We start from the raw sequence: 56955 nt of genomic DNA, 5'->3' as shown, positions 1-56955 counted from the left end.
GCGCCGCGGGCCGGCCGGGCTACGACGACAGCGTCGCCTACGTCGTCGAGCAGCTGCGGGCGGCCGGGTACACCCCCGAGGTCCAGCCCTTCGCGTTCACCTACGCCGAGGAGAACTCGCAGCTGGTCCGGACCTCGGCCCCGGCGCGCACCTTCGTCGAGGGCACCGACTTCCTGCGCAACACCTTCGACACCGGCAGCCCCGAGGGGACGGCCACCGGCACCCTGGTCCCCGTCGAGCCCGGCGGGACGACCGCCGGCTGCGAGGCCACCGACTTCACCGGCTTCGCCGCCGGCTCGATCGCGCTCATCCAGCGCGGCGGGTGCCCCTTCGCCACCAAGGCGCTCAACGCCCAGGCCGCCGGCGCCGCCGGCGTGGTCATCTGGAACAACACCACCGGCCTGATCAACATGATCGGTCCCGCCGCCGGGCTGACCATCCCCGCCGTCTTCGCCACCATCGAGGCCGGCAGCGACCTCGCGGCCACCCCGGGCGCCACCGTCACCGTCACCGTCGACTACGCGGCCGAGGAGCGCACCACCTACAACGTCATCGCCCAGACCAGCAGCGGCCGCACCGACAACGTCGTGATGGCCGGCGCGCACCTGGACTCGGTGCAGGAGGGCGCGGGCATCAACGACAACGGCTCGGGCAGCGCCGCGCTGCTGGAGACCGCGATCCAGATGCAGAAGGTCAAGCCCAACAACGCCGTCCGGTTCGCCTGGTGGGGCGCCGAGGAGGAGGGCCTGCTCGGGTCGGAGTACTACGTCGGGCAGCTCACCGACGACGAGATCGCCGACATCGGGCTGTACCTGAACTTCGACATGATCGCCTCGCCGAACTACACGACCGGCATCTACGACGGCGACAACTCCGGCGGCACCGCGCCCGAGGGCTTCATCCCCGCGGGCTCGGCGCAGATCGAGGACGTGTTCGAGGGCTTCTACGCCTCCCGCGGCCTGCCCTACGTCGACTCGGAGTTCTCCGGCCGGTCGGACTACGGGCCGTTCATCGCCGAGGGCATCCCCTCCGGCGGGCTGTTCACCGGCGCGGAGGTCCCCAAGACCGCCGCGGAGGCCGCGGTCTTCGGCGGCGTGGCCGGCGCCTCGCTGGACCCGTGCTACCACGCCGAGTGCGACAACCTGACCGGTGAGGGACAGGACGAGGCGCTCTACGCGGCCCTGGCCGAGGACTACACGCTGGTCGGCAACGTCAACGTCGAGGCCCTCGACCAGAACTCCGACGCGCTGGCGACGGCGGTCATCACCTTCGCCTACGACACCTCCGCGGTGAACGCCGTGCCGCGGTCGCCGGGCCGCTCGCACGGCGCCGGCAACAGCGAGAACGCCGGCCAGCACGGCCACGGGACCGACGCCGCCGCCTGACGGCGTCTCCCGCCGGCCCCGGCCGGCACGCACGGCGCAGGCCCCCGGCGCGACCCGCAGCGGTCCCGCCGGGGGCCTCGTCGTGCGGCGGGGCGCCCCGGCCGGACCCCGGGCTCAGCGGGTGCGCAGGCAGGCCCAGACGTGCTTGCGGCGGCCCGCGACGGTCCACCCGCGCTCGCCGGTGAGCCGGGCGACCACGTGCAGCCCCATCCCCCCGAGTGCGGGGTCGCGGTCGATCGCGGGCTGCGGGCCGTGGTCGGGGTCGTCGTCGCTCACGTCGAGCAGCAGGCCGCCCGGGGTGGGCGCGGCGCGGACGCACACCGAGCCGGCGCCGTGCCGCAGCCCGTTGGACGCCAGCTCGTCGACGGCGAGCAGCACGGTCTCCAGGACGCCGTCCTCGTCGGCGCCGTCGAGGACGCGCGGCAGCCAGGACCGCAGCCCGGCGCGCACCGCCCGCAGCTGCGCCGCACGGGTGATCTCGTACTCGTAGGGAGGTCCCGTGGTCTCGGGAGGGGGCCGTCGCGGCCAGGGGTCCGGCTGCATGTGCTCGTTCCGGTCGGGGCTGTTCTGCTTCCAGTTCCCCGATGCGGCCCCCGCGAACCGGCGACCAGCCCGCCGCGGTGGGACGGCCGGCGCAGCCGGGTGATCAGCGCAGCCGGATGATCAGCGCAGCCGGGTGATGAGCACAGCCGGGTGATCAGCGCAGCCGGGTGACCAGCCGCACCGACGTGGCCTCGGCCGTGCGGGCGACGTGCACGTGGTCGCACAGCTGCCGGGCCAGCCACAGCCCCATGCCCCCGCGGGAGAGGTCCTCGCCGTGGGCGGGGCCGTACCCGGCGAAGGGGTCCGCCGGCCCGGGACCGCGGTCGGTGATGCGGCAGACCACCCGCCCGGCGTCGGTCCACAGCTCGAGGTCGACCGGCGGCCGGCCGTGCCGGACCGCGTTGGAGGTCATCTCGTCGACGGCGAGCAGGAGGTCCTCGACCACGTCGCGCGGGCCCGGCAGGGTGGCCAGCTCCGCGGCGACGGCGTGGCGCAGCCCGATGAAGTCGGTGACGTCGCGGGCGGTCAGCCGCGGCGTGCCCTGCTCGAGCGGCTCGGGCGGTGCGGGCAGGTCGCGCAGGAAGACCGCGGGGTCGACGTAGCCGCCGTTCCGCACGCGGCCGCGGGGGGTCACCAGGTGCGGGTGGGTGCGGCGGGCCGACTCGAGCACCGGCTCGGGCAACCGCCGGGTGTCGAAGACGCACAGGCCCCACAGCGGCCGGTCGGCCAGCGCGACGTTGACCACCGCCTCGTAGCGCTGCCACTCGTAGCGCTCCTGCGCGGTGGTGCCGAAGTCGGTCTCGCCGACGACCCGCACCCGGGAGACGCCCTCGGCCACCTGCCGGTCGGCCAGGCGGCGGAAGCCGGTGATGGTGGCGGGGGTGCGCGTCCGGTAGGCCTCGGCCCGGTCGAGGACCAGCAGCCGCGGGTCGTCGTCGAGGGCGTCCCGGACGACGCCGGCGACGCGGGCGCCGGTGGCCAGGACCGCGGCCTCACCGGCGGCCAGCCCCTCGCGCAGGAAGGGCGCGACGACGTCGACGAGCTGGCCCGGGTCGTCGTAGAGCAACGCGTCGTGCACGTAGCCGACGGCCGATCCCGGTCCTCCGCCCGTGCGCGCAGCAGACACCTGGAGACTCCCGAACGGTCGACCTCTGGAGAGCTGCGCCCGGCCGTCGCCGACGCGGTCCCCGCCCTCTCGGGTGTCCGGCACGAGCGCGATCCAGAACGGTACCCGTTCGTCCGGAGCAGGCGGCGGACCGGCGCCCGGTCGCCGGGTCGGCCGGGGCCGGACCGGCCCCGGGAGGCCTGACAGCCGGCCTCCCCGCCGGTAGCGTCGCCGTGGTGACGGTTCCTCGGGGACTGCCCTCCCTGACCGGCCTCGGGCCGGGTGACCACGTCTGCTGGAGCTTCTCCGACGACGCCGACCTCGCCCGGGCGGTCGTGGCCCACCTCGAGGAGGGACGTCGCCGCGACGAGCAGCTCCTGGTGGTCGGCGCGTCCCGGCAAGCCGCCCTGGCCGCGGTGGCCGGCCTGCCCGACCGCGACGCGCTGATCGCCGGGGGGCGGCTCGACGTGCAGGCCACCGGGGACACCTACGCGGCCGGGGGCGGGCTGGTGCCCGCCGAGCAGGTGGAGCGCTACCGCAGCGCGGTGCAGGCGGCGCTGGACCGCGGGCGCACCGGACTCCGGGTGGCCGCCGACGTCACCGGGCTGCTGCGGGCCGGGCCTGCCGGGCGCCGGGTGCTGCACGCCTACGAGCGCCTGGCCGACGGGCTGGTGGCGACCGTCCCGATGACCGCCCTGTGCCTCTACGACGCCGCCCTGGGTCCCGAGCTGCTCGGGCCGGTCGCCCTCCTCCACCCGGTGCAGCACCTGGGCGACCGGGAGCCGCTGGCCCACCTGTCCGGCCGGGGACCGCGGCTGGCGCTGTCCGGGGAGGTGGACCTCACCGAGGCCGCCGCCGTGCGGACCGCGCTGGTCGACGTCGCCGGCGACGTCCCCGGCGTGCTGGAACTCGACCTGTCCGATCTCGACTTCCTCGACGTCGCCGGCGCGCGGGCCCTGGCCCTCGCCGGACGGGACCTCGCCGGCCGGGGCGTCGCCCTGAAGGTGACCGGGGCGCGGCGCCAGCTGCGCCGGTCCCTGGAGCTGTTCGACCTGGCGGTGGCCGAGCGGTGACGCTGATGCGTCCCACCGGGAGCTGGGACGGCACCCGCCTGGCGCACGAGGGGTTCGTCTTCGCCGACGACGCCAGGCTCGTCGAGCGGGTGGTGCCCTTCGTCCTGGAGGGCTTCCGCCGCGACGAGCCGGTGCTCGTCGTGGCCGGCAACCGCGTCCGCTCGCTGCTCGCCGCGCACCTGGGCGCCGACCTCGGCCGCCTGGCGGCCTTCGACGCCGCCGAGACCTTCTGGCGCGGTGGCCACGGCACGCTGCACGCCTACGCCCGCGACCTGCGCGACCTGCGCAGGCGCGCGCCGAGCTGGCGGCTGGCCGCCGAGCCGGTCTGGCTCGCCCGGGAGAAGGGGCGGGAGTGGAGCCGGTTCGAGGCGGTCGCCAACAGCTGCCTCGACGACGTGCCGTACTACAGCCTGTGCCTGCACGACGCCCGGCAGGTGCCCGCCGACGTCCTGGCCGACGTGGCCCGCTCCCACCCGCTCACCTGGGACGGGACCGCGCCCGTCCCCCAGCCGGCGTACGAGGACCCGGCCGCCGTCGTGCGCGCGCTGCAGCCGCCGTGGACCGACCGTCCCGGCGCGGCCGCCGTCACCCCGGTGACGACGCCGGTGGCGGCCCGCCGCCGGCTGGCCGCGGCGGTGCCGGCCGGCCACCGGGCCCGGCGCGACGACGTCGTGGCGGCCGGCCACGAGCTGGTGGTCAACGCGCTGCGGGTGGCGCCGTGGGCGGGGCTGGCGACCTGGACCGACGGCGACGTGCTCGTCGTCGAGGTGTCCGACGACGGGCCGGGCCTGGCCGACCAGACGCAGGGCTACGTGCCGCCCGACCCCGAGAAGGGGCCGCGGGGGATGTGGCTGGCGTGGAGCCTGGCCGACGACGCCGCGGTCCGCACCGGCCCGGCCGGCACCGCCGTGCGGCTGTTCTTCGGCGCGTGACCCCGGGCGCTCAGATGTCGCGGCGGGTGAACGACAGCGCGGCCAGCCCGCCGATGAGCACCAGCCACACCACCACCCAGACCAGGTAGGCCGGGCTCAGCGGGGCGATGGACAGGAACGGCGAGCCCTCGAAGCCGAACGCGCCGAGGGCCGTGGCGTCCTGGAAGGCGTGCATCGCGCCGCGCCACAGCCCGTCGGTGGGCAGCAGCACCCGCGACACCACCCCGACCCGGGCGACGCCGTCGTTGCCGATGACCTCCCCGACGCTGCCGACCACCCCGGCCACCCACGTGGCGCCGAACAGCCCGACGGCGACGATGCCCGACGCCATGGGCGAGATCGCGGTGGCCAGCAGCAGCGCCAGCGTCATCAGCACCGTCGTCTGCGCGGCGAGCAGCAGCAGCCCGGTGACCGGGTCCGGGGGCCAGTAGTCGACGGCCCACCGGACGACGAGGAACTGCGCGAACCCGGCGACGAGCACGTAGCCGGTGCCGAAGGCGACCAGCCCCAGCCACTTGCCGAGCAGGACGGTGGTGCGGTGCACCGGCCGGGCGAGGATCGACAGCGCCTGGCCGGACTCGACCTCCCCGGACAGCGTCGGCCCGGCCAGGAAGGCGGTGCCGAGGGCGGCGATGAGGCTGTAGCCGAACATCACCAGGTTGAGCAGCTGGGAGGCGAACAGCCGGGCCTCGCCGCTGGTCAGCGCGCCGAACTCCGGGTCGACCGTGGCCAGGCGGGAGAAGCCCCACGCCGAGAGCGCCAGCAGCGCGACGGTGAGCGCCCCGAGGGCGCGCAGCACCTTGCGGCGGGCGGCCTCGCGCAGCGTCAGCCCGGCCAGGGTCAGGACCGTCATGCGTGCTCCTCCCGCAGGATGCCCAGCAGCCGCTCCTCGAGGCTGATCCGGACCGGCTCGACCGCGTGCACCTGCACGCCCAGGCCCACCAGGTCGGCGACCAGCCGGGGCACCGTGGCGCCGTCGTCGTCGGCGGGCAGGGCGACGGTGACCTCGGTGCCGGCGCGGCTGGTGGCGCCGGTGGCGGCCAGCCGGGCCTCGGCGGCGGGGGTGAGCCCGGTCAGGCGCAGCTTGAGCTCGCGCTGGCCGAGCAGCTCGGCCAGCGACCCGGCGGCGGCGACCCGGCCGCGGTCGAGGATGACCACCCGGTCGCACACCCGCTCGACCTCGCCGATCAGGTGGGAGTTGAGCAGCACCGCGACGCCGCGCTCGCGCAACGACAGCACGGTGTCGCGGACGTCGACCCGCCCCAGCGGGTCCAGCGCGCTGGTCGGCTCGTCGAGGACGACCAGCTCCGGCCGGGCCACCAGCGCCACGGCGAGCCCCAGCCGCTGCTGCATGCCCTTGGAGAAGCCGCCCACCCGGTCACCGGCGCGCTCGGCCAGCCCGACGCGGGCGAGCACCTCGCGCTGCTCGGCGGCGGGGACGGCCGCGCCGGCCAGCCGCACGTGCAGCGCGAGGACCTCCGCGGCGCTCAGCCACGGCTGGTAGCGGAACAGCTCGGGCAGGTAGCCGACCCGCTCGCGGGCCCGCGGGTCGCGGCCGGGCCGGCCCAGCAGCAGCACCTCGCCGGCGTCGGGCCGCACCAGCCCGAGCAGCATCTTGATGACGCTGGTCTTGCCGGCGCCGTTGGGCCCGAGCAGGCCGACGACCTCGCCGCGGCCCACGGTGAAGGACACGCCGTCGACGGCGGTGCGCCGGCCGTACCGCTTGCGCAGTCCCGAGCACCACACCGCCGGGGACGGCGGCAGCTGCGCGAGCAGCTCCCGTCCGGCCCCGGCGACGTCCGCGGTGCTCCCGGTGCTCAGCGCAGCCCCCGCGCCACGGCGAGGACCTCGTCCTCGCCCAGCGAGCCGGCGACCGCGGTGACCACGCCGTCCTCGACCCACACGACGCCGGCCAGGGCGCCGTCGCGGCTGGCCAGCAGCGTGGCCTCGTGCCCGTCCACGTCGGCGGTCGACGTCGTGGCGAGCTCGGCGGGCACGGGCAGCGGCAGGGTCGTGCCCGTGCCGCTGAAGCCCTGCAGCTGCGCGGCCAGGTCGGCGGGGAAGCCGGGCAGGGACAGCAGGTAGTCGCGGGCGGTGTCGAACGGGACGCCGGAGGCGTAGGCGGTGGGCGCGGTGGCCCGGCCGACGACGAGCGCGGGCACCCCGCGGGCCTCGGACCACACCGCGGCCACCCCGGGGCCGGCCTGCAGCCGGAACGTGGCGCCGTCGAGGCCGGGCGGCGGGGGCGGGAGGGTCGCGCCGGCCGCGGCGGCGGCCTGCGCGGCCCGGTCGGCGGAGAAGGTGAACTCCGCGACCGCCTGGCCCCCGACGGTGTAGCGCGGCTCGCCGGTGACCCCGGCGGGGAGCGTGTCGACCTGCGGCACGTCGAGGCCGGTGGCCTGCTGCGCGGCGTCGGCGTCGGGGACCTCGCGGACGTCGGGGTCGGAGACGACCACCAGCTCGCCGTAGGCCGACAGGTCCGGCAGCGCGACCAGGTCGGTGCCGCTCACCGGGACGGCGGCGACCTCCTCGGTGCGGAACACCTGCAGCCAGTCGGCGGCCGCGGCCGCGCCCGCCCCGCCGAGGACGACGACCACGCCGACCGCGGCGACGACGGGGCTGCGCAGCGCCGCGCGCCACCGGCCGGGCCGGGCGGGGGCGGGCGCGGGTGCACGGCCGCGGGTCCCGGCGTCGACCGCGGCCGACAGCCGCCGCCAGGCGCCGTCGACATCGGGGGCGGCCGGGAGGGCGGTGGCGGGGGTGAGCGCGGCACCGGTGACGGCGGCGTCGGCGCGGGCCCCGGCCAGGCTGTCGAGGCACGCCGCGCAGCCGGCGACGTGCGCGCGGTCGGCGTCGGGGACCCCGGCGGGCTCGTCGACGAGCCGGCGCAGGGTGCCGGCGGTGGGGTGACGGTCAGCGAACAGGGGCACGGCGGGTCAACTCCTCGCGAAGGGCGGACTCGGCGCGCCGCACGGTGGTGCCGACGCTGCCGGGGGAGAGGTCGAGGGCGGCGGCCACGTCGGCGTAGGACAGGCCGCTGTGGCGCAGGACGAGGGCGACGGCCTGCCGGCGGGGCAGCCGGGCGAGCGCGGCCCGGACCCGGCTGCGCTCCTCGCGGACGAGGACGTCGTCGGCGACGTCGGGGACGGGCCGGTGACCGTCGGCGGCGGCCTCCTCCCGGGCGGCGCGGCGGCGGCCCGAGCGGAGGTGGTTGAGCGCGGTGTGCGCCGCGGCGACGGCGAGCCAGCCCGGGGCCTCCGCGGCCGGCACCGCCGAGCGGGCGAAGGAGAGGAACACCTCCTGGGCGACGTCCTCGGCCTCGTCCCGGGAGCCGAGCACGCGGGCGGCGACGGCGACCACGGCCGGGTAGCCGGTGCGGAAGACCTGCTCGAGGTCGGCCCGGACGGCACCTCGCGGACCTGCCACGGCGGTGTCCCCCCGCTCGGTGTCCCCCCGGCCGGGCCGGCCGCGGGCGGCCCCGCGGGCCGCCGCGGTCCCGAGCGCGGCCACCGGTCCCTGGCTCACGACGTCCACACCCCTACAGCACCGCCGGGCCCGCGGATGTGACACCGGCGGTGCCGCGGGGGTGGCCGCCCCCGCCCGCTCAGCCCGGCACGGCCTCGACGACGGCCATCATGCCGCCGTCCTCGTGGTCGCTGATGTGGCAGTGGGCCAGCGTGCGGCCCGGGAAGTCGGTGAAGGGGATGCGGACGGTCAGCTCGCCGCCGGCGCGGACCAACACGACGTCCTGCCGCTCCACCGCGGTCACCGGCCGGCCGTCCTCGGCGACCACCTGCACCGGCCACACGTGCAGGTGCATCGGGTGGTCCATGCCCGAGCGGTTCACCCAGGTCCACTCCTCGACCGTGCCGAGCCGGACGACGTGGTCGGTGCGCGCCGGGTCGAAGGAGCGGCCGTCGATCGAGGCGATGGCGTGCCCGCCGCCGTCACCGCCGGCGCCGTCACCGCCGCTGTCGTCGTGGCCCTCGTGCCCGTCGTCGGCCCGCCCGCCCGGCGCGCCCATCCCGAGCACCAGCCGGCGGCGCGCCACCGGCTCCACCGCGCGCAGGTCCGCGGGGAGCGCGATGGGCGGCACCGGCGGGAGGGCGGGGACGGGGGCGCCGGCGACCTGCAGGGTGGCCAGCACGCCGGGTGCCGCCGACGGCCCGTCGCCGCGCCGCATCCGGGGGAAGGGCAGCCCGGTGAGCTCGCTGGTGCCCGCGGTGGTGGTGACCAGCAGGTCGGCCCGGCCGCCGGGGAGGACGTCGACCTGCTCGACCGGCCGCGGCTCGGGGAGGCGGCCGCCGTCGACGGCCAGCAGGGCCAGCTGCTGGCCGTCGAGCCGCAGCCGCAGGAAGCGCGACGCGCACGCGTTGACGACCCGCCACCGCTCCCGCGCGCCCGGCGGCGCGCTCAGCACCGGCTGCAGCTGCCCGTCGACCAGGACCAGCTCGCCCTCCCGGCCGCGGAAGCGTTCCGCCGTCGAGACGGCCACCGGGTGCCCGGACGCGTCGAGGGTGGTGTCGGACACGACGAGCACCCGGTCGCGGGTCACCGGCACCTCCTCGGGGTCCTCGACGACGATCGCGCCGAACAGGCCGCCCCACAGCTGGTCGGTGACCAGGTGGTGCTCGTGCGGGTGGTACCAGTACGTGCCCGGCGGGTGGCCGCCGGGCACCGCGATGTCGTAGTCGAAGGACTCCCCGGGCAGCAGGTGCACGGTGAGGGTGTTGTCGGCGTTGCCCGAGGGCGAGACGTGCAGGCCGTGGGTGTGCAGGTTGGTCGGCACGGCGAGCCGGTTGACCAGCTGGACCTGCAGCCGGTCCCCGGGGCGCAGCCGCAGGGTCGGCCCCGGCACGGTCCCGGCATAGGTGAGCAGCCGGGCCCGCCGGCCGCCGACGGTCACCGTGGTCTCGGCGACCTCCAGCCGGGTGCGCAGCACCCCGTCCTGGCTGGACAGCGTCGGCGGCTCGGCCAGCGGGTCACCGCCGGCGGGCACCGGGCCGCCCGGGGCGGCGGGCCGCGCCCAGGCCGTGCCGCCCAGCGAGGCGCCGAGCAGGCCCAGCCCGCCGAGCTGCAGGGCGCGCCGGCGGGTCAGCCGCAGCGGCCCGGGTGGCGGCTCGGCACCGGGCGCGGGATCCGTCGAGGGGGTGCTGGTCATGGCCGCGCCCTCCGGGTGGTCGCGGAGGCGTTCCGGCCGGGCCGGGACGCAGCGGGACCCGGTGCGCGGGGGACCGCCCGGGCCCGCCGGCGCCGGTGGCCGTCGGCTTCGGCGTGCTGCCGGATGCTAGCCCCGGGGACGGCCGTCCGGAGGCGTCGCCGCCGCACCGGCAGGGCGGGTCAGCGCGCTCGGGTCAGCGGGCTCGGGTCAGCGGGCTCGGGTCAGCGGGCGTCGAACAGGACCACCTCGTCGGGCCGCGCGGAGAACGGGTTGGCCCACGCCGAGGCCGTGCCGGTGATCGGCTGGGCGTCGGTGACCACCACGTGCGCCCGCCCCGGGTAGATGGCGAGCACCCGGGCGGGGTCGGTGAGCGTCTGCGTGTGCTCGACGAGCTCGCCGCGCCGCAGCGAGGACGTCGTGCGCTCCCCGCGCAGCTCCTCGCCGACCCGCGCCGCCCACCGGGCGCCGTCCTGGGTGAACCCGATCGACCGCACCCGCTCACCCGGGGGCGCGGGCTCGCAGCCGGCGAACTCGGCCAGCGCCTCGTAGAGGCGCTCGGCCTGGTCGTCGTCGGTGGCGCGGGGGAGGAAGAAGGCGGTCACGCCGGCGATCCTGCCCGCCGGCACCGACGCTCCGGGGTCAGCCGGCCCGCTCGGCGGCCAGGTCGGCGAAGGTGGTCCGCAGCTCGCGCTTGAGGATCTTGCCGCTGGCGTTCTTGGGCAGCGCGTCGACGACGGTGACGTGCCGCGGCGTCTTGAACCCGGCCAGCCGCTCGCGGCAGAAGGCGACGAGCTCGTCGGGGTCGGCCCGCTGCCCCTCCCGCACGACGACGGCGGCGGCCACGGCCTCGATCCACCGCGGGTGCGGGATGCCGAAGACGGCGACCTCGGCGACCGCCGGGTGCTGGTAGAGCACCTCCTCCACCTCCCGGCTGGCGACGTTCTCCCCGCCGGTCTTGATGACGTCCTTCTTGCGGTCGACGATCGTGGTGTAGCCGTCGGCGTCCATGACGCCGAGGTCGCCGCTGTGGAACCAGCCGTCGCGGAAGGCCTCGGCGGTCTTGTCCGGGTCGTTCCAGTAGCCGGCGGTGGCGTGCGGGCTGCGGTGCACGATCTCGCCCTCGACGCCGGGGCCGACCGGCGCGCCGAGGTCGTCGACGATCCGCGTCTCGCTGTTGATCACCGCCGTGCCGGCCGAGCCGGGCTTGCGCAGCTGGTCCTCCGGGGACAGCACCAGCGCCAGCGCCGACATCTCCGTCTGCCCGTAGAAGTTGAACAGCGCCATGCCCGGCAGCCGGCGGCGCAGCTCCTCCACCACGGCCACCGGCATGATCGACGCCCCGTAGTAGCCCTTGGCCAGCGTGGACAGGTCGCGGCGGTCGAAGTCGGGGGAGCGCAGCAGCCCGATCCACACCGTCGGCGGGCAGAACAGGCTGGTGATCCGCTCCCGCTCGATCGCGGCCAGGACGGCGGCGGGGTCGGGGCCCTCGAGGACGACGTTGGTGCCGCCCAGGTACAGGTTCGGGTTGAGGAAGCAGTGCTGGGCGGCGACGTGGAACAGCGGCAGCGCGTGCAGGGCGACGTCGTCGGCGGCGTACCGGCCGCCGACGATGCAGCTGACGTACTGGCTGACCAGGCTGCGGCTGGTCATCATGACGCCCTTGGGGCGGGACTCGGTGCCGCTGGTGTACATCAGCTGCAGGACGTCGTCGTCGGCCACCGGCACCTGCGGGGGAGTGGCGTCGGGGTGCGCCGCCCAGGTCTCGTACGCCTCCCAGCCCTCGGGCGGCTGCGCGCCGTCGCCGGGGCGGCCGCCCAGCACGCCGCGCACGCGCACCCCGTCGGCCCGGCCGGCCAGCTCGATCGCCTCCCGCGCGACCGGCAGCAGCGCGGCCTCGGCGACGACGCCGACGGCCTCGGCGTGCCCGAGGACGTAGGCGATCTCGGTGGCCTGCAGCATGAAGTTCACCGGGACGGCGATGGCGCCGAGGCGGGCCAGGGCGAAGGTCAGCACGACGTAGCCGTCGTCGTTGTGCGACAGCAGCGCCACCCGGTCGCCCCGGCCGATCCCGCGCGCGGTCAGGGCGTTGGCGGTGCGGTCGACGACGGTGTCGAGCTCGGCGTAGGTGTGGCTGCGGTCGCGGAAGCGCAGCGCCGTCTTCCCGGGTGTGCGCGCGGCGGAGCGGTGCAGCAGGTCGCCCAGGGCGTGCCGGCGCGCCCGCGCGATCGTGCCGGTGAGGTCGTCGTCGAACACGGGAGCTCCTTCGGTCCGGGGTGCCGGGTGTAGCAGCCGCCGGCACCCGGCGTCGAGAGGCACCGCAGGTCCCCTCCCGGGGAGCGCCGGAGGTCCCCTCCCGGGTGGCGCCGGGCCACCCGATCGGGTCCGATCGAGGAGAACCGCGGCGACTCGTATCACCGAGTGGTCACGGTCGCGCCCGTCCTGGCCGCTCCGTCTTGACCTGCGGCCTATCGTTCCGCCGCATGTGGGACACATCACTCCCGGTAGCCCCGTGCTGAGCATCGACTCACTGCGCGTCACCTACGGCGGCGCGGTGGAGGCGGTCCGCGGGGTGTCGATGGAGGTCCGCGACGGCTCGGTCGTCGCCGTCCTGGGGAGCAACGGGGCCGGCAAGAGCACGCTGCTGCGCACGATCTCCGGCACGCTGCGGCTGCACCGGGGGCGGGTCGACGAGGGCACGGTGCGCTTCGAGGACACCGACCTCACCCGCCGCGACGCGGGCCAGATCGTCCGCCGGGGCGTGGTGCAGGTCCCCGAGGGACGGCGGATCTTCGGCCGGCTGACCGTCGAGGAGAACCTGCGGGCCGGGGGCATGGGCAACCGCGACCGCGCCGCCAAGGCCCGCGCGGTCACACGCGTGCACGACCTGTTCCCGGTGCTGCGCGAGCGGGCCGGGCAGCGCGCGGGCCTGCTGTCGGGCGGGGAGCAGCAGATGCTGGCCATCGGCCGGGCGCTGATGGCCAGCCCCAAGCTGCTCCTGCTCGACGAGCCCTCGCTGGGCCTGGCCCCCCGCGTGATCGGCCAGATCGGCGAGGTGGTCGCCGAGATCAACCGCCAGGGGACGGCGGTGCTGCTGGTGGAGCAGAACGCGACGATGGCCCTCGGGGTCGCCGACCACGCCTACGTCCTCGACGTCGGCCGGGTGTCGCTGGCCGGTGACGCGCGCGAGCTGGCCCAGACCGACGAGGTGCAGCGGCTCTACCTGGGCCACACCGGCGAGGCCGGGCCCGCGCAGCGCACCGAGCAGGCGTCCCGGCGCACCCTGTCGCGGTGGACGGCGTGAGCGGCGCCCACCGGGCGGCCGCGGGCGCCCGCGACACCACGACCCGGTCCGACGTCCCGCCGGTCGAGGTCGACGGCGTCAGCGTCGCCTTCGGCGCCATCAAGGCCCTCAACGACGTGTCGTTCACCGTCGCCCCCGGCACGATCCACGCCGTCATCGGGCCCAACGGCGCGGGCAAGTCGACGCTGTTCAACGTGCTCTCCGGCGTCTACCGGGCCACCGCGGGGGAGGTCCGGTTCGGCGACGCGCGGCTGAGCGCGATGCGGCCCTTCCAGATCGCCGGTGTCGGCGTCGCCCGCGCCTTCCAGAACATCGCGCTGTCCGGCGCGCAGACCGTCGCCGAGAACCTCATGCTCGGCCGCCACCACCTCACGAAGGCCGGCTTCCTCTCCTCGGGCCTGCGGCTGCCCCGTGCCACCCGGGAGGGGAGGGTGCACGGCGAGCGGATCCGCGAGATCGCGGAGTTCCTCGACCTCGGCGACAAGCTGCACACCCCGGTCGGCGTGCTGTCCTACGGCGACCAGAAGCGGGTCGAGGTGGCCCGCGCGCTGTGCATCGAGCCGCGGCTGCTGCTGCTCGACGAGCCGGTCGCCGGCATGAACGCCCAGGAGACCGACCGGATGGCCGACTCCATCCGCGAGATCCGCGCGGCCCTGGGCATCTCGGTGATCCTCGTCGAGCACGACATGGGGATGGTGATGTCGCTGGCCGACCGGGTGACCGTCCTCGACTTCGGCCGGCGCATCGCCGACGGCACCCCCGCCCAGGTGCAGTCCGACCCCGAGGTCATCCGCGCCTACCTCGGCTCGGGCACCGAGGACAACCCGGCCGACGCGGTCGCCGCAGCCCACACCCCCGAGCCGACGGAGCGCCAGCCGTGACCCAGTTCCTGTCCCTGCTGCTCAACGGCATCTCGCTGGGCGCGATCTACGCGCTCATCGCGCTGGGCTTCGTGATCATCTTCAAGGCCAGCGAGGTGGTGAGCTTCACCCACGGCTCGCTGCTGCTGCTCGGCGCCTACACGATGGCCCGGCTCGCCGACCCGATCGGCTTCCTCCCCGCCGTGCTCGTCGGGATCGTCGTCACGGCCCTGGCGGCGTTCCTCATCGAGCGGCTGGTCATCAACCGGCTGCGCGGCGCCCCGGTGATCAGCCTAGCCATCGTCACCATCGGCGTCGACATCATCCTGCTCACCGAGCTCATCCGGCGGATCGGCCCGGACATCCTCAACGTGCCGCACCCGTGGGGCGGGGACTCGGTGCGCATCGGCGGCGTCGGCATCAGCGAGAACCGGCTGATCGCGATGGGCGTCGCCGGGGTCCTGATCATCGCGTTCTTCGTCGCCTTCAAGTACTCCAGCTGGGGCGTGGCCATGCGCGCCTCGGCCGAGGACGGCGAGGCCGCCGCGCTCATGGGCATCCGGCAGGGCCGGGTCTCCGCGCTGGCCTGGATCGTCGCCGGCGTCCTCGCCGCGGTGGCCGCGCTGTTCCTCGTCGGCGCCCCCACCCCCGGCGTGAGCGCGGCGGCCTACACGGTCGCGCTGCGCGCCTTCCCCGCGGCGATCCTCGGCGGCCTGGACTCCACCGGCGGCGCCCTGGTGGGCGGCCTGCTCATCGGCATCACCGAGGCGATGGCGGCCGGCTACCAGGACCAGCTGTCCTTCCTCGGCCGCGGGTTCGGCGAGGTCGCGCCCTACGTCGTCATGATCATCGTGCTGCTGGTCCGCCCCTCCGGCCTGTTCGGGACCAAGGAGCTGACACGTGTCTGACACCCTCTCCGCCCCGGCCGGCGCCACCCGCAGGACACCCTCGGCGGACGCGTCCGGCCCGGCCCGGTCGCCGATGCGGTTCCTCAAGCCCCTGCTGCTGGTGGCCGCCCTCGTCGTCCTGCTGGTCCTCCCGCTCTACGTCGAGGAGTTCTGGCTGCGCACCGGCTTCGCCGTCGCGGGGGCCATCGTGGGCGCCATCGGGCTGAACCTCCTGGTCGGCACCACCGGGCAGCTGTCGCTGGCGCACGCGTTCTTCCTCGCCGTCGGCGCGGTCAGCTACACCTACATCTCCGGGGAGTCCGGCGGGCTGGGCACCCGGGCGTCGCTGCGCGGGCTGGAGCTGCCGCCGATCGTCGGGATGGTCGTCGGCGTGCTGCTCGCCGGCGTCGCCGGGCTGCTGTTCAGCCCGATCGCGGCGCGGCTGCGCGGCATCTACCTCGGTGTCGCCTCGCTGGGCCTGGTGTTCATCGGCGTGCACGTGCTCAACACCTGGACCCCGGTCACCGGCGGGTTCAACGGCCGCTCGGTGCCGGAGTTCTCGCTGTTCGGGTTCACCTTCGGCAACAGCGACCCGCAGCTGTTCGTCCTCGGCGTCCCCTACCGGGAGGCCGAGCGGCTGTGGTACCTGGGCATCGTCCTGGCGCTGGCCGCCTACCTGTTCGCCCGCAACCTGCTGCGCAGCCGCCCGGGCCGGGCGCTGCAGACGCTGCGCGACAGCGAGGTCGCCGCCTCGGTCATGGGCGTGAACGTGCAGGCCTACAAGGCGCGGGTGTTCCTCGTCAGCTCCATGTACGCCGGGCTGTCGGGCGTGATGTACGCGCTGTCGATCGGCAGCATCGCGCCGGAGTCCTTCGGGCTGACCGTCTCGATCCTCTACTTGGCGATGATCGTCCTCGGGGGGCTCGGCTCGGTGGCCGGCGCGGCCCTGGGCGCGGCGTTCGTGACCGCCCTGCCGCTGGTGTTCCAGCAGTTCGCCGACGTCCTGCCGCTGGTCAGCGCCCCCGGCGAGGGCGGCATCTCCGCCGGCATCGCCGCGCGCTACCTGTTCGGCCTGGCGATCGTCCTGGTCATCCTCTTCGAGCCCGGCGGCCTGGCCGGGTTCGCCAACCGCTTCCGCCACCGGGGTCGCAGACCCGGCCGCGGATCACCGGGCGCCTCCCCGCGCTCGTCCGGCGGCCCCTCCCCGGGCGCCGGTCCCGGCACCACCGTCCCGTCCGATCCACCAGCGCAAGGGAGCAGCACCAGATGAGAGCAGGTAAGCGTCTGCGGGGGGCCACCGTCCTGGCCGCCGTCGCCGTGGTCGCGGTCAGCGGCTGCAGCACCCGGGCCGAGGACAGCGGCGGCGGCGGTGGCGGCGGCGGCGGGGGCGGTGGCGGCGAGGACGTCGCCACCGACGTCGGCGTCGAGGGCAGCACCATCCGGCTCGGCGTGCTGACCGACCTGACCGGCGTCTTCGCCGCGCTCGGCACGGACATCACCAACGGCAACACGCTGTACTGGCAGGACAACCAGGTCTGCGACACCTACGACGTCGAGCTCGACGTCCAGGACACGAACTACGTGCCGCAGAACGGCGTACAGCTCTACAGCGCCATGGAGCCCAACGTCCTGGCCATGCAGCAGACCATCGGGTCGCCGATCAACACCGCGCTCGCGCCGGAGTACGAGGCCGACCAGATCGTCAACTTCCCGTCGGCGTGGGCGCGCACGCTCACCGAGATCCCCGGCACCGGCGTGCTGGGGGCCACCTACGACGTCGAGCTGGCCAACGGCTACCAGTACCTCTTCGACCAGGGGCTGCTGCAGGACGGCGCCACCGTCGGGCACATCTACTTCGAGGGCGAGTACGGGGAGAACGGCCTGGCCGGCACCCGCGCCGTCGCGGAGGCCCGCGGGCTCAACGTGATCGAGGCGCAGATCAAGTCCACCGACCAGGACATGTCCGCGCAGGTCACCCAGTTCGCCGCCGAGGGCGTCGACGCGATCGTGCTGACCGTGGCGCCCGCCCAGACCGCCTCGGCGGCCGCGGTGGCGCAGGCGGCCGGCCTCGACGTGCCGATCCTGGGCAGCAACCCGGTGTTCGCGCCGGGCCTGCTGCAGGGCCCCTCGGCGCAGTGGCTCAAGGACCACCTGTACGTGGCCTCGCCGATCACCGCCTGGCAGGCCCAGCCCGAGCTGCTCGAGCAGTACGAGGCCGCCTACCCCAACACCACGCCCAGCCTGGGCGCGATCTTCGGGTACGCGATGGGTGACGTCATGAACCAGGTGCTCGACGCGGCCTGCGAGAGCGGCGACCTCACCCGCGAGGGCGTCACCGCCGCCTTCTCGGAGCTCTCCGACGTCGACACCGGTGGCCTGCTGGTGCCGATCAACGCGTTCGAGACGGGGGTGTCGCCGAGCACGGAGAGCTTCATCCTGCGCCCGGCCGACGCGCCCGGCGGCGCCGAGGTCGTCCAGGAGGCCTTCGAGGGCGAGCTGGCCGCCGACCTCGCCGGCGGGGAGTAGTAGAAGGGCCACCCTTCCCCCCACGCCTCGCTCCGCTCGGCGCGGGCCCCTGGAGGGTGGCCGTTCCGGCACCTCACCACCGGCGCTCCTCCTCCCGGGGAGGGGCGCCGGTGGCGCGTCCGGGGCCGGTCGGACGGGACCGCTCAGCCCAGGACGGGCAGCTCCAGCCACGACGGGTGCGCCGCGTCGTGGAACACCGTGAACCGGCACGGCCGGCCGGTGGTTGCCGTGGCGAACGGCTCGCCGGTGCCGTGGTTGCGCGCGAACCGGGGGAACGCGCCCCCGGCGACGTGCACCCGCAGCCGGTGCCCGGCCCGGAAGCGGTAGGCGGTGGGGAACAGCTCGACGTCGACGGCGAGCACCCCGTCGGCCCCGACGGCGACGTCGGCGGCGGGGACGCTGCCGGGGTCCAGCCGGCGGATGCCGTCGACGACGTTGCGCGAGACCCCCGCCGGGTCGACGTCGCACAGCCGGACGACCAGGTCGGCGTGCGGCAGGTCGGGGCGCACGTGGACGCGGGCGCGCACGGGCCCGGCGACGTCGACGTCGGCGTCGAGCACCGGGCCGGTGAAGACGAGGACGTCGTCGCGGGCCTCGACGGCGCGCTGGTCGGCCTGCTTGCCCGGCCGCTCGAGCAGCGGGCCGCCGGCGCTCGGCGTGGGGTCGGCGGGGTCGTGGGTGAACCGGCCGGGCGGCTCGTCGCCCGGCTCGGCGGTCAGCCCGCCGCCGGCGCGCAGGTGGTGCCGCACCGCCCGGCTGTCCGGCGGCGGCCACGACGGTGACTCCAGCCAGGTCCCGGCCTGCTGCAGGTACAGCCGCACCGGCGCCCCCCGCGGTGCCGGGCCGCCCCGTAGGTGGTGGTCGAGCCAGGTCACGTCGCTGCGCAGCGCCGCCCGCAGCTCGCCGGGCTCGCCGTGGATCCAGGGGCCGACGACGATGCGCGCCGGGACGCCGGCGGCGTGCAGCCGGGCGAGGTCGGCGAGCTGCGCGGCGGCGAAGAGGTCCCACCAGCCGGTGACCATGCTGACCGGGGGCATGCGGCCGAGGTCGGCGCGGTCGTGGTCGGCGACGTCCCAGAACGGGTCCCCGGGGGCGGCGTGCGCGGTGAAGTCGCGCCAGAAGGGCACCGGCGCGCCGACCGCGGCGGTGTCGGCGGCCTGCAGCGGCAGCAGCCGCAGCGCCCGCTCCACGCGGGCCCGCAGCAGGGGCCGCAGCAGCGGTGCGGGCAGCCCGCCGGCCTCCTGGCGGCCGATGGCCACCGACCACCGCAGCGCGTTCTCCAGCCCGGGGGCGCCGTGGTCGTAGAAGGCCGCGGTGATCCGCGCGGCGGTGACGTGCGGCGAGACGGCCACCAGGGGCGGGTCGGCGTAGGGCGCCACCGCCCACTGGGTGTGGCCGAAGTAGCTCGCGCCGGTCATCGCCACCCGGCCGTCGCACCACGGCTGCGCGCGCAGCCAGGCGAGGGTGGCCAGGCCGTCGTCGTGCTCGGTGGTGAACGGCCGGAAGTGCCCGCCGGAGCCGAAGGTGCCGCGGGTGGACTGCACGAACACCTGGAACCCGCGCCGGGCGTAGGGCGCGGCGAAGGCGTGCGCGAACACCCCCGCCCGGCCGTAGGGCAGCCGGACGAGCACGACCGGCAGCGGGCCGGCCTCGGCCGCGGGGCGGTAGTGGTCACCCAGCAGCGTCACCCCGTCGGGCATCGGGACGGCGAGGTCACGCGCCACGGTGTAGGCCGTGGCCCGCAGCGGCAGGCCCAGCGCCGCGTCGGCCAGCAGCCCGCCCAGCCTGCCCGGTGCGCCCACGCCCCGTCCTCCCGCCGCCGGTGCGGCCCGGTCACCGGGCCCTCGCCCACCGTGCCAGGGCCGCCCGGCGGGCGCCCGCTCACCGCATGGGGCGGGGCGGTGGCACCGGCTCCTCGATGCGGTTCCAGCTGTGGTGGCTGTAGACGGTCTTGTTGCCGCGGGCGTCGTAGACGACGAGGTGGCCGGTGGCGGTGAAGCTGAACCGGGCGGCGTCGTCGTAGCGGAGCACCTCGCCGTCGGTCCGGTGCAGGTCGAAGGCCATGCCGGAGCGTGGCACGACCGCCCGCGCCGTGCAGCGATGAGAACCGGGGACCGCGGGAGTCGACCCTGCGAACCCACGACCCCCGGAGGCAGCCGTGACCACCACCCCCATCCGCGAGATCCGCACGGAGGTCCTGCCGGTCCCCGGCGCGGAGCTCACCCACGACGTCCGGCCCGCCGCGCCGGGCAGCCCGGACGCGCCGGTCCTCCTGCTGGTCGGCTCGCCGATGGGCGCGGCCGGGTTCACCACGCTGGCCGGCTTCTTCCCCGACCGCACGGTGGTCACCTACGACCCGCGCGGCGTCGAGCGCAGCCGGCGCACCGACGGCGCGGCGCAGAGCACGCCGGGAGAGCACGCCGACGACCTCGCCCGCGTGCTCGAGGCGGTCGGCGGCGGGCCGGCCGACGTGTTCGCCAGCAGCGGCGGGGCGGTCAACGCCCTCGAGCTCGTCGTCCGCCGACCGGACCTGGTGCGCACCCTGGTGGCCCACGAGCCGCCGTCTCTGGCGGTGCTGCCGGACCGGGCGGAGGCCTCCGCGGCCACCCGCGCGGTGGCCGAGGCCTACCGGCGCGACGGGTGGGCCGCGGGCATGGCGGGGTTCATCCGGCTGGTGGCCCACCGCGGCCCGGTCCCCGCCGACCTGGGGCCGGTCCCCGACCCCGCGGCCTTCGGCCTGCCGGCCGGCGACGACGGCTCCCGCGACGACGTGCTCCTCGCGCAGAACCTGCTCAGCTGCACCCACCATGAGCACGACGTCGACGCGCTGCGGGCCGCGCCGACCCGCGTGGTCCTCGCCGTCGGGGCCGGCTCCGGCGGTGAGCTCGCCCACCGGGCCGGGGAGGGCATGGCCGCGCGGCTGGGCACGGCCCCGGTGGTGTTCCCGGGCGGCCACGACGGCTTCCTGGGTGGTGAGTACGGGCAGACCGGGGAGCCGGAGGCGTTCGCGGCCGCGCTGCGCCGTGTGCTCGACGGCGCGTCCTGACCCGCCGTCGCCCGCCCGGGCGGCGCGGTCCGTGCACGGAGCGCGCCCGGGGAGCGGGCCCGGCCGCGCTCCGTGCACGGACCGCGGCCGGGCCCGCGGTGGGTCACTCCGCCGCGGACGGCGGCGAGGAGTCGGGGCCCCCGGCGAGCAGCAGGTACAGCGCGCGCCGGGCCTGGGCGAGCACGTCGGCCGCGGCGGTGAGCTGCGCCTCGGTGCCGGTGCGGGCCACCTGCCGGACCGCGCCGTGCAGCTCGTCGAGCAGCCCGCGCAGGTCGGCCGTGGGCGCGCCGGCGGCGCCGGCGAACGGGTCGGTGCCGGCGGTGCGCAGCTCCTCGACGGCGGCGCGGCCGGCGTCGGTGAGGGTGGCGAGCTTGCGGCCGGCCTCGGCGGTCACGGTGACCAGCCCCTCGTCCTCGAGCTGGGCCAGGGTCGGGTAGATCGCGCCCGGGCTGGGCGTCCAGCGCCCGCCGCTGCGCTCGCCGATGGCGTGCATGAGCTGGTAGCCGTGCATCGGCTGCTCGGCCAGCAGCAGCAGGACGGCGGCGCGGACGTCGCCGCGCGGGACCCGCCCGCGGCCCCAGCCGCGGCGGCGGTGACGGGCGGCCGGGTCGAAGCCCGGACCGAACCCGGGGCCGGGCCCCGGGCCGGGGCCGGGGCCGAAGCCCGGGCCGGGCCCGCCGGGGCCAGGTCCGACAGCGGCGAAGGGGCCGGTGAAGGGGCCGGTGAAGGGGCCGGTGAAGGGGCCGTGGTGGCGGTGGCCGTGACCGTGGCCGTGGCCGGAACGGGGGCCGGGTCGCCAGCCCTCGAAGCGGGGATCGTCGTGCATGGTCGGTCCTCTCGGTGGGTCGATGCGTCCTCCAGACGTATCGGATGACAGTAACGATACATCGTTATGCATTGGCCGTCACGGTGTCGAGGCTCGTCGCCGCGAGGGCCTGCACCGCGGCCTCGCCCAGGGCGTCGACCTCGGCGGCCAGCGCGTGCAGCGCGACCGACTCCCCGGAGCGCAGCAGGGCGGCGAGCCGGTCGGCGACCAGGCCGACCCGGTCGGCGGGGGTCCCGGCCGCGACGGCGGGCGGGGGGTCGAGGGACCAGGGCTCGGCGATCTCGGCGCTCAGCGCGGGCAGCCGGCGCAGCAGGGCCGCGCACCCGGCGGCCAGCCGCCACCAGCTGCCGATCCGCAGCGCCGCCGGCGCCGACCCGGCCGCGGCGGCCCAGCGCAGCAGGCGCACCACCTCGCTCCAGACGACGTCGGAGACGACGTCGTGCACCGGGCCGCCACCGGGGGAGCGGCGGGCCAGCACCAGCGCGCGGGTGGTGTCGGGGTTGAACAGCCAGCGGTCGGTGGCGCCGTCCATGCCCGGACGCTGGCCGCCGGGGCTGTCGCCGGCCTGGGCGGCACCTGGGGGATCGCTGGACGGCTCAGCCGACCGCGGCGCGCACCGCGGCGGCGGCGGTGTCGAGGGCGGCCCGCGCCCGGCCCCACGACGTCGCCGCCGGGAAGTCGCCGAGCAGCGCCACCACCTCCCCGCCGGGCAGGACCCCTGCCGAGTGCAGCTGCCGGGTGCGGTCCACGCAGCACATCCAGCCCTGCTTGGCCGCCACCGTCCCGGCCGCCCCGCCGGCCAGCAGGCCGAACCGCTGGTCGAACCCGTCGGCGCCGGTCGCGGAGGTGGCCCGCATCCAGCCGAGCAGCGTGGCCGCCGGGCCCGGGCCGAGGGTGGTCTCCAGCCCGGACAGCAGGGCCGCGACGTCGGCCGCGCTGGTGGTCGCCTCGCCCCACCGGCCGGCGACGGCGGGGGGAGCGGTGGCGGTCAGGCCGGCCTCGGTCACGACCGCGCCGACCAGCGCGGTGCCGTCCCACCGGTCCCACAGCAGGCTGGTCGCGGCGTCGTCGGAGCGCACCACGGCCCGCTCCATCAGCGAGCGGTCGCGGTCGGTGAGCACGACCTCGCCCCGCGCCTGCAGCTCCAGCAGCCGTCCGACGACGAGCAGCTTCACCAGCGAGGCGCTGTAGACGACGTCGCCGGCGCCCGCGGAGGAGACCAGCGGTGTCCCGTCGGCGGCCCGGACCACCAGGGCGATCGACCCGCCCGCGGCCGATGCCGCCGCCTGCACCTCGGCGAGCAGTCCGGCGGCGTCCACCGCGGGCGGCTGCGCGGTCGGTGCGGCGGGGACCGGCGGCGCGGCCTCCGCGACCGCCGGCCGCGTGGGGACCTCCGCGGGGACCTCCGCGGCGGCCGCCACGGACGTGGGGTCGCCGGCTCCGCCGTCGCGGACCCCCGCCGAGCCGATCGCCAGCACGAACGCCAGCACGACCGGCAGCGCCGCGGTGACCAGGCGCGATCCGCTCACGCCACCAGCGTGCACCGCGCGGCCGGGATCGGGGTGGACGGCGCGTTGCGGCCTCCACCGATGCGGTGACACCCCGTGCGTCGCGGGCCCTTGCCCGGCCGCCGGGTGGGGAGCACCCTCGGGGGAACGGCAGGGACACACTGCTGGGAGGTCGCCGTGGAGGCACGCGTCGGGGACCGGATCGTCGTCCGGTCCACACACCAGGGAGAGCCGGAGCGCACCGGCCGGGTGCTGGAGGTCCGGGGCGAGCGCGGGGGGCCGCCCTACGTCGTCCAGTGGGACTCCGACGGCCACACCGGGGTGTTCATCCCCGCCGGGACCTGCTCGGTCGTGCCGGAGCCGGCGGCCGGCTGAGCGCCTCCCGGGAGCGGGCACACAGTTCCGCCACGGCCGGCTGACAGCGAGGTCACAGGAAACTGCCCGACGCTCGGGTCGACGGCCGGAGCAGCCGGCCACCTGAGCGAGGAGTGTCCCGTGCGGAAGAAGCTCGTGATGGCGACCGCGGCCGGTGCCCTGGCGGTCGGTGGTCTGGCCTTCGCCGTCCCGGCCGTCGCCGACGACGACCCGACCACCGGCACGGCCAGCCCCGCCGAGGACCGCATCCGCGACGCGCTGTCCGGGCTGGTCGAGGACGGGACGATCACGCAGGAGCAGGCCGACCGGGTCGCGACCACCCTCGGCGACGGCGACTGGCACGACGGCTGGCACGGCGGCTGGGGCTGGGGCTGGGGCGGTTCGTCCGTGCTGACGGACACGCTCGGCCTGTCCGAGGAGGAGCTGCGCACCGCGCTCGAGGCCGACGGCGCCAGCCTCGCCTCGGTCGCCGAGGCCCAGGGCGTGGCCGTCGAGGACCTCGTCGCCGCCCTGGTCCAGGAGGCGCGGGAGGGCATCGCCTCCGCCGTCGAGGACGGCCGGCTCACCCAGGAGCAGGCCGACGAGTGGCTGGCCGACCTGGAGAGCCGCGTCACCGAGTGGGTGCAGGCCACCGGCCCCTGGGACGGCCCGTGGGAGGGCCCCGGGGACGTCGACGGCGACGGCGACCCCGACGGCTGGGGCGGCTGGCACGGCTGGGGCCACGGCCACGGAGCCGATGGCGACTGACGAAGGACCCCCCTGCCCCCCACCACTCGCTCCGCTCGTGGCGGGCCCCTGCAGGGGGGCCGTTCCAGCACCTCCCCTCGATCGGGGCGGCGGCGCGTGCCGACGGCGGCCACGGGGGCGTGCCGCGGGGTAGCGTCCGCCGCCAGCCCGCCCGCCGCGCGGGAGAGACCGAGGAGGGAGCCGTGCCGACCGCGACGATGCCGCTGCCGGGGCCGCTGCCCGGGCCGGTGCCGGCGCCTGCAGGGGACGCCGTGCGCGCCCTGGTCGTCGTCGGCGGGCTGCCCGGCAGCGGCAAGACGACCATGGTGCGCCGGCTGCTCGGCGACGGCGTCCCGGGGGTGCGCTCGCTGGACTCCGAGCAGGTCGCCGCCCGCTGGCGCACCGGCTCGGTGCTGCCCTACCCGCTGGTGCGGCCGCTGGTGCACGCCCAGCACCGGCTGCGGGTGCTCGCCGCCCTCGCCGGCGGCGACCCGGTGGTCGTGCTCGCCGACCCGTGGACCAGCCGCTGGTGGCGGCCGGTCGTGCTGGGCACCGCGCGGGCGGCCGGCCGGGCCGTGCGCCTGGTGCTGCTCGACGTCTCGCCCGAGGACGCCGCCGACGGCCAGCGGATCCGCGGCCGCCGCATCCCCGACGGGCGGATGCACCGGCACGGGCTGCGCTGGGAGCGGCTGATGCAGACGGCGTCGGCCGGCCCCGACGTGGTGGTCCTCGACCGCCCGCGGGCGGCCCGGCTCACGCTGCCCGAGCTCCTCGGCCCCGCCCTGGACGCCGCTCCGCGCGCGGACCGGCGTCCGGACCGGGCGGAGGGCTGAGCGGGCCGGTCAGCCCCAGCGCCCGCTCCAGCAGCCGGAACCGGTAGGCCGCGGTCAGCACCGCGAACCACAGCACCAGGCTCGGCACCACCGTCTGGAACACCGGTTCGGCCGCCCCGGTGAGCCCGAAGTAGTCGGTGAACGCCGGCCAGAACAGCCCGGCGGAGAAGACGACGACCAGCACGGCCACCAGCAGCGCCGGGCGCCGGTCGCCGTCGGGGCGGGTCCAGGCGGCGAACCAGCGGTTCGGCGGCTTGAGGAACAGGATCAGCAGGAACGCCGCGTAGGAGACGAACGTCGACAGCGCGGTCTGCGCGCCGATGGTGGCCGCGGCCTCGGCGAAGCCGACGTCGTCGGAGGACAACCCGGTGTAGGCCTCGAAGGCGTCGAGGAAGCCCGGGGGACCGTCGGCGTCGGAGAAGGCGTCGAGCAGCTCCCGGTAGTGCCGCGCGTACACGGCCACCCCGCCCGCGGCGGTCACCAGCATCGCCGGCACGACGAACCGCCACAGCGTGGTCAGCAGGTGCGGATCCGGCGCCGACGGCCGCGCCCAGGCGGTGAGGAACAGCGTCGGCACGCCGACGGTGAGCAGCGTCAGGCCCACGTTGGCGGGGGAGTAGGGGAACCCCAGCCCGAGCATGGTGACGGCGAGGATGACCAGCCCCTGGGTGCCGACCCGGGCGAGGAACACCTGCATCGAGGTGCTGATCCCGGTGATGATCCGGCGGCCCTCGTGCGCGGCGGGCAGCAGCGCGCCCAGCGAGTCCCCGGTCAGCACGATGTCGGCGACGTCGCGGGTGACCGCGCTGCCGCCGGCCATCGCCACACCCACGTGCGCCCGCTTGAGCGCGCGGGCGTCGTTGACCCCGTCGCCGACCATCGCCACGTAGGCGCCGCGGCGGCGCAGCGCGTCGACCAGCTGCTCCTTCTGCTCCGGGGCGATCCGGCCGAACACCGTCGTCCGGTCGACGAGCGCGTCGAGCCGGTCCTCCGGCAGGTCCTGCAGGGCGGGGCCGGCCACCGGCTCGCCCGGCTCGAGCCCGGCCTGCCGGGCCAGCGCCGCGACCGTGGCCGGGTCGTCACCGGAGACCACCTTGACGGCGATGCCGTCGGCGGTGAGCCGGGCGAGGGTGTCGACGACGTCGGGCCGCAGCTCGTCGGCCAGCGCGACCAGCGCCAGCGGCTCCAGCGGCGGCAGCGCGGCGCGGCCCGCGGCGTCGCGCAGCGGGGCGTCGGCGGCGGCGCGGGCGAAGACCAGCACCCGCAGCCCCTGCCCGGTCAGCTCCCGCACCGGAGCGCCCGGCGGCGGGCCGGTCAGCCGGGGGGCGAGCGCGTCGGGCGCGCCGAGCACCAGCACGCCGTCGGCGGTGCGCAGCGCGCTCCACCGCAGCGAGGAGGAGAACGGCACCTCCTCGCGCACCTCGGCCGGCGCCTGGGCCGGCAGCGCCGCGGCCAGCGCGGCGCTGGTCAGGTTCGGCGCGCCGACGCCGGCGGCCATGGTCCCCAGCAGCCGGCGCACCGCGGCGTCGTCGAGCGGGCCCACCGGCGTGAGCGCGGCCAGCGACAGCCGGCCGGTGGTGAGCGTGCCGGTCTTGTCGGTGCAGACGACGTCGACGTTGCTCACCGACTCCACCGCGTTGACCTGCTGCACCAGCGCGCCCCGGCCGGCGCTCTTCGCCGCGCCCACCGTGTAGGCGACCGCGACCAGGAAGAACAGGCCGTAGGGCACCAGGCCCGAGAGCACCGCGGTGGTCTGCACCGTCCGCACCAGCGTGAACCCCTCGAGGGCGGCCTGCGCGAGGATCGTCACGCTCATCAGCAGGACCAGCAGCATCACCAGCCGGACGACGAAGTCGATCCGCCGCTGCAGCGGCGTCCTGTCGGTGGAGGCGCGGCGGGCCTCGGCGGTCAGCCGGCCGGCGTAGGAGCCCGCGCCCACGTCGCGCGCCAGCTGCAGGCCCTCGCCGCCGACGACGAACGAGCCCGACAGCAGGTCCTCGCCGTCGGCCTTCGGCAGCGCCTCGGACTCCCCGGTCAGCAGCGACTCGTCGACCTCCAGCCGGCCGGACAGCACCGGCCCGTCGACGACGACCTGCGCGCCGGGCCGCAGCCGCAGCACGTCGCCGCGCACCACCTCCTCCGGCGGCACCTCGGTGTCGGCGCCGTCGCGGACCACGGTGACCGTGCCGCGGGCCAGCAGCTGCAGCCGGTCGAGCTTGCGCTTGGCGCGGATCTCCTGCACCGCGCTGATGGCGGCGTTGACCAGGCCCAGGCCGACGCTGGTGAACGCGTCGCTGTAGCGGCCCAGGGCGAGCAGCGCCGCGCCGATGGTGAACAGGATGACGTTGAAGAAGGAGAAGACGTTGGTGCGCAGGATGCGCCCGTAGCTGCGCGAGGACGCGCTGACGGCGACGTTGCCCTCACCTCTGCGGTGGCGCTCCCGCGCCTCGGCCGCGGACAACCCGGGGGGCCCGGTCAGCCGGGTGCCGTCCTGCGTACCGGTCTGCACCCGCCGACTCTGACAGCCGCCGCCGCGCCCGGCACGGCGCGCCGCGCGCCCCCCAGCCGACTCCCCAGCGACGTCCAGGCAACGTGCAGGTCCGCCGCGCAGCGTGGTCGCATGAGCACGCGCGCCCGGCGGTGGTCCCTGCGCACCCGGCTGCTGTGCGCCTTCCTCGTGCCGCTGGCCGTGGTCCTCGCCGTCGTCGGGGTGGCGGCGACCACCGCCGTCCGCGGGGAGCTGCTCGGCCAGGTCGACCACCGGCTCTCGGCCGCCGTCGACCGCTCCGCGCAGGCCGACGAGGGCCCCGGCGGGCCGGGCTGGCCCGGCGGCTGGCCCGGCTGGGACGACGAGGGCCCGGACTTCCTGGTCGTCCCCGGTCAGGGCGACGGGACGCTGGGCGCCCGGGTCGAGGACGGCACCGTCATCGAGGCCGCCGTCATCGGCCGGGAGGGCGAGGGGGAGGCGCTGACCCGCGCCGAGGCCGCCGCGCTGACCGCCGAGCTGGCGCGCGTCGACGCCGACGGGCAGCCGCGGACGGTCTCCCTCGGCCCGCTGGGCTCCTACCGCGTCGTGGCCACCGCGGCCGGCGACGACGAGGTCATGGTCACCGGCCTGCCGCTGGACTCGGTGGACGCCGCGGTGCTGCGGCTGGTCGTCGTCGAGGTCGCCGTCGGCCTGCTCGGGCTGCTGGCCGCCGGGCTGGTCGGCTCGGCGGTGATCGGGCGCACGCTGCGCCCGCTGCACCGGGTCGCGGCCACCGCCGGCCGGGTCGCGCAGCTGCCGCTGTCCAGCGGCGAGGTGCGGCTGCCCGACCGGGTGCCGGCCGCCGACACCGATCCGCACACCGAGGTCGGCCGGGTGGGCGCCGCGCTCAACCGGCTGCTCGACTCGGTGGAGTCCGGCATCGCCGCCCGGCAGGCGTCGGAGACCCGGCTGCGGCGCTTCGTCGCCGACGCCAGCCACGAGCTGCGCACCCCGGTCACCTCCATCCGCGGCTACACCGAGCTGGTCCGCCACCGCGGCGGGCTGCCCGAGGACGCCGACGCCTCGCTGCGCCGGGTGGAGGCCGAGGCGGTGCGCATGTCGGGCCTGGTCGACGACCTGCTGCTGCTCGCCCGCCTGGACGCCGGCCGCGAGCTCGCCGTCGCCGACGTCGACCTCACCGGCCTGGTCCTCGACGTCGTCAGCGACGCCCACGCCGCCGGCCCCGACCACCGCTGGCGGGTCGACCTGCCCCCGGCGGCGGTGCTGGTGCCCGGCGACGCCGCCCGGCTGCACCAGGTGCTGGCCAACCTGCTGGCCAACGTCCGCACGCACACCCCGCCCGGGACGACGGCGACCACCCGGCTGCGCGCCGAGGGCGGCGAGGCGGTCCTCGAGGTCGTCGACGACGGCCCGGGCATCCCCGCCGACCTGCAGCCCGGGGTGTTCGAGCGCTTCGCGCGCGGGGACTCCTCGCGCTCGCGGGCCAGCGGCAGCACGGGTCTCGGGCTGGCGATCGTGGCCGCCGTGGTCGCCGGGCACGGGGGACGGGTGGCCGTCGACAGCGTCCCGGGCCGCACGGTGTTCACGGTGCGGCTGCCGGGCGCGACGGTGGCCGAGCCCGACGCCGAGGAGGTCGCGGCCCTCTCGGCGTGACGGGCGACGCAGCACGATCGGTCGAGGGACCTCCCTGCCCCCGCCACTCGCCGGCTCGCGGCGGGTCCCTGCAGGGAGGCCGACGGTCAGGCGGGGGCGAGCCGCCGGCACTCCGGGCAGACGTCGTCCGCGCCCAGCCCGCGGCGGCCGTTCCAGGCGCCCTGGACGACGGCGACCGGCGTGCCGCAGACCGCCACCCACGGCGGGGGCCCGTCGGCGGCCTCCCGGGGCACCGCGTGCGCCCGGCTGCTCTCCTGGTCCCGGCCGGCCGCGTGCCCGCCCGCTGCGCTCCTCACCGGGCCAGTGTGGTCTCCGCGTCGGCCGGGCGGCGGCCCAGGAACGCCAGTGCCCGCTGCCGGAGCAGCTCGCCGGCCGCCGGGTCGTACTCGGCGGGCAGGCTCGGGTCGGTGAACCGGTGCCCGGTCCCCGGGTGGTCGAGCGTCTCGACCCGGCCGCCGGCGCGGGCGGCGTCCGCCGCGACCGCGTCGATCCACCCCTGACGGCGGAACGGGTCGTCCACGGCGTGGCGGATCTGCACCGGCAGGCCCCACCGCCGGACCGTTACCCCCAACAACTCGAGCGGCAGGGCGCCGGACAACCACAGCAACCCGCCGGACGGTCGAGCCTCACCCTCCTCGCGCGCACCGGCGACCACCGTCACCTCGTCGCCCGATGCCGCGAGCGGGACGCCCCCGCTGGTCCGCTGGGACGGCATCACCGGGGCCGCGCTCACGACCGAACCGGCGCCCCCGCGCGACCCGGCCCTGTACGGCACCCCACCTCCGGACGCCCTCGCCGTCCGGCCCCGACCCCGCCGACCGGCCGCCGGACCGCCGGGCGCGGCCGTGTCGAGGCCACCACGCCGACCCGGACGTGACCTGCGACACGCCCGCCGAGACCGCCCGGTACCGCTGTGTGGTTGGCTCCGCGCACCCCGCCCCCAGCCGGCGGGGCCCGTCCGACCGAGCTCCCTGCGGAGGCACCCATGACCCGGCTGCGCCGGACCGCCCTCACCCTCGGCGCCGCGGCGGCGCTGGCCCTGACGACCGCCCCGGCGGCCGGCACGGTCGACGCCGCCGCTCCGTCCGCGAGCGCCGCCCCCGAGGTGTGCACCGACGTGCACACCGACGACGTCGGCTCCGGCACCGAGGAGGCCCGCATCCGCCCCGGGGCCACCCGCGCCGAGCCCAACGCCGTCTCCACCCACCAGGCCGCCGCGCTCGGCAACCCGAAGACCCGCCCCGTGCTGGAGGCCGGCTCGGTCACCGTCCCCACGGTCTTCCACGTCGTCAGCGCCGAGGCCGTCGACGAGGCCCGCTTCGACGCGCTCATCGCCGCGCAGATGGACGTCCTCAACGACGCCTACGCCGGCGAGGGCGCCGCGGCCGGCTCGCCGGCCACGCCGTTCGTCTTCACCTACGACCCCGAGCAGACGACGTACACCGTCGACGCCGAGTGGGCGAGCCTGGTGCCGGGCAGCAGGGAGGAGCGGGCCGCGAAGTCGGCGCTGCGCGTGGGCGGCCCGGAGACGCTCAACGTCTACGTCGCCTCCATCGGCGGCGGGCTGCTCGGGTACGCCACCTTCCCGCAGAAGGCCAAGGGCGGGCAGCTGTGGGCCGACGGCGTGGTGATCCTCGACGAGTCGATGCCCGGCGGCACCGCCGAGCCCTACGACGAGGGCGACACCCTCACCCACGAGGTCGGCCACTGGCTGGGGCTGTTCCACACCTTCCAGGGCGGCTGCTCCGGCCCCGGCGACTACGTGCCCGACACCCCGGCCGAGGCCCTGCCCGCCTTCGAGTGCGAGGCCGACGCCGGCCGCGACAGCTGCCCGCGCGACCCGGGGACCGACCCGATCACCAACTTCATGGACTACACCGAGGACTTCTGCATGAACACGTTCTCGGCCGGCCAGGTCGCCCGGATGAGCAACGCCTGGGAGGCCTACCGGGCGCCGTCGGCGGCCTGATCACCGCACCACCGCACCACCGCACGCCGCCCGCGGGGTCCTCCCGCGGGCGGCGTGCGTCGTCCGGCGCGGGTGGTGCTCCCCGCCGCCGGGGGGGTTGCCGTGCGGTGACGTCGCGGGGCAGGGTTGTGAGGCAGACCACATCCCTGACGACCCCGGGAGGTCCCCGTGCCCGAACCCGACCAGGACGGCCACCGCGCGGGAGCCCGCCGTGGGTAGGGACGTGTCCCCGGCGCCCGCCCCGCGCGAGGCGAGCCGGGTCCGCAACGTGGCGCTGGTCGGCCGCTCGGGCGCCGGCAAGACCACCCTCGCCGAGGCCCTGCTGGCCGCCACCGGCACCGTGCCCCGCGCCGGCCGCATCGAGGACGGCACCACCTGCCTCGACAGCGACGAGGTCGAGGTCCGCCAGCAGCGCTCGGTGACCCTCGGGGTGGCCACCTTCGAGCACGACGGCGCCCGGATCACCCTGCTCGACACCCCCGGCAGCCCCGACTTCGTCGGCGAGCTGCGCGCCGGGCTGCGGGCGGCCGACGCCGCGCTGTTCGTCGTCTCCGCCGTCGGCGGCGTCGACGCGGCCACCGTGCAGCTGTGGGAGGAGTGCGCCGCGGTCGGCATGCCGCGCGCCGTCGTCGTCACCCAGCTCGACCGGCCGCGTGCCGACGTCGAGGAGACCGTGCGGCTGTGCCAGACCGTGCTCGGCACCGGGGTCTACCCCGTCCACCTCGTCGACCGCGGCCCCGACGGCTCGGTGCAGGCGGTGGTCAACCTGCTCGAGCCCGGCGCGCAGGCCCCCGACGCCGACCGGCTCCGCAGCGAGCTCATCGAGGGCATCATCGGCGAGAGCGAGGACGAGGCGCTCATGGAGCGCTACCTCGCCGGCGACGAGCTGGTGCAGGGCGACCTGATGACCGACCTGGAGACCGCCGTCGCCCGCGGCCACTTCCACCCCGTGCTGTGCGCCGCCCCGCTGCAGGGCATCGGCCTCGACGCGCTGCTCTACCTGATCGTCAACGGCTTCCCGTGCCCGATGGAGCACGGCTGCCCGCCGGTGTCCCGCCCCGACGGGTCGAAGGCCCCGCCGCTGGCCTGCGACCCCGACGGCCCGCTGGTCGCCGAGGTCGTCAAGACCACCACCGATCCCTACCTGGGCCGGGTCTCCCTGCTGCGCGTGTTCTCCGGCACCCTCACCCCCGACACCCCGGTGCACGTCTCCGGGCACGGCGGCGCCGACCGCGGCCACCCCGACCACGACGTCGACGAGCGGATCGGCGCCATCTCCTCCCCGCTGGGGTCGACGCTGCGCCCGGTCGCGTCCTGCCCGGCCGGTGACGTGTGCGCGGTGACCCGGCTGACCTCCGCCGAGACCGGCGACACCCTCTCCTCGCCCGGCGACCCGCGGCTGGTCCCGCCGTGGGACCTGCCGGTGCCCCAGCACCCGGTCGCCGTCGAGGCCGCCTCCCGCGCCGACGAGGACCGGCTCGGCCCGGCGCTGGCGCGGTTGGCCGCCGAGGACCCGACGCTGCGCGTCGAGCGCTCCCGCGACACCGGGCAGCTGCTGCTGTGGTGCGTGGGGGAGGCGCACGGCGAGGTGCTGCTCGAGCGGCTGCGCACCCGCCACGGCGTCGCGGTGACCACCGTCCCGGTGCGGGTCCCGATGGTGGAGACGCTGGCCGGGCCGGCGAAGGCCACCGGCCGGCTGGTCAAGCAGTCCGGCGGGCACGGGCAGTACGCCGTCGTCGTCGTGGAGGCCGAGCCCGGCCCGCCCGGGTCGGGCATCACCTTCACGCAGCGCGTCGTCGGCGGGGCGGTGCCGAGCCAGTACCACGGCAGCGTGGAGAAGGGCATCCGCACGCAGGCGGCCAAGGGGGTGCACGACGACCGGCCCCTGGTCGACGTCGCCTTCGTGCTCGTCGACGGCAAGGCCCACTCGGTGGACTCCTCCGACGCCGCCTTCCAGTCCGCCGGCGCGCTGGCCGTGCGCGAGCTGGCGGCCGCGGCCGGCACGAAGGTGCTCGAGCCCTGGTGCGAGGTGGAGGTCGTCGTCCCCGGCGAGCACGTCGGCGCGGTGATGAGCGACCTGTCCTCCCGCCGTGCCCGGGTCACCGGCAGCGACGCCGACCCCGACCGCGACCGCACCACCGTCCGCGCCGAGGTGCCCGAGATCGAGCTGCTCGGCTACGCCGGGGCCCTGCGCTCGGTCAGCCACGGCACCGGCTCGTTCAGCCGCCGCCCGCTCGGCCACGAGCCGGCCCCCGCCTCCCTGGTCGCCGTCCCCGCCTAGTCGACGAACCCCTCCCGCCACGAGTGTGCGAGTGGCGGGGGGCAGGTGAGGTGATGGAACGGCCCCGCTGCAGGGGCCCGCCACGAGTGTGCGAGTGGCGGGGGGCAGGTGAGGTGATGGAACGGCCCCGCTGCAGGGGCCCGCCACGAGTGTGCGAGTGGCGGGGGGCAGGTGAGGTGATGGAACGGCCCCGCTGCAGGGGCCCGCCACGAGTGTGCGAGTGGCGGGGGGCAGCGGGGTCCTTCGACTAGCCTCGGGCACGGTGTGCAGCGGGGTGGAGGAGCAGTGACGTCGTCGCAGGGGTCGTCGGCCGCGGTCCCGGCGTCCCCCGGGCGGACGGCGCCGGGGACCCCGGGCGCCGACCGCAACGAGCTGCCCGACCGCGTGTGGACCCTCCCCAACGTCCTGTCGGTGCTGCGCCTGCTCGGGGTGCCGCTGTTCCTGTACCTGCTGCTGGGGCCCGAGGCCGACGGGTGGGCCGTCGTCGTCCTCATGGTCTCCGGGGTCACCGACTGGGCCGACGGCAAGCTCGCCCGCCTGCTCGGCCAGTCCAGCCGGCTCGGCGCGCTGCTCGACCCGGCGGCCGACCGCCTCTACATCGTCTCCACGCTGGTCGCCTTCGTGCTGCGCGACGTCGTCCCGCTGTGGGTGGTCGCCGTGCTCGTCGGCCGCGAGGTCGTCCTGGGCGTGATGCTGCTGGTGCTGCGCCGCTCCGGGTACCCGCCGCTGCAGGTGCACTACCTGGGCAAGGCGGCCACCTTCATCCTGCTCTACGCCTTCCCGCTGCTGCTGCTGGCCGACGGGGGCGGCGCCTGGGCGTGGGTGCAGCCGGTCGCCTGGGCGCTGACCATCTGGGGCGGGGTCCTCTACGTGCTGGCCGGGGTGCTCTACGTCGTGCAGGTGCTCGGGCTGGTGCGCGCCGAGCGGGACGCGACCCGGGACGCGGCGGGCGCGGAGGCCCGTCCCGCGCCGTGACCACCGCCCGGCGCGCGGGCGGCCCGCACTCGATGGGCGCCTCGCTGCTCGACCAGGTGCTCGCCGAGACCCTCGACCCCGCCTACGCCCGCGCGGCCGAGGCCCGCCGGGCCCGGGCGGCCGCCGGAGCGCCCGACCGGCCGGCCCGGCGCCGCCGTGTCGGCCCGCTCGCCGTCGCCGCCACCATGGCCGGCGCGGGGCTGCTGTCGGCCGTCACCTACGACCAGGCCGCCACCGGCGCCGAGGGCCGCGAGCAGGTCCGCGCCGAGCTGGTCGACGAGATCCAGGTGCAGTCGGCCACCGCCGACGACCTCACCGCCGAGCTCGAGCGGCTGCGCGACGAGGTGACCGCTGCCCGCGCGGACGCGCTGGCGGCCAGCGCCGGCGGCCAGCGCGCCATCGACGACCTGCACGCCGCCGAGCTCGCCGCCGGGCTGGTCGCCGTCACCGGGCCCGGCCTGCTGGTCACTCTCGCCAACGCCGAGGCCGACGCCGACGCCGACCCGGTGGGCGGCGGCACCCCGGACGACGCCCGCGGCCGGGTCCAGGACGGCGACCTGCAGCTGGTGGTCAACGCGCTGTGGGCCGCCGGTGCCGAGGCGGTCGCCATCAACGGCCAGCGGCTGGGCCCGACCTCGGCGATCCGCTTCGCCGGGGAGGCGGTCCTCGTCGACTTCCGCCCGGTCACCAACCCCTACCTCGTCAGCGCGATCGGCGACCCGGACGACCTGCGGTCGCAGTTCCTGGCCAGCCCCGAGGTCGGCGCGCTCGCCGCCATCTCCGAGGTCTACGACCTGCGCTTCGAGTTCGCCCAGGAGGACGAGCTGTCCGTGCCCGCCGGGGGGATCCCCGAACTGCGCTCCGCCACCCCCGCCGGCGGGCCGCCGGCCGACGACGGCGCGACGGGGGACTGACCGGTGATCCCCGTCATCGGCCTGGCCGTCGGCATCGCCCTCGGCCTCGTCCTCGACCCGACCGTCCCGCTGTGGCTGCAGCCCTACCTGCCGATCGCGGTGGTCGCCGCGCTCGACGCGGTCTTCGGCGGCGCCCGTGCCTCCCTCGACGGGATCTTCGACGCCAAGGTGTTCGTCATCTCGTTCGTGTCGAACGTCGTCGTCGCCGCGCTGATCGTCTTCCTCGGCGATCAGCTCGGGGTGGGCGCGCAGCTGTCGACGGCCGTGGTCGTCGTGCTCGGCATCCGCATCTTCGGCAACGCCGCGGCCATCCGCCGGCACCTGTTCCGGGCATGACCGACGCCCCGCGCCCCGGCGACGCCGTCCCGGACGACGGCGCGCCCGACGACGTCCCGCGGCGTGCTCCCGCGGACCCGGCCCCCGACGCCCCGGCCTCGGACGCCCCGGCCTCGGACGTCCCGGCTACGGCGCCCGACGTCCCGGCTCCCGCCGCCCCCGTGCCGCCGGACGGCGCGCGGCCGCAGCGGCGCCGGTCGCTGGTCGCGGGGTCCCTCATCGCCGTGCTCACCGCGCTGCTCGGCTTCGCGATCGCCGTCCAGGTGCGCAGCACCGACACCGGGCAGGCGCTGGAGGGCGCCCGCGAGGAGGAGCTGGTCGCCATCCTCGACGACCTCGACAGCGAGGAGGACCGGCTGCGCGCCCAGATCGCCGACCAGCGCGGCGCGCTGCGCGAGCTGTCCGACACCGACAGCCGCTCGGCCGCCGCCCTCGAGGACGCCCGCTCCCGCGCCGACGCCCTGGCCGTCCTCAACGGCACCGTCGCCGCCGAGGGGCCGGGCCTGGTGATCACCGTCCGCGACCCGGAGGGCCGGGTGCGGGTGGCCGACCTGCTCGACGCCGTGCAGGAGCTGCGCGGCGCGGGCGCGGAGACCATGCAGATCGACGGGGTCCGGGTGGGCGTGTCCACCGCCGTCACCGGCACCCCGGGCGACCTGCGCGTCGACGGCCGGCCGGTGACCGCGCCCTACGAGATCGTCGTCATCGGCTCGGCGGCCGACCTGCGGACGGCGATGAGCATCCCCGGCGGCGTGGTCGACCGGGTCGGCCGGCAGGGCGGCAGCGTGGACATCGAGCAGCGCGACCGGGTCGTCGTCGACGCGTTGCGGCCCCTCGACGAGCCTCAATACGCTCAGCCCGACCCCGGCGACTAGCCCCGCGACCCCGCGGCGCCGGCACCCCACCCCGATCGGAGACGACGCCGCATGACCACCCCTGACGACCGCCGCTACACCGACCAGCACGAGTGGGCGCTCGTGCAGGGGAGCGGGGGTGCGGGGACCGTCGTCCGGGTCGGCATCACCGACCACGCGCAGGACGCCCTGGGCGACATCGTGTTCGTCCAGCTGCCCGCGGTGGGGGAGGAGGTGGGCCCCGGCAACCCGATCGGTGAGGTGGAGTCCACCAAGTCCGTCTCCGACGTGTACTCGCCGGTGGCCGGCACCGTCTCGGCGGTCAACGAGGCCCTCACCGACGCCCCCGAGACGGTCAACGCCGACCCCTACGGGGACGGCTGGCTGGTCGAGATCACCGTCGCCGGGGACGGCGGCGACCCCACCGCCGACCTGCTCGACGCGGCCGCCTACCAGGCGCTCGTCGACGCGTCCTGACCGCCCCCCACCGCCGTCGGCCGCCCCGGGACGATCACTAGACTGCCCCCGGAGCCGGCCCCCGGCCGGGCCCATGGGGCTGCTGTGACGACACCTCGACGTCCGGTTGACCCTCGGGACGACCGCTGGTTCCATGACCAACGGCCCGCCGTGCGACCGCGGCGGCCGACCCACGACGGCACCGACCGGACCGTCGTCCGCCGGCCGCCCGCGGCAGGAACGCTCGCGGCGGTGCCCCCTGCACCGGAGGAGAACAGACGTGCACTGCACTCGTTGTGGCCACGACAACCCCGAGGGCAGTCGCTTCTGCGCGCAGTGCGGCGCCGCCCTCTCCCAGGAGCGGGTCGGCGAGTCGACCAGCGTCATCCCGAAGGTGGGCGGCGAGGACACCGGCGACGTCCCCGAGGTCGTCGAGCCCGGCGCCGACGCGCACGCCGGCGCCGTGGAGTCCCTGCCGGCCGGGTCGGCCCTGCTGGTGGTCAAGCGCGGCCCGAACGCCGGCAGCCGCTTCCTGCTCGACCAGGACGTCACCACCGCCGGTCGGCACCCCGACAGCGACATCTTCCTCGACGACGTGACCGTCAGCCGCCGCCACGTCGAGTTCCACCGCGAGGGCGGCGGCTTCTCGGTGCACGACGTCGGCAGCCTCAACGGCACCTACGTCAACCGCGAGCCGGTCGACGTCGCGACCCTGGCCGGCGGTGACGAGGTGCAGATCGGCAAGTTCCGCCTCGTCTACCTGACCGGCCCGCGCACCGGCGAGCCCGCCGGCCGCTGACGCGGCGCGCTGATCCGGTGCCGGGAGCGCCTGCCGGCGCGTCCGGGGACGGCGTCGCCGACGTCCGGACCCCGCGCCTGACGATCGGGGCGGTGCTGACCGCACTGCGCGACGACTTCCCCGACGTGACCATCAGCAAGATCCGGTTCCTCGAGAGCGAGGGGCTGGTCGCTCCGCAGCGGACGCCGTCGGGGTACCGGAAGTTCTCCCGGGCCGACGTCGACCGGCTGCGGTACGTGCTCACCGCCCAGCGGGACCACTACCTGCCGCTGCGGGTGATCAAGGAGCACCTCGACGCGCTCGACCGGGGGCTGCCGGTGCCCGGCACCGGCAGCCCGCCGGCGCAGGCCCCGGTGCAGGGCCCCGCGCCGTCCCCGGCGGCCGCCGCGGTCCCGGCCGCCCCCGCCGACACCGGGACCGACGCCGACGCCCTCCTGGGCGCGGCCGACTTCGCCCGTGCCGCCGGTCTCGAGCCGGGGCAGCTGGCCGACTGCGTGCAGTTCGGGCTGCTCGCCCCCGACGCCGACGGGCGGCACCCCGCCGGCGACCTGCCCATCGCCCGCGCCGCCGCCGGGCTGGCCCGGCACGGCATCGAGCCGCGGCACCTGCGGGTCTTCCGCACCGGCGCCGAGCGGGAGGCCGGGCTGGTCGAGCAGCTGGTCGCCCCGGTGCTGCGCTCGCGCGCCGAGGACGCCCGCGCCCGGGCCGCCGACAAGCTCGCCGAGCTGTCGGCGCTGTCGGCGCAGCTGCACCGAGCCCTGCTCGAGGCGCGCCTCCGGGACCTCCTGCGCCCGTGACTGCGGGCGTACGGTGGACACCGCCGCCGGGAGGCCCGCCCGCTCCGGTGCGCACCGGTGTCCACCCGTACCGCCGCAGCTGAGGGAGCAACACCGTGCAGGAACTCAGAGTCGTCGGGGTCCGGGTCGAGCTGCCCGGCAACCAGCCGATCCTGCTGCTCAAGGAGACGGAGGGGGAGCGGTACCTCCCCATCTGGATCGGTGCGGTGGAGGCCGCGGCCATCGCCTTCGAGCAGCAGGGGGTCCGGCCCGCGCGGCCGATGACCCACGACCTGCTGCGCGAGGTGGTGCGCGCCCTCGGCGCCACCCTGGAGGCGGTCAACATCACCGAGATGCGCGACGGCATCTACATCGCCGAGCTGGTCTTCGGCGACGACCGCGTGGTCAGCGCCCGCCCGTCGGACGCCGTGGCCCTGGCCGTGCGCACCGGGGCGCCGATCTACGGCGCCGAGGAGCTGCTCGACGAGGTGGGGATCGAGATCCCCGACGAGCAGGAGGACGAGGTCGAGAAGTTCCGCGAGTTCCTCGACCAGATCTCGCCGGAGGACTTCGGCGCGGGCTCGGGGTCCGGCGGCGCCTGACCGTCCCGGGGCGGGTGGGACCCCACCCGCCCCGTTCGTCACACGCGTCCCGTCCGTCGCGTCCGGACTGGAGTCCGGCGCCGGTCCTGCCGATACCACCCGGTCGGGGTGAGTGCTGCGACACGCCGCCCGCGTCAGTTGACCGCCCTGGGGGCCCGGCTTACGGTCGCGGACAACACCGGTGTGATCCGAGGGGAAGCGGATCGGACCGGGACGGCCGTCGCGCCCGCGACGGCACGCGAAGGAGGACCGCTGACGTGAGCGACCAGAGCGAGGGCTCCCAGGGTCAGCTCTTCAGCGACGCCGCCGTGGGGGCGACGGACTACGACGAGGTCGACACCGACCTCGTCGGGTACCGCGGCCCGACGGCGTGTGCCGCCGCCGGGATCACCTACCGCCAGCTGGACTACTGGGCCCGTACCGGCCTGGTCGCCCCCTCGGTCCGCAGTGCGACCGGCTCGGGCACCCAGCGGCTGTACTCGTTCCGCGACATCCTGGTGCTGAAGGTGGTCAAGCGGCTGCTCGACACGGGGGTGTCGCTGCAGAACATCCGCAAGGCCGTGGACCACCTGCGCAACCGCGGGATCAAGGACCTCGCCAACGTCACGCTGTTCTCCGACGGGGCCACGGTCTACGAGTGCACCTCCGCCGAGGAGGTCGTCGACCTGCTCGCCGGCGGGCAGGGCGTCTTCGGCATCGCCGTCTCCGGCGCGCTGCGCGAGCTGTCCGGTGAGCTCGCCGAGCTGCCCGCCGAGCGGCTCGACGGCGCCCCGCTGCACGCCGCCGACGACGAGCTGGCGATGCGCCGCGCGCGCCGCGCCCAGCCCGCCTAGCCCGGCGCCCCTCCCCGGTCCCCACCGCCCGCGGTGGGCCCCTGCCGCCTGCCCCGGTCGAGATCCCGTGATCTCGACGCGTCGACGCAGCCCCGCGCGCCGAGATCGCGCGATCTCGGCAGGACGCGGGGGTGCGGCGGCCCGCTGGTAGCGTCGTGGCAATGGCGGACGCTGCTGCTGGCCCCCTCCCGTCACTGCGCGCACTGAGCCCCGCGGGCTCGTTCGCCGCCCGGCACATCGGCCCGCGCGGCGACGAGACCGCCGCGATGCTCGAGGCCGTCGGGTACGACTCGTTGCAGTCACTGGTCGATGCCACCGTGCCCGAGGCGGTGCGCGACCGCGACGCGCTGAGCCTGCCGCCGGCCGCCGACGAGGCCGCCGTCCTCGCCGAGCTGCGCGAGCGCGCGTCGGCCAACGAGGTGTTCACCTCGATGATCGGGCTGGGCTACTCCGGCACCGTCACCCCGGCGGTCATCCAGCGCAACATCCTGGAGAACCCCGCCTGGTACACCGCCTACACGCCCTACCAGCCCGAGATCAGCCAGGGCCGGCTCGAGGCGCTGCTGAACTTCCAGACGATGGTCGCCGACCTCACCGGCCTGCCCGTCGCCGGCGCCTCGATGCTCGACGAGGCCACCGCCGCCGCCGAGGCGATGACCCTGGTCCGCCGGGCCGGCCGCGCCAAGCCCGGCGCTGTGTTCGTCGTCGACGCCGACACCCTCCCGCAGACCCTCGCGGTGCTCCAGACCCGCGCCGAGCCGCTCGGCATCGGCCTGCACGTCGCCGACCTGTCGGCCGGCTGGCCGGCCGACCTGCCCGAGGCCGGCGCGTTCGGCGTCCTGCTGTCCTACCCCGGCGCCAGCGGCGCGGTCCGCGACCACCGGGCGCTGGCCGAGGCCGCGCACGCCGCAGGCGCGTCGGTGGTCGTCGCCGCCGACGTCCTGGCGCTGACCCTGCTCGAGGCGCCCGGCGCGTGGGGCGCCGACGTGGCCTGCGGCAGCACCCAGCGCTTCGGCGTCCCGCTGGGCTACGGCGGCCCGCACGCCGGCTACCTGTCGGTGCGCGAGGGCCTGGCCCGCCAGCTGCCCGGCCGGCTGGTCGGGGTGTCGGTCGACGCCGACGGCGACGTCGCCTACCGGCTGGCGCTGCAGACCCGCGAGCAGCACATCCGCCGGGAGAAGGCGACCAGCAACATCTGCACCGCCCAGGTGCTGCTGGCGGTGATGGCCGGCGCCTACGCCGTCTACCACGGCCCCGAGGGGCTGACGGCGATCGCCGCCCGCGTGCACCGCAGCGCGCTGGCGCTGGCCGGGTGGCTGCGCGCCGGCGGCGTCGAGGTCGTCCACGACGCGTTCTTCGACACCGTGCAGGCGCGGGTTCCCGGCCGGGCCGACGACGTGGTTGCGGCCGCCGCCGACCGGCGGGTCAACCTGCGCCGCGTCGACGCCGACACCGTGGCCGTCGCCTGCGACGAGACGACGACGCCGGCGGTGCTGCGGCTGGTCGCCGAGGCCTTCGGGGTCCCCGCCGACGACGCCACCGCCGAGTCCGCGCTCGACGACGACGGCCCCGACGCGCTGCCCGACGCGCTGCGCCGCCGCACCCCGTTCCTCACCCACCCGGTGTTCTCCGCGCACCGCTCGGAGACGGCGCTGATGCGCTACCTGCGGTCGCTGTCGGACAAGGACCTGGCGCTGGACCGCACGATGATCCCGCTGGGCTCGTGCACGATGAAGCTCAACAGCGCCGTGGAGATGGCCGCGATCACCTGGCCGGAGTTCGCCGGGCTGCACCCCTTCGCCCCGGCCGGGCAGGCCCGCGGCTACCGGCAGCTGATCGACGAGCTGTGCACCTGGCTGGCCGAGATCACCGGCTACGCCGCGGTCAGCGTGCAGCCCAACGCCGGCTCGCAGGGCGAGTTCGCCGGGCTGCTGGCCATCCGCGGCTACCACGCCTCCCGCGGGGAGTCCCACCGCGACGTGTGCCTCATCCCGAGCTCGGCGCACGGCACCAACGCCGCGAGCGCGGTCATGGCCGGCATGCGGGTGGTCGTGGTGGCCTGCGACGAGGCGGGCAACGTCGACGTCGCCGACCTGCACGCCAAGATCGGCCAGCACGCCGACCGGCTGGCCGCCATCATGATCACCTACCCGTCCACGCACGGGGTGTTCGAGACCGACATCCGTGACATCTGCGCGGCGGTGCACGACGCCGGCGGGCAGGTCTACGTCGACGGCGCCAACCTCAACGCGATGGTCGGGCTGGCCCGGCCGGGGCGCTTCGGCTCCGACGTCAGCCACCTCAACCTGCACAAGACGTTCTGCATCCCGCACGGCGGCGGCGGGCCCGGCGTCGGTCCGATCGGTGTCCGGGAGCACCTGGTGCCGTTCCTGCCCGGGCACCCGCTGGCCGACACCGGCGGGCAGGGCCCGGCGGTGTCCGGCGCGCCGTTCGGCTCCGCGGGCATCCTGCCGATCTCGTGGGCCTACCTGCGGCTGATGGGACCCGACGGGCTGCAGCGGGCCACCGAGCACGCCGTGCTCGGCGCCAACTACCTGGCCGCCCGGCTGCGCGAGCACTACCCGGTGCTCTACACCGGCGCCGGCGGCCTGGTCGCCCACGAGTGCATCCTCGACATCCGGCCGCTGACCCGGGCCACCGGCATCACCAACGACGACATCGCCAAGCGCCTGGTCGACTTCGGGTTCCACGCGCCGACGATGAGCTTCCCGGTGGCCGGCACGCTGATGGTCGAGCCCACCGAGAGCGAGGACCGGGCCGAGCTCGACCGGTTCGTGGAGGCGATGGTGGCCATCCGCGGGGAGATCGAGAAGGTGGCCACGGGGGAGTACGACCGCGAGGACAACCCGCTGCGCAACGCCCCGCACACGCTGAGGATGCTCACCGGCGAGTGGGCGCGGCCCTATCCGCGGTCGACGGCGGTGTTCCCCGTGCCGCGGCTGGCCTCCCGCGGCTACCTCGCCCCGGTGCGGCGGATCGACCAGGCCTTCGGCGACCGCAACCTGGTGTGCTCCTGCCCGTCCCCGGAGGCCTTCGCCGAGCCCGAGCCCGCCCGTGCGCCGCAGACGTCCGTCCCCGACCGGGGCGAGGGCGCCCCCGACGACCTGGGCACCGCCGCCGACGTGGTGGGCGCGGGCCGGGCCTGAGCGCGGGCCCCCCGGTGGCACGGGTACCGGACGGTTCCGACCTCCGGAGGGTGCGGGAGGTCACCGCGCCGGTGGATCATGCAGTCATGGCGGCCACGACGCGGCGACGGGTCCGGACGACGGGTGCGGCGCTGGCCGCCGCGGCGCTGCTGACGGCGGGCTGCGCGGGCTCCGACGAGCTGGCACCGGCCGCGGCCACCGACGAGAGCTCCGCGCCGACGCCGTCGCCGACGCCGCGGTCCTCCGCGCCCGGCACGTCCACGCCCGGCACGTCCGCACCGGGGACGTCCGCGCCCGGGACGTCGGCGCCGGGGGCGTCCGGCACCCCGTCGGCCACCCCCGCGCCCCCGCCCGAGGAGGGCGCCTCCGGTGAGCTGGGCGACCGGCTGCTGCCCGCCTCGGCGTTCGGCGAGGACGCGACCGTCGTCGGCGTCACCCTCGACCAGCTCGGTGCCGGCTCCGGCTGGGGTGGCTGGGGAGGGTGGGGCGGCTGGCCCGGCCCCTGGTACGACGGCGACCACGACGGGGACGGCGACGACGACTGGGCCGGTGAGGTGACCGTGGAGCCGGCCGGCTGTCAGGCGGCGCTGGAGGCGTTGCCCGCTCTCGGCGACCAGCTCGACGACCTGGCCGTCGCCTCGCAGGCCGCCCGCACCCCGCAGACGCAGACGGTGCAGGTGCTGGCCGAGTCCCCGCAGCTCGAGGGGCTGCAGCTGCCCGTCGACGCGCTGCTGGCCCAGTGCTCCTCGGTCACCACGACCGGCCCGTGGGGCGGGAGCACGACGCTGCAGCTGACCCGCCTGGACGTGCCGCAGCTGGGGGACCGCAGCGCCGGCGTGCAGCTGACCGTGGCGGCGGCCGGCGAGGAGAGCCACAGCGTGCTGGTCGGGTTCGTCGTCGACGGGGCGCGCGGGCTGCTGCTGGCGCAGAGCGCCGCGCCGGACGCGGCCGAGCCGGACCCCGCGGCGTTCACCGCCCTGCTGGGCGAGGCCGCCGAGGCCGCCGCGGGCTGATCGGGCCGGGCTGACCGGGCCGGGCGACCGGACCGTGCCGCCGGGTCAGGCGGAGACGAGGCCGGGGCACCGCCACTGGTGGTGGTCGGCGACCGCGCGGCCGTCGGGCAGCAGCTCGCCGTCGTCGTCGAAGAGGACGACGCCGTTGCACAGCAGGCTCCACCCCTGCTCGGGGTGGCTGCTCACGACCGCGGCGAGGTCACGCGCGTCGCTGGTGGCGTCGGGGCAGGGGGTCGTGTGTACGCACATCAGGAGGACTCCCGATCGGGCCGGCTCGTGCCGGGTCTACGTGCAGTGAGCGTCCGGTCACCGGACGTCTCCGAGTGTGCGCCCGCCGCCGCGGTGTTCCGAGTGACGAATCCCACGACCTGACCCGTTCGGGTCGTCAGACCTCGCCATGGCGGAGGCCGCCGGCGGCACGGACCATGCAGCCGCGCCTCAGCGCGGTGCCGGGGCCGTCGACCCGCCCTCGACCGTTATCCCCAACTCGGGCGCACGACCGCACGGTGCCAGGCCGGAAGGGGGAGAGGCGGCGAGGACCGGCCGCCGGTCAGAGCTTGCGCAGCAGGATCCGGCGCACCGAGTGGCCGGCGGACTTCTGCAGCACCAGCCGCGCCCGCGACCGGGTCGGAGCGATGTTCTGCCGCAGGTTCGGGCCGTTGACCGCCGCCCAGATCGACAGCGCGGTGGCGCGGGCGTCGTCGTCGCTGAGGTCGGCATAGCGGTGGAAGTAGGCGGAGGTGTCGGCGAAGGCGGTGCGGCGCAGCGCGAGGAACCGGTCGACGTACCACTGCTGGACGTCGGTCTCGGCGGCGTCGACGTAGACGGAGAAGTCGAAGAAGTCCGAGAGGAACACCTCGGGCACCCGGCCGTCGTCGCGGCGGCCGGCCTGCAGCACGTTGAGCCCCTCGAGCACGAGGATGTCGGGCCGGTCGACGGTCTGCCGCTGCCCCGGGACGACGTCGTAGGACTGATGGCTGTACACCGGCGCGCTGACCTGGCCGCGGCCGGACTTCACGTCGGCGAGGAAGCGGACCAGCGCGCGGCGGTCGTAGCTCTCGGGGAAGCCCTTGCGGGTCAGCAGCCCGCGGGCCTCGAGGACGGCGTTGGGCCACAGGAACCCGTCGGTGGTGACGAGGTCGACCCGCGGCGAGCCGGGGCCGGCGGCCAGCAGGGTCTGCAGCAGCCGGGCGGTGGTGCTCTTGCCGACGGCGACGCTGCCGGCCACCGCGATGACGTAGGGGACCTTCGCGGTGGTGTCGCCGAGGAAGCGGTTCTGCGCCGCCCACAGCCGCTGGCTGGCCGTCACGTGCAGACCCAGCAGCTCGGCCAGCGGCAGGTACACGGTGGCGACCTCGTCGAGGTCGATGCGGTCACCGAGGCTGCGCAGGGCCCGCAGGTCGGCCTCGTCCAGCGGCAGCGTGCGGGAGCCGGCGAGGGCTCGCCACGCGTCGCGGTCGAAGGCCGCGTAGGGCGAGATCGAGGGCCGGGTCCCTGCCGTCACGCCGTCCATCGTGCCGCCCCGGTCCCGCCGGCCCGACCGCCGGGTCACCCCGACAGGGGAACGACCCCGGTCGGTCGCGGGGGACGCGCATAGGGTGCCGGTGTGCCGACCCGCCCAGGGCTGCTCGACTGCGTCGAGCGGTACGCCGCCGCCGCGCCGCTGCCGGACGCGCGCCCGGTCCCGGTGGGGGCGCTCGACGTGCCGGTCGGCCCGCCGGCGTGGCCCCACCCCGCCCGCCCGCGGCCGGGTGCCGGTGCGGTGAGCGCCGACGACGTGCGCGCCGCCGCCGCGCTGCAGGAGCAGGAGGGGCTGCCCGCGGCGGTGGAGTGGATCGTGCAGCGGACCCCGTCGCTGGACGCCGCCGCCCGCCGGGCCGGCCTGCTGGTGTCGCACTTCCCGCTGCTGGTCGTCGACGACCCGGTGGAGGTGCTGCTGCCCGCCGGTGTCCGCCTCTACGTGGTGGGCGCCGAGGACCCGGCGCTGCCGCACTACCAGCACCTGCTCGAGACCGGCTTCGCCGCCCACCACGACGACGGCACCGACGACGGCACCGACGACGACCCCGAGGACGGCGCCGACGGCGCGACGCTCCCGGAGCCCCGCGCGGCGGTGCTGCGCGAGCGGGTCGCCTCGGGCCGGACGGTGGTCATGGTGGCCATCGAGGACGGCGAGCCGGTGGGCGTGGGCTCGCACCACCCGGTCGACGTCGACGGCACCGAGATCAGCGAGATCGTCGGCGTGGCGAGCTCGCCGCGGCGGCGCGGGCGGGGCGTCGGCGCGGCGCTGGCCTCCGCGCTGGTGGCGCAGGCCGCCGAGACCGCCGACCTGGTCTTCCTCACCGCCGGCGACGACGACGTCGCCCGCGTCTACGAGCGGGTCGGCTTCGCCTGGCTGGGCTCGACCGGGGTGGCCGCCCGCCCGCCGGAGCGGCCGCACGGCTGACCGCCCGGCGGGCGCACGGTGGGCGCCCGCCGGGCGGGGACGCCGTCGCCGGGGTCAGTCCTGGGTGTAGGTGACCACGAGGGTGGCCCGGGCCAGGGTGTGGCCGAACAGGTTGAACCCGTGGAACGCGGGGCTGGCGTCGGCGGGCACGCCCATGTCCTCGGTGTCGAGGGCGTGCACCACGACGAAGTAGCGGTGCGGGCCGTGCCCGGCCGGGGGCGCGGCGCCCACGTAACCGGGGAAGCCGGCGTCGTTGCGCAGCTGGCGGGCGCCGGCCGGCAGGCCCGACCCCTCCTGGTCACCGGCGCCGTGGGGCAGCTCGGTCACCGAGGCGGGCAGGCCGGTGACCACCCAGTGCCAGAAGCCGCTGACCGTGGGGGCGTCGGGGTCGAAGACGGTGACGGCGAACCCCCGCGTCGGCTCGGGGAAGCCCGACCACGACAGCTGCGGGGAGCGGTCCTCCCCGCCGGCACCCATGACGCCGCTGACGTGCGGCATGGGCAGCACCTCGCCGTCGCGCAGGTCGGTGCTGGTCACCGTGAACGACGGGACGGGCGGCAGGAAGTCGTAGGGGTCGGGGGGAACGGGCCGGTCGGGCACGGGCGGTCCTCTCCTCGGGGAACGGGCGGTGCGGGCCGGGCGGGGTGGTCGGGCCACCCCGCGCCGACCCCAGGCTGCCGACTGCGCGCCCGCCCCGCGACCGGGGACGGGACGTCTCGACAGGTCAGCGGCGCGACGCGCCGGTAGCGTCGCAGCGTGCTCGGACTCCCCGACGGCATCCGCGCCTGCCTCTTCGACATGGACGGCGTCCTCACCCGGACCGCCACGGTGCACATGGCGGCCTGGAAGCGCACGTTCGACGAGTTCCTGCGCGCCACCGACCCGCAGGCCCCGCCCTTCACCCAGCTGGACTACAACCGCTTCGTCGACGGCAAGCCGCGGGCCGACGGTGTCCGGGACTTCCTCGCCAGCCGCGGCATCACGCTGCCCGAGGGCACCCCCGACGACCCGCCGGCCGCGCAGACGGTGCACGGCATCGGCCGCCGCAAGAACGAGCTGCTGCTCACCGAGCTCGAGGAGCACGGCGTCGAGGTCTACCCCGGCTCGATGGCCTACCTGCGGGCGGCCAAGGACGCCGGCCTGGCCACCGCCGTCGTCACCGCCTCGGCCAACGGCGAGCAGGTGATCACCGCCGGGGGGTTCGCGCAGTACATCGACGCCCGCGTCGACGGGGTGGTGACCGCCCGCGAGGGGCTGCGCGGCAAGCCCGCGCCCGACACCTTCCTCGCCGGCGCGCGGGCGCTGGGGGTGGAGCCGGCCGCCGCCGTGGTGTTCGAGGACGCACTCGCCGGTGTGGCGGCCGGGCGCGCGGGGCACTTCGGGTACGTCGTCGGCGTGGACCGGGTCGGGCAGGCCGACGCGCTGCGCGCCCACGGCGCCGACGTCGTGGTCACCGATCTCGACCAGCTGCTGGGGGACCGCACCGCGGAGGAGGACACCAGGTGACCGAGGGGCGCCCCAGCTTCCCGATCGAGCCGTGGTCCCTGACCGAGATCGGTCTCGACCACGCCTCGCTCGGCGTGCACGAGTCGGTGTTCACCCTCGCCAACGGGCACATCGGCATGCGCGGCTCGTTCGAGGAGGGCGAGCCGATCGTCGTCCCGGGCACCTACCTCAACGGCTTCTTCGAGGAACGGCCGCTGCCCTACGCCGAGGCCGGCTACGGCTTCCCGGAGCAGGGCCAGACGGTCGTCAACGTCACCGACGGCAAGCTGATCCGGCTGCTGGTCGGCGACACCCCCTTCGACCTCGACTACGGCGAGATCGTCGAGCACCGCCGCACCCTCGACCTGCGCCGCGGGGTGCTGCGCCGGGTCACCGAGTGGCGCTCGCCCAACGGCCGGGTCGTGAAGGTCACCAGCACCCGGCTGGTGTCGCTGCGCCGCCGCTCGATCGCCGCGATCGAGTACTCCGTGGAGTGCAGTGACGACCGCGGCGACCTCTACGTGGCGCTGCAGTCGGACCTGCTGGCCAACGAGCCGGTCGACAGCGGCAGCGAGGCCGACGACCCCCGCGCGGCGGCCGCGCTGCGCCGTCCGCTGGTCAAGGAGATGGCCGTCGCCCGGATGCAGCGGGCGGTGCTGGTGCACCAGACCCGCCGCAGCAAGCTGCGCATCGCCGCCGGCATGGACCACGTCGTCGACGTGCCCGACTCGGTCACCGAGGACATCGAGGCCGGCGAGGACCTCGCCCGCTACACCCTCGCCGCGCGGCTGCCGCAGGGCTCCACCCTCAAGCTGGTCAAGTACCTGTCCTACGGCTGGAGCTCGCGCCGCTCGGCGGCGGCGCTGCGCGACCAGGTCGAGGGGGCGCTGGCCACGGCGAAGCTGGCCGGGTTCGAGCGGCTGCTGCGCGAGCAGAAGGAGGTCCTCGACTCGCACTGGTCGCTGGCCGACGTCGAGATCGAGGGCGACGACGAGCTGCAGCAGGCCGTGCGGGTCGGCGCCTTCCACCTGCTGCAGGCCTCGCTGCGCGCCGAGCGCCAGCCCATCCCGGCCAAGGGGCTCACCGGCCCCGGCTACGACGGGCACACCTTCTGGGACACCGAGACCTACGTGCTCCCGGTGCTGACCTACATCGCCCCCGACGCCGTCCGCGACGCGCTGCGCTGGCGGCACTCCACCCTCGACCTGGCCCGGGACCGGGCCCGCGAGCTCGGCCGCCGCGGCGCGGCGTTCCCGTGGCGCACCATCCGCGGGGAGGAGACCTCGGGCTACTGGCCGGCGGGGACGGCCGCCTTCCACATCAACGCCGACATCGCCGACGCCGTCGTGCGCTACCTGCACGCCACCGGCGACGAGGAGTTCGACCGCGACTTCGGCGCCGAGCTGCTCATCGAGACCGCCCGGCTGTGGGCGTCGCTGGGGCACTTCGACGCCGAGGACGGGTTCCGCATCGACGGGGTGACCGGCCCGGACGAGTACACCGCCGTCGTGGACAACAACGTCTACACCAACCTCATGGCGCAGCGGAACCTGCGCGAGGCGGCCGCGGCGGTCGAGCGCCACCCCGACGTCGCCGGCCGGCTGCAGGTCACCGAGGACGAGGTGACGCTGTGGCAGCGGGCCGCGCGCATGATGCGGGTGCCCTGGGACCCCCGGCTGAGCGTGCACATGCAGTCGGAGGGGTTCACCCACCACGAGGAGTGGGACTTCGCCGCCACCCCGCCCGACCACTACCCGCTGCTGCTGCACTACCCGTACTTCGAGATCTACCGCAAGCAGGTGGTCAAGCAGGCCGACCTGGTCATGGCCCTGCACCTGCGCGGGGACGCCTTCACCCACGAGGAGAAGGTCGCCGACTTCGCCTACTACGAGGCCCGCACGGTGCGCGACTCCTCGCTGTCGGCCACCCAGCAGGCGGTCGTGGCCGCCGAGACCGGGCACCTGGAGCTCGCCTACGACTACTGGGGCGAGGCGGCGCTGACCGACCTGCAGAACCTGCACGGCAACGCCGGGCACGGGCTGCACATCGCGTCGCTGGCCGGGGGGTGGACGGTCGCCGTCGCCGGGTTCGGCGGCATGCGCGACCACGACGGCCGGCTGCTGTTCGCCCCGCGGCTGCCCTCGCGGATCACCGGGCTGCGCTTCCGGCTGGCCTACCAGGGCCGCATCCTCGAGGTCGCCATCGGCCGGGAGCAGACCACCTACCGGCTGCACGAGGGCGAGCCGCTCGACATCCACCACCACGGCCGCCGGGTGACCGTCGACGAGGGCGACACGGTGCTGGACAACCCGCCGGCGCCGGAGGTGGCCCCGGTGACCCAGCCGCCGGGCGCGGCCCCCCGCCGGCGCGGCAAGGGCCAGCGCGACTGATGAAGGACCCCGTCCTCCCCACCCTTCGCAGGCTCAGGGCGGGACCCGGGACGGGGCCGTTCCAGAGCCCCACCGGAGGATGCGGGCGCCCGGCCTCCTGAAGGCGGCCGGGCGGGGAGGCGGCGGAGCCGAGCACCGGGCCCGGCGGGCCGGGCCGCACCCGGTGGCAGGACAGCGGGTGCACCAGGACGCCGGCCTGCCGGGCGCGGCACACGACCTGGCCGGCCGCTCACGGCTCCGCCGTCCTGGGGCTCACGACCGCAGGGGCCCGGCGCGCTGCTGCGCCCGGGGGCCGGCGGAGCTGCGCGCCTCGGCTACCTCGCCGTCGGCGTCACCGCGGTCGCGTTCGTGCTCCGGTACGCGACGGTCACCCGCCTCGGCGCCGGCCGCGCCGGTTTGCTCACCGGCACCGCGCCGGTGGCCGCGGCCGCCCCCGCGGTGCTGCTGGGCGGGCCGCTGCCGACCCCGCCGGTGTGGGCCGGCGTCGCCGCCGTCGCGGCGGGCCTGGTGCTGGGGCCGGCGAGCCGGTCAGCGCGGCAGCAGCCACCAGGCGGCCAGCGCGAGCGCGGCGACGTCGACGAGCAGGAACAGCCCGACCCACAGCAGCGCGGGCAGGCCGGTGAGCCGGGCCAGCTGGTCGGCGTCGGAGTCCGGCGCGCGCCGCCGGCGCCGGGCGGACTGCAGCTCCAGCACCGTCCGCGGCGCGGCCAGCAGCAGGAACCAGGTGACGGCGGCGGCGAACGCGGCCTGACCCTCGGCGGGCAGCCAGGCGGTGACCCCGGCGACGACCGCGCCGGTGGCCAGCACCGCCCACAGCCCGAAGAAGTTGCGGATCTGCAGCAGCAGGAGGGCCAGCAGGGCCAGTACCGCCCACAGCACACCCACGGCGTGCCCGGTGGCGAGCAGGGCCGCCGCGCCCAGGCCGAACAACGCGGGGCCGAGATAGCCCGCCGCGCAGGTGAGCACCATGCCCGGGCCGGTGGGGCGGCCGGCCGACACGGTCAGCCCCGAGGTGTCCGAGTGCAGCCGGATGCCGGCCAGACGGCGGCCGGTGGCCAGTGCCGCCAGCCCGTGGGCGCCCTCGTGGGCGATGGTCACGGCGGTGCGGGTGGGCCGCCACAGCGCCGGGCTGGCCACCACGACCAGCGCGACGACGGCGGCGCCGGCGACGACGGCCGGCGGGAGGGGGGCCTCCGCGGTCGCGCGGGTCCACAGGCGCTCGAGGAGGTCCACCGGGTGGAGTCAACCGCACGGGGCTGTGAGCTCCCGGGACGCGGCGGCTCCCGTGTTCCGGACTGCGCGCGCCCGCGAGCCGAGTCGTCCGTTATCCCCAACTAGTCAGCCCGACAGCACGACGACGACCCACAGCGACGACGGGGGAGCCGACGCCGGGAATCGCGCCGCCCGCTCCCGCGCGTCGATCCTGCTGCCCGCATCGGGCGCCGCCTGCAGTGGTGTCCGGCCGGACGCCCCGGCGCGACCGCCTCGGCTGACGTCGTCACCGGCTACACGGGGGGAGGGGAGGGACCACCGCCGACCGGCAGTGGCCACCGTCCCGCCGACGCGGCGCCGGCGGTCGGAATCCACCGGGACGGCCACTCGGCGGTGCCGGTGGCGAAGGAGGGCAGCCATCGACGACGGGCAGCGGTCTCGGTGGGTCGAGCCTCGTACCTCCTTGCACCGTTATCCCCAACTACCTCCCGACCACACGACGAAGGCAGAACCAGCCCTGAGGGCAACGGCCCTTGCGGCGCCGGGGGAGCGGTGTCGTCGTGGTGGCCCGGTGGGGCGGGCCCGACGCGCCGGAGAGGTGGCGGTGAGCGACGGGCCGAGGCGGATCCGGTACCTCTGAGCAGGCGCCGGCGCGCGATCCGAGCTCGCACAGCCGCCGGCGAGCGCCGGCGCCACCAGGCCGGGACAGGCGATCGCGGACGACCGGTCCACCGCAGCGTGAGGAACGTCCGGGCTGCGCTCTGGCACCAGCTCGACTCTGTTCCGTTATCCCCAACAAATTCATGACCCACGATGAACGACGACAAAGCCCACCGACGGCGGCGGACCCCGGTCGACGTCCTCCCGGGGGAGGGGAGCCGGGCGCTCGCTGCGCGCGTTCGACCGGTCATCGGGGAATGCGGTCCTGGCACGCTGGCCGGGCCCGCCGCGTCCGCGCGGGCCGTCGCCGGGGGAGGCCGCCGTGGACTGCTCGCTGTACCGCACCGCGGCGTCCGGGGATGCGGTGCGCGCGTGGTGCGAGCACCGGCTGGTCGCCTGGCCGACGGCGCACGAACGGTCGGTGCTGGACACCGGGCTGGGGGAGACCCACCTGGTCGTCGCCGGCCACGGCGACACCACCGTGCTGTACCTGCCCGGGACGAACATGAGCGCAGCCACGAGCCTGCCGGTGCTCTCGGCGCTGGCCGCCCGCCACCGGGTCGTCGCCGCCGACGTGCCCGGTCAGCCCGGGCTCTCGGCCGGGGTGCGCCCCGGCGGTGATCGCCTGGCCTGCTACGGCGCCTGGGTCGGGGAGCTGGTGGCCCACCTGCACGCCGACCTCCTGGTCCTGGTGGGGCACTCCCTGGGCGCGGCGATCACTCTCGCCGCCGAGCCGGACGGAGTGGCCGGGCTGGTGCTGGTCGACCCGGCCGGGATCGTCCGGCTGCGGGTGGGGGCCTCCGTGTTCGCCGCCACCCTGCCCTGGCTGCTGCGGCCGACCACCGCGCGCAGCGCCCGCCTGGTGCGGCAGCTGCACGGGCCCGGCCGCCACCCCGCGGACGACGAGGTCGAGTGGATGACCCTCGTCGCCCGCACCACCCGGACGTCCGCGGCGCCCGGTCCGCTCCCGGCGGCGGTCCTGCGACGCTGGCGGGCGACGCCACGGGCGGTGCTCTCCGGTGAGCGCGACTGCTTCCTGCCCGCGCCCCGCCTCCGGGACGCCGTTCGCCGCCACCTCGACGTGGAGCTTCAGGTGCTGCCCGGGACCGGTCACATGGCGCCCGACGAGCAGCCGGAGGCGGTCGTCGCGGCCGTGGACACGCTCGGCGGCCGGTGAGGGCGTCAGTCGTCGTCCAGGTCGTCGTCCGCCCGTTCGGCCGTCCGCCGCGGCCGGCCGATCAGGCCGGGCAGCGGAGAACGGCGGACGCGGCCGATCAGGGCCTGCCGGAGGAGGGCGAGGGGCTTGGCCGGGCGGTCCTCGAACAGGTAGCGGCGGGCCACCGGGTAGTTGTCGCGTCCCAGGTGCTCACCGTTCGGCGTCCAGCGGAAGGTGAACCCGACATCGGTGAGTGGGGACGTGCGCTTCTCCACCTGCCGGCCCGGGAAGTCCTCATACTGGATCAGGGCGTCGCGGTGGGGCAGGGGCACCGGAGGAGCAGGCAGCAGTCGGCACAGGTCCGCGAAGCTGACCCGCTGGCCGACCTCCCGGATGACGAAACCCCGCACGGACTCGATCCGGCGGGCCGGTCCTCCTCTCGCGGCCGTGTCGGCGGTGCCGATGATCGCGGCCGTGTCACTGAGGATGAGGCGGTCGAGACGGGTCAGGTAGTCCGACGGCTCCCTCTCGTAGTCGTCGCGCTGGAACAGCTCTCCTCCGCAGCTGGCAGCGCGGTAGATGTCCGATCCGCCGTACCGCATGAGGTACATGTGCACGGCCTGACCACCGCGGGAGTGGCCGAAGAAGTAGAACCGCTCGACGTCGATGGCCCCGGTCGCGGAGAGACCCGGCCACTTCCGGTCGAGGAACCGGGGGAGGTGGTCGTGGACGAGTCCGCGGATCCACGGCAGCCCAGGCCCGTCGAACTGCTCGAAGTTGGCGCCGTTCAGCCGGTCGGTGCCGACCTCCTCCTCGCTCGGGAAGTGCGGCGCCACGACGACCAGGTCGTAGGTGCGGGCGTCGTCCTCCCGGAGGGGCAGGTCCAGGTAGTGCGGCCCGCCGGTCGAGGCGATCGTCCTGCGGGTGCCGTGCTGGCTGACCAGGACGCGCAGGGGTCTGCCGTCCAGCGGGCGGCTCCGCGGGATCGCGTAGTGGAACCCGATGCCGTCGAAGACTCCTCGCCCCGTGACGTGGCGCAGGTCGACTCGAGGGGGCGGGAGGACCGGAGGAGGTTCGACCACCGTCCGAGCGTGCCGACGTGGCGTCACCACGGCGTCACCGCTGCACGGTCGATGACGTCCGGGGGATGATCCTCTCGGGCGCTACTTGACATAATGTGCATTATCGGCGCGACGGAACGGGTGCTGAGGAAAGGGTTCTGGATCAGTTGCCCGGCCGGGCGGGTGTCACCGACGGATCCGCCGGGCCGTGCCACGAGCGCCACGCTGACACGACGACAACAAGACGATGACACGACGATGACACGACGATGCCGACGGAGCTCCCGGGCGTTCGCGGGACGGCGACGCCGGCACGGACGCCGCCGGCGGCATCCTGCGACCACGGCCGGCAGACCGGCGCTCACGTCCCGTGCACCCGCTCGTCCCGTGCGCCTGTTCGTCGAGACATCCGCCTCGACCCGCCGGCTGGCTCCGACCCAGGCGCCGACGGCTCGAGATCGCCCGAGACGGCCTCGCGACCGGGCACGCAGGCGGTGGCCGGCCACTCCCCCCGACCTTCTCGGTCACTCGCCATTGCGTCACAGTGACGCAATGGCGGTGGTGTCGGCGGCTTCGACGGGCGGCCTGCCCGGTGCCTGCTTAGGGTCGGGTGCATGGAACTCCGACGTCCGCTCGCTGCCCTCCTGACCGCGCTGGCGCTGTTCGGGGGCGGCGCGACGGTGACCGCCTGCCAGGCAGCCGGGGACGGGCAGAACGACGGCACGACCGACGACAACAGCAGCAACGACAGCGGCGACGACCCGTCCGAGGACTCCCAGGACAACCTGCCCGACAACAGCAACGAGGACCAGGGCAACCCCGAGGACCAGGACGACGACACGCAGGACCCGGACTGAGCCGGACGACGGCGGTGGCCGGGGGACGGATCGGAGGGCGGATCAGCCGGCGCGCTCGGTGACCCAGAGCCGGTCGAGCCGGCCCGTGGAGTGCAGCAGGTCGGCCAGGGACCGCTCGAGCTCGGCCTTGGTGTGGCGCTCGCCGAGCAGGGTCTGCACGTCCTCGAGGGCGCAGCGGAGCTGGAACAGCCGGTCCTGCAGGCCGTCGAGGTCGGCGCGCTTGACGAGCACGACGTCGTCGGACAGGCCGGCCTTGGCCGTCGCCGACCGCTGTTCGTAGGCCCGCTGCCGGCACGCCTGCCCGCAGTAGAGGCGGGGGCGGCCCACCGACCCCGCCTGGGGCAGGACACGGCTGCACCAGCCGCAGCGGCGGTCGGTACCGCTCCCCTGCCCCGCCGTCCGGGGCGCCGGCGCCGGGTGCGCCGCCGGGTGATCCGCCGCCGGGTGATCCGCCGCCGGGTGATCCGCCGTCGGGTGCCCGGCGGGCTCCTTGACCGCTCGCTTCGTCGCCCGTGTCGTGTCGGGCTGCGTCGTCCTGACCGCCTTCCGGACCGTGCGCGCGACCGCGCCGCGGACCTGCTGTTCTGCCACGGACCGGACGCTAGACGGCACCACCGACAGTCCCGGGTGACACGCCCGGGTGAGGCCTCGGAAGGGGCTCGGCGGCGTGTCGGGGCCCGCCGCTAGCGTGTCGCCCGTGCCCTCCGCCCGGTTCGCCTACCTCGACGGGCCGACACCGCTGGCGATGGCCCACCGTGGCGGCGCGATCGAGCACCTGGAGAACACCATGCCGGCCTTCGAGGCCTGCGTGGCGATGGGCTACCGCTACCTGGAGACCGACGTCCGGGTGACCGCCGACGGCGTGCTCGTCGTCTTCCACGACCCGACGCTGGACCGGGTCACCGACCGCACCGGCCGCATCGAGCACCTGACGTGGGCGGAGGTCGCCGAGGCGCGCATCGGTGGCCGCGAGCCGGTGCTGCGGCTGGAGGAGCTGCTCGGCGCCTGGCCCGACGTGCGGTTCAACCTCGACATCAAGGCCGCCGGCGTGCTGGCGCCACTGGTGCGCACGGTCCGCCGGATGGGGATGGCCGACCGCATCTGCCTGGGCTCGTTCTCCGACGCCCGGGTGGCGGCCGCCCGGCGGCTGTTCGGGCCGTCGGTGTGCACGTCGCTGGGCCCGCGCGGGGTGGCGGCGCTGCGGCTGTCGTCGTACTCGCCGCGGGCGGCCGGGCTGGTCCGCATGCAGGCCGGGTGCGCGCAGGTGCCGCTGCAGCTGGGCGGTCGGGCGCTGGTCGACGAGCGGTTCGTCTCCGCCGCGCACGCCCGCGGCCTGCAGGTGCACGTGTGGACCGTGGACACGCCGGAGGAGACGACGGCGATGCTCGACCTCGGCGTCGACGGGATCATGACCGACCGCCCGGCCATGCTGAAGGGGATCCTCCGGACCCGCGGCCAGTGGGTGCCGCGGTGAGCCGCTGGGCG

The 56955-nt window shown here is 76.3% G+C and carries 56 protein-coding genes (2 of these 56 running past the window's edge); 33 read left to right on the top strand and 23 right to left on the bottom strand.

What is annotated here, in order from left to right; genetic code table 11:
* Positions 1 to 1385, top strand: the 3' portion of a protein-coding gene (locus CHC04_RS10730) for a M28 family peptidase (protein ID WP_089403866.1). Its footprint begins 199 nt before the window's first position; only the last 1385 of its 1584 coding nucleotides appear in the window; its start codon lies off the left edge, out of view; the stop codon is at positions 1383 to 1385.
* A gap of 114 nt (positions 1386 to 1499) precedes the next feature.
* Here the strand turns inward: CHC04_RS10730 and CHC04_RS10725 are convergent, their stop codons facing one another.
* Both CHC04_RS10725 and CHC04_RS10720 read right to left on the bottom strand, forming a co-directional pair.
* Complete coding sequence (locus CHC04_RS10725) at positions 1500 to 1928, bottom strand: ATP-binding protein (RefSeq protein ID WP_089403865.1); 429 nt, start codon at positions 1926 to 1928, stop codon at positions 1500 to 1502.
* A 154-nt stretch (positions 1929 to 2082) separates the two neighbouring features.
* Positions 2083 to 3054 (bottom strand): sensor histidine kinase, encoded by a 972-nt coding sequence (locus tag CHC04_RS10720; RefSeq protein ID WP_089403864.1) that lies wholly within the window; start codon positions 3052 to 3054, stop codon positions 2083 to 2085.
* Between the two features lie 215 nt (positions 3055 to 3269).
* On the opposite strand from CHC04_RS10720, the gene CHC04_RS10715 reads away from it, so the two are divergent.
* The gene (locus tag CHC04_RS10715) at positions 3270 to 4106 is read left to right on the top strand and encodes an MEDS domain-containing protein (RefSeq protein WP_089403863.1); all 837 of its coding nucleotides are present in this window, start codon (positions 3270 to 3272) and stop codon (positions 4104 to 4106) included.
* Between the two features lie 5 nt (positions 4107 to 4111).
* Positions 4112 to 5038, top strand: coding sequence for an anti-sigma factor RsbA family regulatory protein (locus CHC04_RS10710; RefSeq protein ID WP_245817109.1), 927 nt, complete (start codon positions 4112 to 4114; stop codon positions 5036 to 5038).
* A 10-nt stretch (positions 5039 to 5048) separates the two neighbouring features.
* On the opposite strand, the gene CHC04_RS10705 is transcribed toward CHC04_RS10710, so the two are convergent.
* The 7 genes from CHC04_RS10705 to CHC04_RS10675 all read right to left on the bottom strand — a co-directional run bounded on the left by CHC04_RS10705 (position 5049) and on the right by CHC04_RS10675 (position 12452).
* A complete protein-coding gene (locus tag CHC04_RS10705) occupies positions 5049 to 5891 on the bottom strand; it encodes an ABC transporter permease (RefSeq protein ID WP_089403861.1) in 843 nt (280 codons plus the stop codon).
* Entirely contained in the window at positions 5888 to 6784 is an 897-nt protein-coding gene (locus CHC04_RS10700; RefSeq protein WP_245817108.1) for an ABC transporter ATP-binding protein, read from the bottom strand. Before CHC04_RS10700 ends, CHC04_RS10705 begins: the two co-directional genes overlap by 4 nt.
* A gap of 71 nt (positions 6785 to 6855) precedes the next feature.
* Entirely contained in the window at positions 6856 to 7968 is a 1113-nt protein-coding gene (locus CHC04_RS10695) for a hypothetical protein (protein ID WP_245817107.1), read from the bottom strand.
* Positions 7952 to 8563: a sigma-70 family RNA polymerase sigma factor gene (locus CHC04_RS10690; protein ID WP_245817106.1), complete on the bottom strand. Its 612-nt coding sequence runs from the start codon at positions 8561 to 8563 to the stop codon at positions 7952 to 7954. The genes CHC04_RS10695 and CHC04_RS10690 overlap by 17 nt, the downstream gene beginning before the upstream one ends.
* 79 nt (positions 8564 to 8642) lie before the next feature.
* Positions 8643 to 10199, bottom strand: a complete 1557-nt coding sequence (locus CHC04_RS10685) for a multicopper oxidase family protein (RefSeq protein WP_089403860.1) — start codon at positions 10197 to 10199, stop codon at positions 8643 to 8645.
* 221 nt (positions 10200 to 10420) lie between these two features.
* Positions 10421 to 10801 carry a hypothetical protein gene (locus tag CHC04_RS10680; RefSeq protein WP_089403859.1) on the bottom strand — a complete coding sequence of 127 codons (381 nt, stop codon included), beginning with the start codon at positions 10799 to 10801 and terminating at the stop codon, positions 10421 to 10423.
* 37 nt (positions 10802 to 10838) lie between these two features.
* On the bottom strand, positions 10839 to 12452 hold the full coding sequence (locus tag CHC04_RS10675; protein WP_089403858.1) for a fatty acyl-CoA synthetase: 1614 nt from the start codon (positions 12450 to 12452) through the stop codon (positions 10839 to 10841).
* Positions 12453 to 12708: 256 nt separating this feature from the next.
* Between CHC04_RS10675 and CHC04_RS10670 the strand changes: the two genes are divergently transcribed.
* From CHC04_RS10670 to CHC04_RS10650, 5 genes are read left to right on the top strand one after another with little or no spacing between them, the layout of a single operon-like run.
* Positions 12709 to 13500, top strand: coding sequence for an ABC transporter ATP-binding protein (locus CHC04_RS10670; protein ID WP_089403857.1), 792 nt, complete (start codon positions 12709 to 12711; stop codon positions 13498 to 13500).
* Complete coding sequence (locus CHC04_RS10665; RefSeq protein WP_245817105.1) at positions 13488 to 14381, top strand: ABC transporter ATP-binding protein; 894 nt, start codon at positions 13488 to 13490, stop codon at positions 14379 to 14381. The genes CHC04_RS10670 and CHC04_RS10665 overlap by 13 nt, the downstream gene beginning before the upstream one ends.
* Positions 14378 to 15268, top strand: a complete 891-nt coding sequence (locus CHC04_RS10660; protein ID WP_089403856.1) for a branched-chain amino acid ABC transporter permease — start codon at positions 14378 to 14380, stop codon at positions 15266 to 15268. The genes CHC04_RS10665 and CHC04_RS10660 overlap by 4 nt, the downstream gene beginning before the upstream one ends.
* Positions 15261 to 16517 carry a branched-chain amino acid ABC transporter permease gene (locus CHC04_RS10655; protein WP_089403855.1) on the top strand — a complete coding sequence of 419 codons (1257 nt, stop codon included), beginning with the start codon at positions 15261 to 15263 and terminating at the stop codon, positions 16515 to 16517. The genes CHC04_RS10660 and CHC04_RS10655 overlap by 8 nt, the downstream gene beginning before the upstream one ends.
* Positions 16514 to 17773 (top strand): ABC transporter substrate-binding protein, encoded by a 1260-nt coding sequence (locus CHC04_RS10650; protein WP_089403854.1) that lies wholly within the window; start codon positions 16514 to 16516, stop codon positions 17771 to 17773. The genes CHC04_RS10655 and CHC04_RS10650 overlap by 4 nt, the downstream gene beginning before the upstream one ends.
* Positions 17774 to 17916: 143 nt before the next feature.
* Here the strand turns inward: CHC04_RS10650 and CHC04_RS10645 are convergent, their stop codons facing one another.
* Positions 17917 to 19575 (bottom strand): CocE/NonD family hydrolase, encoded by a 1659-nt coding sequence (locus CHC04_RS10645; RefSeq protein ID WP_217897291.1) that lies wholly within the window; start codon positions 19573 to 19575, stop codon positions 17917 to 17919.
* A gap of 79 nt (positions 19576 to 19654) precedes the next feature.
* Complete coding sequence (locus CHC04_RS10640; protein WP_089403853.1) at positions 19655 to 19837, bottom strand: hypothetical protein; 183 nt, start codon at positions 19835 to 19837, stop codon at positions 19655 to 19657.
* A gap of 94 nt (positions 19838 to 19931) precedes the next feature.
* Here CHC04_RS10640 and CHC04_RS10635 point away from each other — a divergent pair, with 94 nt between their 5' ends.
* Entirely contained in the window at positions 19932 to 20819 is an 888-nt protein-coding gene (locus CHC04_RS10635) for an alpha/beta fold hydrolase (RefSeq protein ID WP_245817104.1), read from the top strand.
* Between the two features lie 103 nt (positions 20820 to 20922).
* On the opposite strand, the gene CHC04_RS10630 is transcribed toward CHC04_RS10635, so the two are convergent.
* From CHC04_RS10630 to CHC04_RS10620, 3 genes are all read right to left on the bottom strand, one after another.
* A complete protein-coding gene (locus CHC04_RS10630) occupies positions 20923 to 21645 on the bottom strand; it encodes a PadR family transcriptional regulator (RefSeq protein WP_089403852.1) in 723 nt (240 codons plus the stop codon).
* A gap of 64 nt (positions 21646 to 21709) precedes the next feature.
* Complete coding sequence (locus CHC04_RS10625; RefSeq protein ID WP_089403851.1) at positions 21710 to 22177, bottom strand: hypothetical protein; 468 nt, start codon at positions 22175 to 22177, stop codon at positions 21710 to 21712.
* A gap of 64 nt (positions 22178 to 22241) precedes the next feature.
* Positions 22242 to 23174 (bottom strand): serine hydrolase, encoded by a 933-nt coding sequence (locus CHC04_RS10620; RefSeq protein WP_089403850.1) that lies wholly within the window; start codon positions 23172 to 23174, stop codon positions 22242 to 22244.
* A 156-nt stretch (positions 23175 to 23330) separates the two neighbouring features.
* On the opposite strand from CHC04_RS10620, the gene CHC04_RS10615 reads away from it, so the two are divergent.
* From CHC04_RS10615 to CHC04_RS10605, 3 genes are all read left to right on the top strand, one after another.
* Entirely contained in the window at positions 23331 to 23528 is a 198-nt protein-coding gene (locus CHC04_RS10615; RefSeq protein ID WP_089403849.1) for a DUF1918 domain-containing protein, read from the top strand.
* A gap of 120 nt (positions 23529 to 23648) precedes the next feature.
* Entirely contained in the window at positions 23649 to 24275 is a 627-nt protein-coding gene (locus tag CHC04_RS10610) for a hypothetical protein (protein WP_089403848.1), read from the top strand.
* A 182-nt stretch (positions 24276 to 24457) separates the two neighbouring features.
* Positions 24458 to 25087 carry an AAA family ATPase gene (locus CHC04_RS10605; RefSeq protein WP_089403847.1) on the top strand — a complete coding sequence of 210 codons (630 nt, stop codon included), beginning with the start codon at positions 24458 to 24460 and terminating at the stop codon, positions 25085 to 25087.
* On the opposite strand, the gene CHC04_RS10600 is transcribed toward CHC04_RS10605, so the two are convergent.
* Positions 25008 to 27596: an HAD-IC family P-type ATPase gene (locus CHC04_RS10600; RefSeq protein WP_089403846.1), complete on the bottom strand. Its 2589-nt coding sequence runs from the start codon at positions 27594 to 27596 to the stop codon at positions 25008 to 25010. The genes CHC04_RS10605 and CHC04_RS10600 overlap by 80 nt on opposite strands.
* Positions 27597 to 27707: 111 nt before the next feature.
* Between CHC04_RS10600 and CHC04_RS10595 the strand changes: the two genes are divergently transcribed.
* Positions 27708 to 29228, top strand: a complete 1521-nt coding sequence (locus tag CHC04_RS10595; protein WP_089403845.1) for a sensor histidine kinase — start codon at positions 27708 to 27710, stop codon at positions 29226 to 29228.
* A gap of 86 nt (positions 29229 to 29314) precedes the next feature.
* Here the strand turns inward: CHC04_RS10595 and CHC04_RS10590 are convergent, their stop codons facing one another.
* Together CHC04_RS10590 and CHC04_RS10585 are read right to left on the bottom strand one after the other, a co-directional pair.
* On the bottom strand, positions 29315 to 29524 hold the full coding sequence (locus CHC04_RS10590) for a hypothetical protein (protein WP_089403844.1): 210 nt from the start codon (positions 29522 to 29524) through the stop codon (positions 29315 to 29317).
* A complete protein-coding gene (locus CHC04_RS10585) occupies positions 29521 to 29961 on the bottom strand; it encodes a dienelactone hydrolase family protein (RefSeq protein WP_141233757.1) in 441 nt (146 codons plus the stop codon). Before CHC04_RS10585 ends, CHC04_RS10590 begins: the two co-directional genes overlap by 4 nt.
* A gap of 252 nt (positions 29962 to 30213) precedes the next feature.
* On the opposite strand from CHC04_RS10585, the gene CHC04_RS10580 reads away from it, so the two are divergent.
* From CHC04_RS10580 to CHC04_RS24095, 13 genes are all read left to right on the top strand, one after another.
* The gene (locus CHC04_RS10580; RefSeq protein WP_089403842.1) at positions 30214 to 31197 is read left to right on the top strand and encodes a zinc metalloprotease; all 984 of its coding nucleotides are present in this window, start codon (positions 30214 to 30216) and stop codon (positions 31195 to 31197) included.
* A 211-nt stretch (positions 31198 to 31408) separates the two neighbouring features.
* On the top strand, positions 31409 to 33478 hold the full coding sequence (locus tag CHC04_RS10575) for an elongation factor G-like protein EF-G2 (RefSeq protein ID WP_089403841.1): 2070 nt from the start codon (positions 31409 to 31411) through the stop codon (positions 33476 to 33478).
* Between the two features lie 285 nt (positions 33479 to 33763).
* Complete coding sequence (clsA, locus tag CHC04_RS10570; protein WP_176449934.1) at positions 33764 to 34453, top strand: cardiolipin synthase ClsA; 690 nt, start codon at positions 33764 to 33766, stop codon at positions 34451 to 34453.
* Positions 34450 to 35367: a DUF881 domain-containing protein gene (locus CHC04_RS10565; protein WP_089403840.1), complete on the top strand. Its 918-nt coding sequence runs from the start codon at positions 34450 to 34452 to the stop codon at positions 35365 to 35367. Before clsA ends, CHC04_RS10565 begins: the two co-directional genes overlap by 4 nt.
* A gap of 3 nt (positions 35368 to 35370) precedes the next feature.
* Positions 35371 to 35703 (top strand): small basic family protein, encoded by a 333-nt coding sequence (locus tag CHC04_RS10560; RefSeq protein ID WP_089403839.1) that lies wholly within the window; start codon positions 35371 to 35373, stop codon positions 35701 to 35703.
* The gene (locus CHC04_RS10555; RefSeq protein WP_089403838.1) at positions 35700 to 36578 is read left to right on the top strand and encodes a DUF881 domain-containing protein; all 879 of its coding nucleotides are present in this window, start codon (positions 35700 to 35702) and stop codon (positions 36576 to 36578) included. Before CHC04_RS10560 ends, CHC04_RS10555 begins: the two co-directional genes overlap by 4 nt.
* A 51-nt stretch (positions 36579 to 36629) precedes the next feature.
* Entirely contained in the window at positions 36630 to 37034 is a 405-nt protein-coding gene (gene gcvH / locus CHC04_RS10550) for a glycine cleavage system protein GcvH (RefSeq protein ID WP_089403837.1), read from the top strand.
* Positions 37035 to 37293: 259 nt separating this feature from the next.
* Positions 37294 to 37812, top strand: a complete 519-nt coding sequence (gene odhI, locus CHC04_RS10545; RefSeq protein ID WP_176449933.1) for an oxoglutarate dehydrogenase inhibitor Odhl — start codon at positions 37294 to 37296, stop codon at positions 37810 to 37812.
* 17 nt (positions 37813 to 37829) lie between these two features.
* On the top strand, positions 37830 to 38609 hold the full coding sequence (gene ftsR / locus CHC04_RS10540) for a transcriptional regulator FtsR (RefSeq protein WP_089403836.1): 780 nt from the start codon (positions 37830 to 37832) through the stop codon (positions 38607 to 38609).
* Between the two features lie 95 nt (positions 38610 to 38704).
* The gene (locus tag CHC04_RS10535) at positions 38705 to 39190 is read left to right on the top strand and encodes a bifunctional nuclease family protein (protein WP_089403835.1); all 486 of its coding nucleotides are present in this window, start codon (positions 38705 to 38707) and stop codon (positions 39188 to 39190) included.
* 257 nt (positions 39191 to 39447) lie between these two features.
* Complete coding sequence (locus CHC04_RS10530) at positions 39448 to 40023, top strand: MerR family transcriptional regulator (protein ID WP_089403834.1); 576 nt, start codon at positions 39448 to 39450, stop codon at positions 40021 to 40023.
* A 161-nt stretch (positions 40024 to 40184) separates the two neighbouring features.
* Positions 40185 to 43190 carry an aminomethyl-transferring glycine dehydrogenase gene (gene gcvP, locus CHC04_RS10525; protein ID WP_089403833.1) on the top strand — a complete coding sequence of 1002 codons (3006 nt, stop codon included), beginning with the start codon at positions 40185 to 40187 and terminating at the stop codon, positions 43188 to 43190.
* Positions 43191 to 43276: 86 nt separating this feature from the next.
* Positions 43277 to 44203 carry a hypothetical protein gene (locus CHC04_RS24095; RefSeq protein ID WP_089403832.1) on the top strand — a complete coding sequence of 309 codons (927 nt, stop codon included), beginning with the start codon at positions 43277 to 43279 and terminating at the stop codon, positions 44201 to 44203.
* A gap of 45 nt (positions 44204 to 44248) precedes the next feature.
* Here the strand turns inward: CHC04_RS24095 and CHC04_RS10515 are convergent, their stop codons facing one another.
* Together CHC04_RS10515 and coaA are read right to left on the bottom strand one after the other, a co-directional pair.
* Positions 44249 to 44452, bottom strand: a complete 204-nt coding sequence (locus CHC04_RS10515) for a DUF5999 family protein (protein WP_089403831.1) — start codon at positions 44450 to 44452, stop codon at positions 44249 to 44251.
* A 301-nt stretch (positions 44453 to 44753) separates the two neighbouring features.
* Complete coding sequence (gene coaA, locus CHC04_RS10510) at positions 44754 to 45716, bottom strand: type I pantothenate kinase (protein WP_089404048.1); 963 nt, start codon at positions 45714 to 45716, stop codon at positions 44754 to 44756.
* A 93-nt stretch (positions 45717 to 45809) separates the two neighbouring features.
* On the opposite strand from coaA, the gene CHC04_RS10505 reads away from it, so the two are divergent.
* A complete protein-coding gene (locus CHC04_RS10505; RefSeq protein ID WP_089403830.1) occupies positions 45810 to 46649 on the top strand; it encodes a GNAT family N-acetyltransferase in 840 nt (279 codons plus the stop codon).
* Positions 46650 to 46703: 54 nt separating this feature from the next.
* On the opposite strand, the gene CHC04_RS10500 is transcribed toward CHC04_RS10505, so the two are convergent.
* On the bottom strand, positions 46704 to 47249 hold the full coding sequence (locus tag CHC04_RS10500) for a YbhB/YbcL family Raf kinase inhibitor-like protein (protein ID WP_217897290.1): 546 nt from the start codon (positions 47247 to 47249) through the stop codon (positions 46704 to 46706).
* A 156-nt stretch (positions 47250 to 47405) separates the two neighbouring features.
* Between CHC04_RS10500 and CHC04_RS10495 the strand changes: the two genes are divergently transcribed.
* Positions 47406 to 48155, top strand: a complete 750-nt coding sequence (locus CHC04_RS10495; RefSeq protein WP_089403829.1) for an HAD family hydrolase — start codon at positions 47406 to 47408, stop codon at positions 48153 to 48155.
* The gene (locus CHC04_RS10490) at positions 48152 to 50524 is read left to right on the top strand and encodes a glycoside hydrolase family 65 protein (protein ID WP_089403828.1); all 2373 of its coding nucleotides are present in this window, start codon (positions 48152 to 48154) and stop codon (positions 50522 to 50524) included. Before CHC04_RS10495 ends, CHC04_RS10490 begins: the two co-directional genes overlap by 4 nt.
* 528 nt (positions 50525 to 51052) lie before the next feature.
* On the opposite strand, the gene CHC04_RS10485 is transcribed toward CHC04_RS10490, so the two are convergent.
* Positions 51053 to 51757 (bottom strand): M50 family metallopeptidase, encoded by a 705-nt coding sequence (locus CHC04_RS10485; RefSeq protein ID WP_089403827.1) that lies wholly within the window; start codon positions 51755 to 51757, stop codon positions 51053 to 51055.
* 961 nt (positions 51758 to 52718) lie between these two features.
* On the opposite strand from CHC04_RS10485, the gene CHC04_RS10480 reads away from it, so the two are divergent.
* Positions 52719 to 53573, top strand: a complete 855-nt coding sequence (locus tag CHC04_RS10480) for an alpha/beta fold hydrolase (protein WP_089403826.1) — start codon at positions 52719 to 52721, stop codon at positions 53571 to 53573.
* Positions 53574 to 53578: 5 nt separating this feature from the next.
* On the opposite strand, the gene CHC04_RS10475 is transcribed toward CHC04_RS10480, so the two are convergent.
* On the bottom strand, positions 53579 to 54634 hold the full coding sequence (locus CHC04_RS10475) for a hypothetical protein (protein WP_089403825.1): 1056 nt from the start codon (positions 54632 to 54634) through the stop codon (positions 53579 to 53581).
* 593 nt (positions 54635 to 55227) lie between these two features.
* Between CHC04_RS10475 and CHC04_RS10470 the strand changes: the two genes are divergently transcribed.
* Complete coding sequence (locus CHC04_RS10470) at positions 55228 to 55470, top strand: hypothetical protein (RefSeq protein WP_089403824.1); 243 nt, start codon at positions 55228 to 55230, stop codon at positions 55468 to 55470.
* Between the two features lie 42 nt (positions 55471 to 55512).
* Here CHC04_RS10470 and CHC04_RS10465 read toward each other — a convergent pair whose 3' ends face one another.
* Entirely contained in the window at positions 55513 to 55797 is a 285-nt protein-coding gene (locus CHC04_RS10465; RefSeq protein WP_089403823.1) for a hypothetical protein, read from the bottom strand.
* Positions 55798 to 56167: 370 nt separating this feature from the next.
* On the opposite strand from CHC04_RS10465, the gene CHC04_RS10460 reads away from it, so the two are divergent.
* Both CHC04_RS10460 and CHC04_RS10455 read left to right on the top strand, forming a co-directional pair.
* Entirely contained in the window at positions 56168 to 56944 is a 777-nt protein-coding gene (locus CHC04_RS10460; protein WP_217897289.1) for a glycerophosphodiester phosphodiesterase family protein, read from the top strand.
* Positions 56941 to 56955, top strand: the 5' end (the start) of a protein-coding gene (locus tag CHC04_RS10455; RefSeq protein ID WP_089404045.1) for a lysophospholipid acyltransferase family protein. 873 nt of this gene lie beyond the right edge of the window; the window shows 15 of its 888 coding nt (coding positions 1-15); the start codon lies at positions 56941 to 56943; its stop codon lies off the right edge, out of view. Before CHC04_RS10460 ends, CHC04_RS10455 begins: the two co-directional genes overlap by 4 nt.

This window comes from Geodermatophilus saharensis, assembly GCF_900188205.1.
Classification (GTDB): Bacteria; Actinomycetota; Actinomycetes; order Mycobacteriales; family Geodermatophilaceae; genus Geodermatophilus; species Geodermatophilus saharensis.
Note: the sequence above shows the minus strand (reverse complement) of the source record. Positions and strands in the feature narration are given on the sequence as shown.

What these genes read in the sequence shown, in the direction of transcription:
- CHC04_RS10725 (WP_089403865.1), bottom strand. Translation starts at nt 1,928, where the DNA reads ATGCAGCCGGACCCCTGGCCGCGACGGCCCCCTCCCGAGACCACGGGA.
- CHC04_RS10710 (WP_245817109.1), top strand. Translation starts at nt 4,112, where the DNA reads ATGCGTCCCACCGGGAGCTGGGACGGCACCCGCCTGGCGCACGAGGGG.
- CHC04_RS10705 (WP_089403861.1), bottom strand. Translation starts at nt 5,891, where the DNA reads ATGACGGTCCTGACCCTGGCCGGGCTGACGCTGCGCGAGGCCGCCCGC.
- CHC04_RS10685 (WP_089403860.1), bottom strand. Translation starts at nt 10,199, where the DNA reads ATGACCAGCACCCCCTCGACGGATCCCGCGCCCGGTGCCGAGCCGCCA.
- CHC04_RS10650 (WP_089403854.1), top strand. Translation starts at nt 16,514, where the DNA reads ATGAGAGCAGGTAAGCGTCTGCGGGGGGCCACCGTCCTGGCCGCCGTC.
- CHC04_RS10640 (WP_089403853.1), bottom strand. Translation starts at nt 19,837, where the DNA reads ATGGCCTTCGACCTGCACCGGACCGACGGCGAGGTGCTCCGCTACGAC.
- CHC04_RS10630 (WP_089403852.1), bottom strand. Translation starts at nt 21,645, where the DNA reads ATGCACGACGATCCCCGCTTCGAGGGCTGGCGACCCGGCCCCCGTTCC.
- CHC04_RS10625 (WP_089403851.1), bottom strand. Translation starts at nt 22,177, where the DNA reads ATGGACGGCGCCACCGACCGCTGGCTGTTCAACCCCGACACCACCCGC.
- CHC04_RS10595 (WP_089403845.1), top strand. Translation starts at nt 27,708, where the DNA reads ATGAGCACGCGCGCCCGGCGGTGGTCCCTGCGCACCCGGCTGCTGTGC.
- CHC04_RS10580 (WP_089403842.1), top strand. Translation starts at nt 30,214, where the DNA reads ATGACCCGGCTGCGCCGGACCGCCCTCACCCTCGGCGCCGCGGCGGCG.
- CHC04_RS10555 (WP_089403838.1), top strand. Translation starts at nt 35,700, where the DNA reads ATGACCGACGCCCCGCGCCCCGGCGACGCCGTCCCGGACGACGGCGCG.
- gcvH (WP_089403837.1), top strand. Translation starts at nt 36,630, where the DNA reads ATGACCACCCCTGACGACCGCCGCTACACCGACCAGCACGAGTGGGCG.
- gcvP (WP_089403833.1), top strand. Translation starts at nt 40,185, where the DNA reads ATGGCGGACGCTGCTGCTGGCCCCCTCCCGTCACTGCGCGCACTGAGC.
- CHC04_RS24095 (WP_089403832.1), top strand. Translation starts at nt 43,277, where the DNA reads ATGGCGGCCACGACGCGGCGACGGGTCCGGACGACGGGTGCGGCGCTG.
- CHC04_RS10515 (WP_089403831.1), bottom strand. Translation starts at nt 44,452, where the DNA reads ATGTGCGTACACACGACCCCCTGCCCCGACGCCACCAGCGACGCGCGT.
- coaA (WP_089404048.1), bottom strand. Translation starts at nt 45,716, where the DNA reads ATGGACGGCGTGACGGCAGGGACCCGGCCCTCGATCTCGCCCTACGCG.
- CHC04_RS10470 (WP_089403824.1), top strand. Translation starts at nt 55,228, where the DNA reads ATGGAACTCCGACGTCCGCTCGCTGCCCTCCTGACCGCGCTGGCGCTG.